The sequence below is a fragment of the Geobacter psychrophilus genome, assembly GCF_056821595.1.
This window is the reverse complement of the sequence record NZ_JBXDTU010000003.1, coordinates 55,462-113,132: the sequence shown is the minus strand read 5'-3', so window position 1 is coordinate 113,132 and position 57,671 is coordinate 55,462. Positions and strand designations below refer to the sequence as shown.

The following is a 57,671-nucleotide window of genomic DNA, read 5'->3' as shown; positions in this document are numbered from 1 at the left end:
ACCCTGGTTGAGAACCTGACGTTTGGCAAATCCGTTGGTGTGACGATCAACGGGGGGTTCCCGTCAGGGTTCGGGGGCCCGGCGACCGGCACTACCACTATTCAGGGTTCGATGGCTGTGGATGCCGGCGAGGTTTCCATAAACCGAATTATCCTGAACTACCCGCTCACCGTGACTGGAGGCAAAGTTATAGCCAACGGACTTACCGTACGAGGTTTGCCCTAGCAGGCACATAAGCACTCCACTGAACATCCCATTGTTGTTATTGCCGTCGTTGCCTCCTCCGGGCAGCGGCGGTTTTTTTGTTTATTTTTCCAAAAAGGTCTCTGACAGGACTCAAAACGGAAACCGCTGAAGCATATACCCAATAGGAGGGTTTATGCCAGGACCTATCGATCACAATATGTTTATAACAGTTTTTTGGGCCGTTTTCTTTGCGTCATTCGCGGTGACGGCCGTCAAGATGGCCACAAGGATTGTTATTCGAGGCGTCTCCGCGGTTTTCTGGTGGTTCGCCTCAATAGTGGGGTTAGATCGCGATAAAACATGGGCAAACGGCAGGACTTTTACCAAAACTCCGGTGCCGTCAGAACCTTTGCGCCGGCCTGCGTCCATCTGGGGCAGAAAATCGCGCGGTTTTGTCAAAAAGTCCAGTAAATCGGCGGTAGCGGACCTACCTGCTGGGGCCGAGGTCTCTCGTTGAAACGTAACTCCCAAACGATACAGAGACTCAAGGACTCATTCAAAGGCTTCTCGCTGACGAACTATGAGGACGTCGGTATGGGAGGCGTTGTCTTCTGCTTTTGCGTTTATCTGCTCATCCTTCTCACTCTCCCAGCCGAACCACCCGACGATCTACTGCGCCACATGAAGGCCTACACCTACGGGTACGACTATCGTCTGATGTTCCCCTCTTCCCCGGGGATGCCTGCTTTCGACATGTATCTGCTTTTTGATGTGGCAGTAGGGAAGATGCACGCCCTCTTCGGCCCGCAAGGGTTCATTGCTGTCCAGGCCATTGTCTTTTCGGTCTTTGGCGGGGCGATATTTTGGCTACTGCGCGGTGCCACCAGTATGAACCTGCGCTTCTCTCTGATGATGGTCACGTTGGCGCTGTGTTTCAGTCGCTTACTGCTTGCCCGGCCGTCCACCCTGGTCTCGGGACTGTTTCTGCTGGCCATGGCAGCTGTCGACGACGAGCGAGCCCGTTGGTGGTTCCATTTGTTGCTCGGGTGCTTGATGGCCAGCTTTTATTACCTGTTCTGGGTGTACTTCATCCCACTCGTATTTCTGCGAAGGATCTACGCCATTCCGCTCGTTGCCGGTCTTGTCGGGTGGTTCATGTATGGCGGCAGCGAATATACGCGAGTCCTGCACGAAATCCTCACAATGAAGGGGCGGCGAGGGTTCGAAATCTCCGAAGCCAAACCGATCTACTATGGCCTGATGATCGTATGCGTCGTTCTCATACCCGTACTGCATTACTGGCGGCGCGACATCAAGAGGCTGATTGCCACTGGATGGTTCCTGCTCAGTAACCAGACCCGCTACCTCGAAGTGGTTATCCCTTCGGCCTTGTCGTATGCGAAGCACTGGAATGTGAAGCTCTCCCAGAGTGTCGTGGTGATCATTTTCATCACGGCCTGTTGCTACCGGTCATACACAAAGCCCCCCGAGAGTTGGAAGGTGTTGAAGGACGTTGTCCCGGCCGGGAGCAGGGTGCTGATGCTTGATATGAACACGATGTTCAAGGCGGTCTACGGCAACGAAGGTATCGGGGCATCACCCTGTATGGAACCTGGTTGGGACACGCGGGAACTGGTGAAGGCAATGAGGGATGCTCAGCAGTACGGGCGTCTCAATCCTGACCCTTTTTTGCTCAAGCCTTACGACTATGTCATTGAAAACAATCTACGGGAATTCCCCCCAGGGTTCGAGTTGGTGAAGTTGGCCGGCCCGTATCGAGTATGGAAAGTCCCGCCACAATTGAGACCACTGGGAAAAGGAGCCCCGCTATGAAAAATCGAGACATGACCGTCGTTATCCCTGCACTGAACGAAGAAAACACCATTGCCAGCGTTCTCGATGCGACCCTCAATGTGACTGATGAGATCATTGTGGTTGATGACGGTTCAAGCGACCGGACATCGCTCATCGTCGGGGGATACCGAGACCGGCACCCCGGCGTCCGCCTGTTAAGGCATCACACCAGGAAGGGGAAAGGTTGTGCGTTGAGGAACGCTCTCGATCATGTCCGAACCGATCTTGTCGGCCTTCAGGACGCGGACCTTGAATACCCGCCCGAGAATCTGGTGCTCCTCACTGAAAAGGGTGATTACAAGATGATCATCGGCCAGAGGACCATGGTCATGACCGACCTGTACCGCCAGGTTTCACTGACCAGTTTTGCTGCTAACAAAATGTTTGCTCACCTAGCGGGCGTCCCGGACGTTTTTTCCGGTCAACGGGTCCTCCAGACTGATTTCATGCGCTCACTCAATCTCAGGTCAGACGGCTTCGAGATAGAGACGGAGTTGACGTTGAAAGCTCTCCGGCGCCAAGCCCCTATCCTGTTCGTGCCGGTTGGGTATCACCCGCGCACCAAGGAGCAAGGAAAAAAAATCAACTTCATGGACTTCATCAAAATATCGGCTATGTACGTCCGGCTGCAGGTGAGTCCAGCATGAACACACAGGTAAACAAACTGGCAACTATGTCCGTGGCAGACCCGTTCAACCTCGAATCAATGGATGTTGCAGCTAATTACAACAGCGCCATAGCGGAGATGATTCACGGCAGGGCCGCCGGCGCCTCGCACATCCTTGATTTCGGGGCGGGGCGAGGGGTCTTTGCAAACACGTTCGCAGGCAAGATCACCTGCGTCGAACCGGATCTGCGTGTCGGGGCACATATCGACAGGAAACACAACGTCGCTTCGTCCCTTGTTGCCCTGGAAAACGACCAGTTCGATTTCGTCTACAGCATCAACGTTCTGGAGCACATCGAAGATGATACCGCCAGCCTGGCCGGCATATCAGGGGCCATGAGGGAGGGGGGGAGACTGTTCCTGCTTCTTCCAGCCCGGGACGAGTTGTTCACCGAAATGGACACCTATGTCGGTCATTACAGGCGCTACAACGTCAAGGATATCAGGTCGAAGCTCTACGAAACCGGTTTCAGGATAGACGGGTTCCGTTATTTCGATATAGCGGGATATTTTTCGACACTGGCCTGCAAGTACGCTGGGAAATTGATCGGGTGGAAGGGCAGTCTTACCCCCGGTAGTGTGGCCGCATACGACCGTTTCGTGTTCCCGATCAGTTGTAAGCTCGACGCTCTCACAAACGGCAAGATGCTTGGGAAAAATATCCTGGTTGACGCGGTGAAGATATAGCCGGGACCGGTGCGATCGCGGAGTGGTTATGTACGAATATGGTGTGCTGATTGGAATTGCAATTTTCTTGGGTGTCCCTCTGGCCATGACGGGATTGCTGTTGAAGGCGAAATGGGCAGGCAAGGACGTTAGAAAAGCCGATATGAAGCCGTTGGTTTTAGAACAGACAAAATGAAAAGGAGTGTCTTATGAGGAGAGTAATAGCAAGTCTTGCAGCAACACTTGTCCTCGGCGTGGCCAGTTTGTCCGTCGCTGGTGATTGCAGTTGGCCCTATGTAGGAGTCGTCGGAGGGGCTTCAACCGGTGGAGACACCCGCCTCAGTCTTGCCACAGGATATTCAGTCGGAGGAGTTGCCGGTTTCGAATTCTGTAAAGCCCGGGTCGAGGCAGAAGTGATCTACAGGGACAGCAATGTGGACAGCCTCGGCGGGGTGGGCGCGACTGGGGGAATAAAACTGCTCTCGTACATGGTCAACGGAGTCTATGAGTTCGATGTGAATAATCGCTCGTGGAGGCCGTATGTCGGTGGCGGGGGTGGTTTGGCCAGGGCGGAACTTTCATCCAACTTCGCTGTTGGGGGTGTGCCTGTTTCCGGCGGATCCTCAGACACACGGTTCGCTTATCAGGCAATAGGAGGGATAGGGTACTACCTGACGAAACATATTGTCCTGGATGCTTCCTACCGCTACTTTTCCACACTCCGGTTCAAATTGGGGGAAGTGGACGCCAGCTACACCGCCCATAACGCCATGGTTGGCGCGCGTTACCGCTTCTGAGACGCAAATGGGCAGGCAACCAGAGGATATTAATCAGGTGATCTTTGGGTATATCAGGGCTTATTTTTGGGCCGGATGTCTGTTTGCGGTTCTCGGGTTACTTTGCGTGATGTTCTACAGTTTTTTAGCAACAGCCCTCAAATGATAGAAAGGCTCTTGTCGGTCATGGGATTACCGCTAAACCAGGTTGGGAAAGAAGCACTGAAAATGGTGTTGAGGTGCCTGGTGGCCGTGTGCGTTCTTGGTCTTTTCTGGGTTTTGGGTGTGCTCAATATTGGTGGCTGACGGACAAACCAGATATAAGGAGAATTACGGATGAAAAGATCGATTTTATTGGCAATTGCAGGACTCTTGATGTTGCAACTGATGGGATGCGGCGGCGGTGGAGGCGGTGGGTCAGCAAGCGACACTACTCCCGGGACCACCACTACCACCACGACCCCGAGCGTTCCGGCTCCTGTGGTAGCGGGTACCTACGAGGGAACGTACAAGACCAACATTTTGACCTCTCTGATCCCTTATTCACTCACGATTACTCAAAGCGGTTCGACCCTGACAGGGGACTTTGCTTCTCTGAAGATTTCAGGGGCGGTCTCGGGTACGGTCGCAGCTGACAAGACGATGTCGCTCACTGTTACGGAACCCCGTTCGCTGGGCAGCGTAGTAGTAGTTCTGACGCCGGCGGCCAGCGGGTACACTATCACTTCCGTGAAGGGTACCGACGTTTTCGGCGGACACACGGTAGGGACAGGAACTGCCGCGAGCGTAACCGCACCGGTAGTGCCCGTTTTTGCCAATGGGTACAACGGCACCGGTACGTTCATCAATTCAAGCGATTTATCCACCAACCCGGTTTCCACCCCGGCGGGCACATATCCCGTCTCCATTACCAACCTTCGCCCGGCCGGCGGAGGTAATTACGCCGCAACTCTGGTCAATAAATACGCTGCAGGTCTTCTTGGCATCCAGTATATCCCCGCTGCCAGCGCATACTTTGGGCTTACGTATTCCTCCCCGGGGGTTTTGCCGTATATTTTGGGTAACGGAGGGTTCACACCCGCCAGCATGCTGACCAACCAGATGCTCTACCGCGGGGAAATGACCTCAGTCACATACATAACCACTACATCTATGGCGTTGCACCCCGGAGACTTCACCAAAGTGTTCCCTGGTGTGTGGACATACACGAACCCTGACAGCACTGCGGTAGGCGTTCTCAGCATGCAAATCACGGTCACCTCGGCGAACAGCATCAACTACTCTGCACAAGCGACCGCAAGCGTGCGCCAGTCGGTTGGCGGTCCGGTTGACACGGTAAGCGGGGCATTGACGGGCATCTACAACCTTGATCCGGCAGTAAATCCCCGCGCAGCTGCCGGCCGGGTGTTCCAGATGGCGATGAACCCATCAGGGGCTCTCACGTTGACCAACAACAGCGGCCTTACCACGTCACTGACGATGTATGTCGCCTGGGTCGACAATGGGACTGCGGCTGAAAAAGCCCTTGTTTCGGTTGATACCGGCAACAGCACCTGGCCGGATATCACTTTGGGCAGATAGGAGGTTTGCCATGAATGTTGAGCTCGCGAGAAACCTTGGAATAGGCGATGTCGTCCAGGTGTTCGAGGAACCACTTACCGTAGCGGCCCGGCCAGAGGTGAAAAACTGGCAAGGCCGGAGTATTGTCCGGATTTCCGTCAAGGACGCTTTCGGCAAGACGAAGATCATCGACGGATGTGAGATCGAGCGCCGGGTAAGGAAAGCCGCATGAGTTCACTGGAAACCAGTTATGTATGTCAGGACGTTGTCCCCCCAGATGTTTTGGGGGGTTCAATGGTTGTGGGTATTGGGAAAGGAAACCACTATGCCTAAAACGAAAAATACATCAATTAAGGCATCAATTCCGAAATTCAATGAGGCTCGCGACTTTATTGAGCGGTATCGCGGCGCCAGCACCGAGAGGGAAAAACGGAAGGTGCTGAATTCTATCAAGCATAAGCACCCGCAAATCGCAGAGCGCATGGCCAAGCTGCTGTCGTAAAGGAGAAGATTATGGGAGCGCCCAGACCGGAAGATCTTGTCATTCCAAGTAGCCCGAAACAGACACAGAAGAATGGGAAGATTGGTGATGACGAGCCCAAGAAGATACCCCCAAAGGTGATTATGTTTGGCGGGGGCATAGCTGTGCTCGCCCTCTGCGTTATGATGATGGTTCCCAGCGGGAAACCGCCCGCGAGCAAGGCCTCCCAAAAAGTCAACGATACGGCCAAGACTGCAGTGCCAGAAGCACTTCAAGAGCCGCAGGCACCCCCACCCCAGGCACTTCCTCCTGCAGCTGAGATCATTCGGATAAACGGTGAACTCGCCAAAGTGGAAGAAACTCTCAAAGCCATTAGGCAGCAGACTGCTTCTATTGACGCGGATGCCCATAATCTGTCGCTCGCCGCGGAACGTCTGGCGCAGGTAGGCGATAAGGAGGGTAGCAAGGAATCGGAACGTCAGATTGCAATCTTGGCCTCGAAGCGCAAGGAGTTGGGTGACGTCTATGAAAAATGGGCAACCTACTATAAGCAGCTGGCAGATTCCAGGGATGCCATACCAATCAAATAAAGGCAGAAGGCGGTGTTCTGTTGAAAGAAAACGTAGAAAGTGAAGGTTGTGGTTGCACAGTGTTCGGTTACTGGGGGATTGCTCTCCTGGTCAGCCTGTCTATCGGCCTGCTGGCGGTTTTGACTGGAGCAGAACCTTTAACCGATTTCCTCCGGCATATCAGAGAGTATGATTACCGTCCCCTGGGGGGATATGCCTTCATGTTCCCCGATTCCCTGTTCAGCGACATGAATGGCTACAACCCGTACTACCTCTTTGACACCCTTGTGGGGTGGCTCGCGTCCGTTGTTGGTCTCCACCGCGCCACGGCGGCTATCGAGGCGCTCTGTTTCGGCCTGTATTCCTTCGTCGTCTTCCGGAACGCCAAGAAAGATGGATCAGATGCCCAGCACGGTTTTGTGGTTATCGGTTTCGCGGCCCTGTTCGTATGCGCCATGTTCTTCCGGGCGGTGCAGATCAGGCCGGTGATGTTCGCCTCGTTGGTCTTATGCCTGTTGCTGCCGTCGAGAAGTTTTGTGGGCAGTTTCGCGGCCGGCATCATATCGGCCGGTCTGCATTGGCTCTTTTTTCTGTTCACTTTCCCTCTTGCAGTCGGTCATTGGTTCTCCGGCAGCCGCAGGACGGCCTACGGGTTGCTGGCCGGATCCACAGTTTCGTTTCTGGCTTTGGTGGCGCTCTCGAAAGGGGCCTACCTGGTCTCGGTGAGAAAATTGTTCGGCGTCATGGGGACACACCCGCTACTCGTCGCCCCGGAGATGAAATCGCCGATCGCCATGATGCTCGTGCCGGAAACAGCCGCCATCATTCTTGCCTTCGCATTCACAATCTACAAGCGGCGGCAGATGAACGTGTACCTGGCGACACTCATTGCTTCAGCACCCTTGCTTATCCAGGAGCGGTTCGCTTTCGATATCGGCCTGCCTCTGATGCTGTTCTACGTCATGTACGTCTGGAGGAATGATCTTTTCGACCTGTCCAGGAAGGTGACCCCGAGGGTTGCTGTTGCCTGTGTGTCGGCTGCCATTGTGATGGTCGGATTGGCGTTTGTAGACCAGATGCGAATCAAGGCGGGGCAGATACAGTGGACGCGTCACCTGACACTCCCAGAAGGCACCAGGGTGTTCAGCAGCCCTTACAATGCCTACCCGATCATCTATGAGAACAAGAACCCCATACAGGTGTTCCCACCGCTTGAGACCACGTTGGCGAAAGACAAGACGTCTGAATCGGTTGTGGTGAAGATCGTTCAATCGGGTCTGGTCACCGACGATGAATGCTCGTACTTCGAGCGGAACAAGATCGATTATGTGGTCGTGGTTGCCAGGGTATCGGCCGGGTGCCTTGTCGAGGTGAACAAGGACGAGACAGCCAACTCCTCGTTGAAGATGTGGCGCGTGAAGAAGGGCGTTTAAGAGCATCTGGGAGGGAATTGCTGCAGTTCCGAATCCGCAATAAGGCAGGGTGAATGAAACCTACAGATGAACAAAATGAGATCGTAGAGTACGAAGGAGACCTGGCCGTGTCAGCATGCGCCGGATCAGGAAAAAGCTCAACTCTTCGATTTTACTGTGAAAGACGCTCTAAATCCTCCACTTTATATCTTGTTTACAACAAGGCAGTTAAACTGGAAGCTATCCACAAATTCCGACAAGCCGGCCTCAATAATGTCAGGATAGAGACTCTCCATTCACTGGCTTTTGCCGAGCTGAAAAAACATGGTCGAAAAATCAATCTGCATGAGAAAGGTCAGTACAAACCTCTGGAGGTGTCCAATATCCTCGGCCTGGGCACTAAGGGTGGCACGTTTGGTCTGATCATGGCCACCCACATTCTCGCATTCTTGAACTTCTACTTCAACAGCGCGTTCCGTCAGTTGGCACAAGCCCGGGGCGCATATTTGGACACTATACGCCATGAAGATTTCAAGCGGTTCGCAAACTCCAATTTCGACACGATTGTCGGATATGCTACGAAGTTCTTGAAGCGGATGTACGAGGGCGAAAGCGATACTCCAATGGTGCATGATGCCTATCTAAAGTTCTGGCTTATGGAGAACCCACAGCTACCGTTTGAATATATTGCCGTAGACGAGGCACAAGACTCCACGATGGCACTCCTGGACATGCTCGGCAAGCAGAGGGCGAACAAAATTTTGGTCGGAGACGGGAACCAGGGGATATACGGTTTCAGGTTTAGCGTAAATGCCATGGAACTTATGGGATTCCCTCAGTTGAGCTTGTCCACGTCATTTCGGTTCGGTCAGAACATAGCCAACAAAGGCATGGAGATCCTCCGGTATAAGGAACGCCTTGGCCTGGAAGGTGGTGGCCAGAAGATTATCGGAGCCGGCGGGCAGGTGTATGGCAACCAGGTCGGTATAATTGCCAGGAGCAACGTCTCATTGCTTGCCCAGGCGATCATGGACTTTGAGAATGGTGTAACAAAGTCGGCTCGGATCGGGTTCGAGGGAGGGTTGAAGTCGTACACGTTCTTCGGGAAGGGCAACCTGCATGATGTGCTGTGGTTGTACTGCGGAAAACTGGAAAAAATTCAAGATCCATTCATCCAGCAATTCAAATCGTTCAAGGAGCTCATCCAATTTCAGAAAGAGGTGGACGACCGTGAGCTGAAAACCCTTATTGGCATCACCAATATGTTCGGAGCCGGTCTGTTCAAGCAGATCGCTGAACTCAAGACAAGGCAGGTCGAGCACCGGGATGCCGCCGAGGTCGTCTACACATCATCTCACAAATCGAAGGGATTGGAGTATCCCAAGGTGCAGCTGCTCGGTTTCATTGACCAATGGGACATAGAGGATGTAATCCGGACAGGTGAGTATCCGAAGCGGAGTTTGAAGGAGAAGAAAGAGGGCAAAGAGTCGCAAGGAATCGATTACGCGGCACTCACCGAGGAGCTGAATTGCGCCTATGTTGCGGTTACCAGAGCGCAAAGAGAGGTAGAAGTTTTGCCGGATCCTTTTGACGAGGTTCCGGATATGGTACAACGCAACCGAGAAGTGTATGCTGCAGAGAAAGCCCTTGCAGAGGTAGTGGCCACGCCGTGAACAAAATCGTCACAATATGCATCGCAAGTGTTTCAGCAGACGATCTGTCCGCGTATGGTGCCGTTCTGCGCTTTGGGGCCCACCACAAAGAGGTTTCCGCCTGCTACCCGACAAGTTTATACCCTGAAACCACTGTGCTCATGGAGGGCACTGTAGCGACTCTGAAGATGGTAACAAAGCCATGCAATATCACTCTGATTGCCAATAACGCCTATGAGATCCATTGCAACCTGCAGAATACCGCTTTTACTCACCTCCGGGGGGAACTGTCCAGGCTAGAAACGGTGCATACGATTTCCTGGGAATCTCAGCAAGTGCATGAGGATATGGCGCTCTGCCGGGATCTGGCTGAGAAATCTGTAAGGTCATACCGGAAGGCGTTGGAGATCGTCGGAGATGGTATTGATGTTATACGTCGGGCTGTGATGGTGTTCGGTACCGAGGAGTCTTCCCGGGTGAAGGTAACAGGTTGGGTTGGAAAGAGCGAAGAGGGGTTGGATGATGTGCCGGCGGAGTCAGCAGAGATTACTGTCGTGAGAGGGTAGAAGAGGCAAGACAACGGGTTGGCGCTGTTGGGGGTCTAAAAGGACAATATAGCTACACCAACTATCCGTTATATCTGTTGTTCTACTTGATAACGATTATAACGGTTTTTACGAAACAAGGGAATTATCTCCGATTCAAACCCAGTATTCTCCAACACTTTTTAGCATATCCACTAACCTTGGCTGTGTGGTATTAGTTTGTTGTGCCGTTAATAACCCAATCAAATATCGCGCAACAACTCTAAAAAGTCCGCAAGTTTATAAGCTCCATCAATTTTGATTTTATCAAAAACCATAAAGTAAAGAAATTCTCTGCCTGCCTGTTGAGCCCAAATTTGACCCAGCTTTATTTTTCGAACCGAGTCTGAATTATCTAAGTGATCGCCCTTAGTTTCAAGTGCTATGATCCTTCCTGACTCGGTCATTATGATGAAATCAGGAAAATGATTTAGAAAACCATTGATCCGAAAGTATTCCTTCCCCTGATCGAAGTTCTTGTGCCAGAAATGAATGTTAGGAAGGTTTGCAACCTCGTTGATTACATGTTCTTCAAAGCCGTTTGCCTTCTTTTCTGACAGATACAAACTCTTTGGTATAGTTGGCCCTATGGCATTTGGGGATATGAATTCAGGGAGGCAATATTCCGCCTTAGTTACTATCTTTTCGGTCACAAGCCAGGTGGTGAATACTGTCTCACTGTGGATCGTTGCAAGTTCTTTGATCTTATCCTTGATAACCTTTGTGTAGCTATAATCTCTCTCCAGGCAGTCATACACCTGTTCTGCCGTCAATCCCTCTAAGACCCTCCTGATATAACTCCTGACTTCCTGATCAGCGATCGGATACATATTACCGATCAGGCTGGCAAGTCTGGCCGCAAGGTTTTTAAGCTGTGATTCGCGCGGCAACGTCAGGATATGCTCGTTAAGCCGAGCTTTCTGGCGGCTATCAATCTTTTTGAAGCTTGGGCGATAGTCATCTTCTCCCGTTTTCTCAAGGTCTACCTGGTAGGCCTCATTGTCGATACCGGTGAAATTTACCGAAGTGTCACACGTGCCGAGCCGGAAGTCCTTCAGCAGGTTATCGCTTTCCAACAGTGTGAGGGTTTCCTCTTTATCGAAGAAGCCACCGGCCGGTATGCGGATAAAAAACTGCGGCAAACGGATTGCCCGCGCTTCTTCGAGGAAAACTTCTTTGATCGGATACTTGTTCATTTTGTCTTCCAGATCAGGCGGAAGCGAAGATCCCGCTTCGTTTGCCTTGTCGGTAAATTCCTTATTCGCTTCATTGGCCCGTTCCGTTAACTCATCCAAGACCTTATCGGTTTTACCGTCAGCCTCTGTTGTAAAAGGGGCGTCTGATTCCTCGTCGGCAGCCCGCTCTATTATTCTTCCAGTATTTATCTCGTCTTCGAGTTCAACAAGGCTTGGAGCTGGTATTGTTGCTTCTGTGAATAAATTCGGCTGGCCGGTGGCTGCTGCAGGAGTTATGTCTATTACGGGATGGTCAATCGCTCGATAGTCCCGGTCGCTGAAACCTGCCCGGTTGAGTCCTTTAACTACCTTGTCCAGTGTTTCCATGAAGCGGTTTGAAGCGGTGAACACATAACTCATGTTTAAAAGGGGCTCCTGATGAGCCACTACATAAGGTTGACGCAGCACTCTGCCCACAACCTGCTCGACATCGACCGCAGAGGACTTGTCAGCCACCGAAGCAAGGATATAGGCAAACGGGCAATCCCAGCCTTCTTTCAAGGCGTTCACAGTGATGATGTATCGAACCGGACAATCAGAGCTCAGCAAATCCACGCCTTTTAATTCGTTGATCCCTGAAGTCTTAATCGCGATCTGCTCTTTTGGTATCTTCGCCTCTATTAGCTTTTCTTTGAGCTTCTGAAAAGTTTCCCTGTCATCACTGGTTTTTGGCTCGGCCTGAAACAGGATAATCGGCCGGATGTACTTGCCGGTCACCTTTTCCTCGGCAATGGCAAGCGTTTCAAGCTTGCGCCGGAGTTGAAGGGCGTTGCTGATAACCTCCGTCTTGTCTGGGCGGTTATAGACGATAACAGGGAGCTTCACCATAGACTCTTTCTTGAGGGCCAGAGCGTCGACAAAGCTGATGATGTTGCTGTTATTGCGGGGAGTGGCGGTGAGATCCAGGATAAAGCAGGGATTGAGGTTTTTCAGCATCTCAACCGACAGGTCGGATTCGGCGTTATGACTTTCGTCGACGATCAAGAGCGGCTTCAAGGCACGAATGACGTTGATCAGGGCAGTTGGGTCAACGTTCTCAAGGGAGTCTGCGTCAGAGGTGTCGAAAGTAGCCAGGCAGCCATTCTCCTGGAAGATCTTGCGATCATCCTTGTTGCGTGCCCGGAGACTGTCAAAACTTAACAAAATCAGCGAAAGCTGCCCCTGAATAGCATCAGGAGAAAACCCGGCGCCCTGGAGCAATGATTTCTTGTCATAGATCTCAACACGGCCCTTGAAGTGTGTATTGAGTCGTTGTCGGTAGGGGTGTGTTATGTCGGAAAAATTGCGTTCCGTCTGTTCAAGGATTGTGAGCGAAGGGACCAGCCAGACAACTACCCGGGGCTGGCCTGTTGATTCCGGGTTCACCACATCGAGTATCGGCTTGAGTGCATTGGCGGCCAGGTAGGTTTTGCCGCCGGCTGTGGGGACTTTTACGCAGACATGAGGGACACCGGGTACGTTGTTCTTGTAATCAACCATCTTGGTCGCGCCACGGTCATCCCAATAATTACGGAATGCACCGCGAATAGTATCTTGTTTTTCGAGGTAACCGAGAAAGCTGTTAAGGTCCTTCAGTACGTTCCGTTGATACTCTTTGAGTTCCATCGTTGCCCCTGTCAGAATCTTGTTATGTCACGCGGGATCTTCTTGAAAATTATTCCGTGGTTTTGCAACTGATTCTGAGAGATGAGACAGTTGTCGGCATATATTACCAAGGTCGCCGGCTTCGCCTCAGATGTGAAATCCAGACTGCCCAGGAACTCAAAATCGAGGGTTGTGGCCCGATCCGGCTCATAGTTGAAAATGTAAGCTGCATCACTGGACTGTCCAATGAAATATGGCGTAATCCCAGAGGACGCATACTCTATACCCTCAGTGTAGGCCATATAGCGCCTGACATCATCAACCGGAACAGCGGGATTTAGATTCCCATCCTCATCGAACAATGCTTCGCCAATGGTGCAATAATCGAAGCTACCCCCAAGCCCTGCAACAGACTTATCTTCTCCACCGTATCCGCTCATAACCCGGCGCACGCGCTCAGAAGTGACAGTTTCAGCGTAATCCATCATCTCGGTCAGGATGAAACGGCGATTACCACCGTCTTGGTTGTTTAACTTCAATACGGCATGGGCTGTCGTCCCTGAGCCGGCAAAGGAGTCGAGAATGATTGAATCTTTGTCAGTAGCGATTTGCAGAATTCGTTGAATTAATCGTGTCGGTTTCGGAGTATCAAAAACCTTATCTTCAACACCAAGGATGTTTTTTACTTCCTGTTTTGCTTCTTGGCTATGACCGACTTCGCTGTTAGCCCACCAGGTCCAAGATGTGACGCCGGAAGATTCAGATAAAAAGGTTTTACGCCGTGGCACTCCTTTTCCGTCTTTTCCAAACCAAATGCGGTTGTTTTCAACAAGTTCAAGAAAAACGCTTTCAATATTCTTCCAGCAGTTCCCAGGGGGTGGAAGCACTTTTCTGCCTGCTGGAGTAGTTATTTCATACATCTGATTCGGCCTGAATCCTTGCGCTGCAAAATCCGATGACACCCATGGGCCACGGGGGTCGTTATCAAGATTTTTGAATGCGGCAAGTTGCTTTTCGGATTGAGGGATTTTTGTTAGTTCCAGCTTTTCGGAAGATTTGGCATAGACTAGGATATGTTCGTGTGCATCGCCCAACATCAACCTTGCATCAGGTGAAGTCCTTTTCTGCCAAAGAACATTTGCCACAAAATTTGACGCCCCGAATATCTCATCCAGCACCAGTCGTAGGTTGGCTACCTCTATATCATCAATAGAAATCCATATACTTCCATCAACAGCCAACAGCCGATGCAGCAGCTTCAACCTCGGATACATCATACAGAGCCATTTATCATGACGTGTAAGGTCTTCTTCCTCTTTACCCACGACTGTATTCAACCACTTCTGGATTCTTGGGTCATTGACATTGTCGTTGTAAACCCATCCCTCGTTGCCTGTATTGTACGGCGGATCAATATAGATGCACTTGACCTGGCCTTCGAATTCAGGGAGCAGAGCCTTCAGTGCTTCCAAATTATCACCATGAATAACCCTGTTGCCGGTTGAATTCGGAGTCCCCTCCGGAGCAGTAAAGACATACTCCCTATTCAATGTTTTGAACGGGACTTCATGGTGGTGTCCAACGACCTTATCTTTTCCTATCCAGTGTAGAGTAGGCATTATTTAATTCCTTAGTAATATTCCCACAGTTAATTCCGGAGATTCTTATTATGCAAATTGGCACTCTGCCACAATCGGCAGACTATATTGAAGTTTTGTTTCCGACCGGCGGATAGGGCAGGGGTTGCACCTGGCCAGTGGTCCGTCCTGTTCATAATACAGAGTGAAATCATCAATTGGGGCCTTGCAATGTGTGCAAGCGTTGGCAAAGTAATCGTCGTTTTCCTCTTCGAGGCTGTATTTCCGGAACAAAAAACTGCTCATTCTGATCAACTTCAGGAATTCTGGAGGGTATTCTCGGACATTAGTCAAAAAGACGGGGTGGGGGAGGGCATTATCTATTTCGCCCTGTGCGAACAGGGCAATAGCGAGAGCCAGGTCGTGCCCTTTGGAAGATAAGGGGACGTACCCTGCTGCCTCCACTGCCACCACGGGCGTTGTTTGCCGGCATGCCAGACAGGTCGTTTCCGATTTGACGAGAGTGAAGGGCGGCGCAAACACGATCTTGGGCATCAGGTATGCCCCGTATCCGTATATCTCGGCCGCATGGACAAAGCGCTTCTGGTTGGTCTCGCACCATTGGGAATTTTCCAACGAGGCGACGTCTTCGTCGGGGATCGGCAGATCGAGGTATATTTTAACGCTGGGGTATTTCAAGTCTGTCTCCGATTGCAATAGTTAGTGCTACATAAACACGTTTTCGAGTAGTTGTTGCTACAACATCTGATATTTCACAAGTTCGTGCTACATCCCGTTATCTGTAACCCCACAACACAGACCCCTGGACGTTTCACTGCATCTCAACCTCAAAAGCCGCCCGCTTTGCTTCGGGGACATCATTTATATTGTTGGAAGCCTGCATGCCTCCCTTATCGTCCTCAAAAACATAGGGTGGGGAGGAGTAGCCTTTCTTCTTTGTTATTGTGCCTGTTCCTTGCTGTCCAGGCGGCATTTCGATGCTTGCTTGCGCGCCGGACACATCCTCTTTATGGAGAACATAGCCGGTATTCTTGTCATAGAACCAGACGGCAAGCACCTCAGTGTTGAGGTAACCGGAACTTACCGAAAGCTCGGTAGGCTTGTTGATTGTTGGCTCGCTTGACATCCCACTCCTGAAGGTGAAGGCAACTGGTTTACCACCGGCACGAACCTGACAGATCAACAACGTCCCAATGTTGTCTTTCAATCCCCTTGCCAGTTGGGGATTCATTGGAATCGATACGATCCGCTCTTTGAAAACAGAGGACTTACTCTGACGGTTGTCGAAATTATCTACATTCAAGATGCCAATGCCATACTCCTTCATGAAATAGGAGTTTACTTCCCTGGTAGCACCAAACGCATTGCTCGCAGAATAGGTGTTGGATGAGACTAAGTTCGATTTGGTGCTGATTACAAAATCCCTCTTAACTCTCTCATCAAGGCTCAAATCTTTTGATAAGGTGCGGTCGAAGTTACTGCTGCTCGATGCCGATACTTTCACTAAAAGCATCGCCTTTTCGGCGTTATAATCCATGTGAATTGTCATTGACGGCTTTTCAATCAAAAAGGCATAAAACGAGTTGAACTTTGCTGCGTTGATTCTTGCCTCGTAAGCGGCCATTGTCTCGAACTCATCCTTTGGCTTGTACTGCGCTAAGAACCAATTATACAACCCCTCAATGTCGTGCCCTCTGTAGCCTGAAGGTAATTGTTTGGATGACATATCGAATGGTTTGCTATCATATTCAGGGGCCTTTTCCACCTCGGCTTTCTTGGCGGATTCCTGGGAAGCCTTGTTGGGTTTTGCTTTTAGAGCCGTTTTCTTTTCAGCGGCATTGATAGGCAGAATCATTATGCCAGTTAGTAGCATTGTGAGAAAAGACCGGACCAATAATTGAGTGAACATGGGGCCTCCTGAAAAGCAATAAATGAAGGTTAATTCAGTTCGCTGACCAGCATCAAGAAGTGCGCAGACAATATAAGGGGGGTATTCGTAAATCTCGTTGATGGTGAGTAAAGTCGACTACTCACACCCGCAAACTCTGCCTGTACCGGCGCATCGTGAGCAAACCACCCCGATTTCATCATCCTCATTTTTGTAGACCTTCCCGCCGTCACAGTCAGGACAACGTCTTTTCGCCCGTTCCGTCAGTTCCAGCCTCGCCCATTGAGTCCACAATGCCCTAAAGACGTTACTGCCGTCAGGGATCATTTCTTGAGGTTCACGGCTTACTTCGTACCTCCCCCTGATAACAGCCAGAGCATGAGCATAGTTCCCGTTGTCGAGATTGCAGAGGTCAGTGACGTTTAACTGGAAGGAATCGCCGTTGTAGGCACTCAACAGCACCTGTGCAGCTACCCGGCCACCCCCTGTTGGCTGTCTGGCAAGCTCAACACAGGCTGCTACAGCTGTTGCATATTCATCCGGGCTGATTCTATCCATGTCATTTCCTCTTTTTGTACGTGTAGTAACTCAGCGGAGTAGATATTTTATTCAACAACGACTTTTTACGGATATCCAAAAAAGTGACATAACATCTGAGGAGACTTTAGCTAATACCGGCCCGAAAGAACACAGTTTTCTGGCACGAGGATCGACATCTTTTATAATTCCCAATTTTGTAATATGTAATCAGTAAATTACAAATTACAATTACAGCCATCTACTGGAAAATTTATTAAGTCTGAGAATTCTCAACATCTCAATTCCAAACTATTTGACTAGGTAAGGCTTATTTATTTCATGAGCTAGATCTGGGCCTTTGTAAAAAGGTCTAATCCAGACTAATTTGCGCTCTTGATTACCCGGGCCGTGTGGTTGGTGTCTCCAATGCCCTCTGACTATAAACCTAACTGCCGGTTTCCCTCCAGATCCTTTACCGCTATTTTCTCCGTCTTTTGGCTCATTGTGTTGAATAGTAATAGTTCCAACAGAAACACCTACCTCTTCGTAATCCAAAATAGAGTGGTGTGTAGCCATTTTGAGGGCTTTACGCCTTTTTGGAGCGGAAAGGATATTCTCCGCTCTTTTTTCCATTTCTTGTCGCGGTGTTTTTCTTTCAACTCTTTCGGACTGATCAGACGACAAGTAAAGAATTGCATTTAAAATTATTCTATAAAATGTCAGACCATCTGTATAAAACTTGTCGTCCTGTTGCGGTTCTATTCCCTCGCTACCCGGGCCTATGCTTATGCCAGTTCCACAGTTTTCTGGGTCAATCTTCTCCCAGTCAGTATGTAATGCCTGCTCTAGTGTCCACTCATCGTTCATAAACAATTCACGTTTGAGCATCAAGTATGATTTTTCTGGCGGTCGGGCGTGCCATGACAACATTAGCAACTTGCGTTCGGGACTCTCTGGGCTCCCTGGGTGCATGGTGACAAAAACAGAAACGGGGGCTGAATAGTCCAACCCTGATGTATTCATATTCCAGCGCCCATCGCGGCCACTTATATTATGCATGGCGTTTATCACTGTTGGGGATGTAAATGTGAACAAACAAGAGGGAAATGGCAACTCTACAAGGCCCGACTTCAGGTTTATTTCTGTGTTGGCCAGATGGTCAGATAGATTGTCACTGAAATAGAAGGTTTTTTCCCAGATAGCGCGAAATTAACAAACGCGTAGTATTCGAAGTTAGCAGTATGGTACGTTTTTGCTATATGTGCTTTTATATCTGGTGGAGCACTAGCAATATGATCTCTTATCTCGTCTTCACTAAGTCCAGTTTTAGTTGCAATAAAATCCGTCAGACTGTTTTGCAACTGGTCAAGGCACTGATTATATCGGCTGGGGTAGTCATCAACACTGTAGACCGTTGTTGGGTGTCCCGGAACGTTAAGAATATCTTTAGCATCCAACTCAGCCATCTCAAGGACAAATTGTCGAGGACCGCTGCGGATCATATCGTAATAAGTTGGTGGTAAGTCCATATTTACTCCCTTTCACTAGATCATTATCCTGCGATTGGGCCTCTCGGCACTACAGTTATGCAAGAAGCGTCTCTTTTGACAGTCACTTCCCGCGGTTCAGGCGAGAATGGATGCTCGATATAGGCCTTGTTGATCAACTCCTGAATGACGTCATCTGGGACAGGAACGTCTGCGAGCGGGATCATGCACGGTAATGCGTGTGCGGTTACATACCACCTAGCGGCAATAAACCACTTACCATCATGATCCTTCTCGTATCTGCGGAACCCTGAAAGGTAAAGCGTTCCGTCAGCATTGGAGAAATACCAATCCATCAGGGTGTTTTCGTTTTCTATCGCTTTGCTGATAATTGCCGGTCGGAGTTCAGGTCCATCTGTAGTAGTTGATGCCATAGTTTGAATCCTCCATAAGTTATTCAATTTCGATAGGGATAATCTCAGTCACTCGCGACTTTGCCCGTTTATCAACATGGCTGTACTTGGCTGCCATTTCTATGGTTGCATGGCCTAGCGCCTCTTGCACGAGCTTTAAATCACCAGTGCCCTTATAGATGTCAGTTCCACAGGTGTGCCTCATTGAGTGGCAGTTCCGCTGCCTTTTCGGCGGGGAGTTTTTGGGTACCGGTGTGGTTATGCCGGCGGCCATGAAGTATTGACTGACCATTTTGGTAATCCCGCGCCTGGTTAGCCTGGCTTGCGGCGTCCCGCCCTTGGTCACTTCAACGAATAGTGGATGGTTGCCGGAGGCATCAGGATTCACCGGACCGCGTTTTTGAATGTACTTTTCTATTACCTTGGCGACGTCACTTTGTCGAGGATGTTTAATACGATCTTTGCCTTTCCCGTGGATCAGCATGCGCATCCGGCCGTCATCGTCGCTTATATCCTCGTCGTTTGCACGGTGGATCTCAACGCGGCGCAAACCTTCGATAGTCATAAGAGCAATGATGGCGCGGTCTCGCATCGATTTCAGGCGGCCATCTTTCGGGATGATCTTGAAAAGCCGGTTTGCTTCGGTATCAGACAGATGCTCGACAATCTCATCTGCTGCGCTTCGATCTTTCGGTGCTCGGATGCCGGCGGCCGGGTTCAATGTTACAAACCCGCGCTGGAGAGCGGATTCATAGAATCTTCGGATGGACGTTAACTTGGAACTGATTGTAGCCGACGCATTACCACTTTTTACCAGTTCTTTTCTGAACTCCTTGATATCCTCTTTGGTCGCTGTCCCGGGATTTATGTTTGCCACCTTGCACCAGGTGATCCAATGCTTCAGTCCGGACATGTATGAGTCGATCGTGTCCTGCCGCGCATCACCATTAGCAACATCAAAGCCGAACCACTCGGCCGCTTGGCACATGATTTCGTCATGAGAGTTTTTAAGAGCGAGTAGAGGTGGGTTTACGGGAACGAGAGATGTTTCCGTCATTGTAAAACTCCTTCAAGGCGAACTGAATTTCTGTAAAATGGTTGTGATACCTGTAAAAGCCCTTAAATAAAGGCTTCGCAGGCTCGGCCTCCAAATTTGCGTTCTAAGGGCCGTTCTCTGGCCGGGCAATAGTAGGACAAGGGCCGTCAGGAAGAGTGTTGGACAATTTTTGGATTAATTCAGCTTTGCAGGCCGAACAAACTCTCAGGCTCGCACCGCAGAGAGAAATTTCCCATACGACATGGTTCTCTCGGCCGGTTTCAGTTAAATAGTCATCACATGCGTTGCATCCGCCTGCATTTTTCGACTCCCTCTGATTTACTGAAATCTGTCTCAATTTGAACCTCGGGGCCAGTTAGTATTTACTACTTTTTTGCTGTGGTATTGGTTCCCATATTTAGGGTTATGAGAATCAATAAAATACTACCCACAAAATGCGTTTTTTACAAGAAAAATACAGATTATGTGCAATCGGTATGTTTTTGTTGTTTTTGAACTTCTGACAATATAATATCAATAAAAGTTTTTGGCGTTATTTGCCTAAATTTCGGAAAGGAGTAGATCTAATGGCTAAAATAAAAAAAGAAGTGATTAAGTTGGAAGAATTGCCTAAAACACAAAATCAGCTCAAATTTCTAAAACTGCTCAGTAATGGTACAAAAACGAGTGAACAACTCATTGTTGAAGCAGTTGCCATGCTTTATGAAAAAGAGAGACCAAATATCGAAAAGATGATTTCTGATGCGGCTGGGGCTGAATAGACTCGCACGCCGTAGAAAGTGAGGATTTATGGCCAAGGTAACAGAAAAGCAGTTAAAGGCACGCGTAACGGAACTCAACCTCACAGCTTTAAAGGCGACTACTTTTGGTCTGCGGGTTGATAGGACATCTAAGGGGTACAGCTGCTTTCTCATTTACAGGGACTCAACTCCTCCTGAAATGCTGCTTGAAGAAGGCAGTGCATCCGAGGCATCGGCCTGTGTTGAAGCTGTTGCAACGACTCAAAAGGTATTCAGTCAATCAATGTTGGGCAGCACGATCAAGCCCGAATTCGTGACTGCCGAAATGTTCATCAAGCAAGGTGGCGCCCGTTGCCCGAAAACAAAGTGCGGGTCTCGCGACGTCCTCCCAGGGTGGGTCGAGAAAACTTCGGATGGCATTAACCAGGCATGCCGGTGTCTCAAATGTGAACTGGACTATGTCATCAAGTACCGGCTTGAGGATTATGAGGTTTTGGCAAAATCGGTAGGTACCGAAGCCGATAAATAAAGGAGTTACAGAAATGACGAAAAATGATATCGCTACGAAAATTCAGATGAAACTCGGGACGACCAAGCGAGAAGCAACTGACCTTCTGGAGTCAGTCATTCGCATAATCAAAGATACCCTCGATGCTGGTGAAAACGTCAAAATTGCTGGATTCGGGGTATTTACCGTCAAAGCCAAGCGCGCCCGGCGGGGGCGGAACCCACAGACCGGCGAGACGATGATGCTCGCCTCCCGGAGGGTGCTGACGTTCAAGGCAAGTCCGATATTGAAAGACGCGGTGAATAAGTAGTACCTACCTTAAATCAACCTGGAGGCGTGATGGATCCCACCGAAGAACGTATCAAAGATCTTGCCCGCAGTGTCAACCGGAACCCCGAAATTATCGGCAAACTGAGCACAGGGGAGTGCATAGCGATGGCTCTGCTGTTTAACAAGCCCGAGTGGTTACCGAAAGGTTATGAGCACCCTCTCGATGCGATCAAACGCCTGGGAGAGAACTGGCTGGCCGCGTTGCAGACTGTTTTTGAAGACGGGTGGGAGTAGTAATGTGTAATAATACGCCGTCCATTACACATTAACGTGTAATGGATGACTGACCATTTGTTTGTAGAATAAATCCAGAACCAAAAGGAGAAGCAATGTTGGAGCCCTTAAAGCAGTTCTATTGTGATGTTTGCGGTGATATTATCGAAAAGCCCTCAGATGGCTATGTAATCTGGCAGCGCGAGAGGACAGAGACCGGCCTCGGGAAAGAACACGGATTCAAAATCATTCATCAAAACGAGTGCGATAAAGACCGGGTGAATTATCCCAGCTCCATGCACCTTGACCATTTCCTCGGTCCGGATGGAATGGCCTACCTGTTGAGCTTCCTGTCGATCGGACCGGTAAAAGCGAATCTTGGCCAGACGCACGAGCCAAAACTTGATATGGATGAGTTTGTCGACTTCTTTCGGCGCGTTCAAGTGCCCCATTATGAAGAGGCCCGTCAGCGTTTCAGTCACCATGAGTTTCTCGAAGATAATTGTGATAACAACGAGGTCGGTCCATATACGCAAGCCTCATTGGAGGCAACCGCAAAGAACCCCCGTTACCTCTCATAAGGAGGGGCTTTGTTCAAAAAACCGCACACTGTCAGCGACAAAAACAACAACATCGAGCACGCCTTCATCTTTTGCGGCAGGTCGATCTCTTTCAAATTCCAGGGGGAGTCCCTGCTGCGGAAGAAATTGGCAGATCGTTGTTACTCTCCAGATGTGATTGATGGGGCGATCACCTTGTGCCGTGATTACGGGTATCTAAACGACCGCCGGCTTGCCGACATGGTAGCTGAAAATCTGCTGTCTTCAGGCCGCGGGGCCGGTATGCGGGTCCGTCAGAAGTTACAGAGTCTTGGGGTCGGTGCCGACGATATTGCAGCTGCTCTGGCTGCCCAGAGCGAAGAGATAGATGTTGTTGGAGCCTTGTCTGACAACATTTCCAGAAAATACCCGGACTTTGACCCGGCGCAGCGGGATCAGAAAGCGCTTCAAAGGGTTTGCGGCCATTATCAGCGGAAAGGATACTCCTGGACGCAGATATCGGGAGCGTTCAAGCGCATGGCCCAGGGAGAGTAGAGTGAATTCAGGTGGCATCGAACCTATCTGGCACTTTGCCGGCACGATGCTGGTGTTCGTCCTGTTCGTTATTCGACGATGGGTGGCCTCCAAGCATATCGTGCTGATAAGTATCTTCTCCCTGCTTGGAGTGGTTTTACATGAAATGAGCCATTTTGTTGTAGGAGTAATCTCTCGGGCAAGGCCTTGCGGCTTCAACCTCATACCGGAGCGAAGTCCGGATGGTGGTTGGACGATGGGGTCAGTCGAGTTCGGCCGGGTCACAGCATTCAACGCAGTGCCGATCGCATTTGCCCCTCTCCTGCTCCTGGTTCTTGCTTACGAGACGTTCGTCCACTGGCCCCTACTCTTCCCCTCCCCTACCTTCATCAACACGTTGGGGCTTTATACGGCGATGTTTGTCCTGACCTACGAAAGCATCCCGAGCCGTCAAGACATTCGTGTGGCCACCAACTGGCGGAGCATACTGCTTTATGGAAGCATTACTGCAGCTGCGGTGGCATGGAGGTATGGACGGGTATGAGCTCAATGAGCCGACATAAAAAAGATGTTGGAAAATAAATGCTTCACGTTTACCGGGAGAGGTAATGAGTAAATTGAACAGCAAGAACAGTTTTGAGTATAAATGTAATCGGAGCTATTACGGAGGATGGTTTGTCGACTGGTACTTCCGGCCTATCGGCAATGAGATTTTTATTCCTTTTACTTGCGAAACAGGAAAGACCCTGAAAAAGGACGTGGAAACCCTTCTCTCTTCGCCAGCAAAAGCCACAGAATATTACTTCAATAAGCTCACCAGGATGTCAGATGTAACAACTGCTGAAAAAGATTTAAAAGACGCAGAAGCTCGCTACGCCCAAGTGTCTTCACCAGACTTTGACCTGAGAGGCAACAACCCGAATCGAGAGATACGTGCCAGAAAGGACGCAGAGTTAAGGTTGGCTTCTGCAAGGAGTCGTCTTCAAACAGCAATCGAATTTACCGAAATTCTTCAAAAGAGACAGGAGTAAACGAGTAACGAGGTGAGTGCCTCCGCACCGCTTGCAAATAATGGCCAGTTAAGAACGCCCCTGTTTTGTCATAGCGCGGGAATAGGAACCGATGGAACACAAATTCTACCCATTATCTGTGATAACCAGACGAATCAACGATCTGCTGCAGCCAGCCATACTCAAAAAGTTCTGGGTGAAGGCCGAGGTGTCGTCAGGACGGGAAAAAGGCGGTTCCTTTTTTTGCGAACTCACCGAGGCGGATGCCAACGGGAAGGTCATCGCCAAGATTTCATGCAACATCTGGGCGCAGGACCTGGCCAGCATCCGGCGGGTGTTCAAGACCAAGGGACTGGATCTGGTGCTTGCCGACGGTTCCGTTGTTGGGTTTCTCTGTTCACTCCAATATTCCCACCAGCATGGCTTATCCCTCCGGGTGTTTGACGCCGATCCATCCCTGGCTCTGGGTGAGATGGAATTGCGGAAACGCGAGATCATCGAGCGCCTTCAAAAGGAAGGACTTTTCCAGCCGAACAAAGAACGCTTCCTCCCTCTCCTCCCCCTCCGGATTGGCCTGATCACCAGCAACGGCAGTGCCGCCTACAACGACTTCATCAAAACGCTCACCATGTCGGGCTTTGGCTTCAAGGTCTACCTGGCCGACGCATTGATGCAGGGCAACCAGACGGAGCAGTCGGTTCTCAAGGCAATGGGAGTCCTTGAAAGGTGTGATGTCGAGGTGGTTGTCATTGTGCGTGGTGGTGGAAGTAAAACTGACCTTTACCATCTTGACAGTGAAGCTATCGCCAGACGAATAGCCGCCTACCCTCTCCCGGTCATGGTAGGGGTTGGGCACGAAATAGACCGTAGTGTTCTCGATTTTGTCGCCTACCAAGAATTCAAGACCCCGACCGCGGTTGCGGAAGATCTGGTCGCCCGCTTTGTTCAAATGCGCCGGCAACTGGAGGACTCCGGAGGGAAGATACTGTCGGTCTGGACGCACCGGCTGAAAGCAGCCTGGACGGAGTTGGAGCGGGACACCACTGGCCTTCGGCAAGGCACAAGAAAACTTCTGGACGTGACTTCTGCTGGACTGCGTGACAGGGCGCATAGCCTGAGACATGAAGTTCTGGGACGCATCAGGACAGAACAGGCCCATGTTGAGAACAGAAAAGGTCTGCTGCGGTCCCGACCGGTCGCCCTGGTGCAACGGCATATCGATCGACTGGCATCCAAAGGGCAGAAGATGGAGTCGAACGCCAAGTTCTGTGTGAAGCTGAAGACTATGCAGTTGGAGACATTTGCAGGCAAATTCAAGATGGACAAGATACTGCAGCGGCTTTCCCGAGAGGACAAGAGCCTGAATGAGAAAATGGCCACCATCAGAGCCATTGATCCCCAAAAAGCTCTTGAACGAGGTTTCGCACTGGTTTACAAAGAGGATGGCAGTCTGATCCGCTCTATCGGTGGTGTTGCGGCAAAAGACAAACTACGTACACATCTGGCTGACGGTGTCGTGGACAGCGAAGTTATTTCAAAGGAGGCGACCCATGTCTGATACAGAACCGACTTACGAGCAGAAAGTGGAGAAGTTGGACGAGATCCTCACCAGGCTCGATGATTCCGAGACCCCGATCGACAAACTGGCCGAGGACGTCAAGGAAGGCGCGCGGATCATCAAAGACCTTGGCAAGAAGCTCAAACAGGTCGAAGCCGAGGTTCTGGATGCGTTCAAGGAACTAGATGCCGAATAATATTGTTGAGGAGGAGGACGTATGCCTTTGATTCAATGCCCAGACTGCCGCCAAGAGGTCACTGATCGTGAAGTGAGTTGCCCGAAGTGCGGTTTCCCGATTCAGGAAGCCAAACCAGTCGACAAGCTGCCTCAAAGAGTCAATTGCCTTGACTGCACGACTGGATACGACTTTTATGCAGAAGTATGCCCGAAATGCGGTCTGTTCACTGGTTCTGCTTTAAGCGGTGAAGGTGCATGTGCCTGTGGATTTGCCTTCGACAAGATTGTCGTCCAAGAGACCCCTTCCTCCAAGGCCGCAGTTGAAAGTCGTCGCTCTACAGCAGGTATCCTCGCGCTTCTCCTCGGTGGAATAGGCATTCATCATTTCTATCTCGACCGTCCAGTTGCCGGTTTGCTCAATATACTCTTTTGCTGGACGTTTATCCCGGCTATTCTCGCGATAGTTACTGCAATCCAGTATTTCTCTATGACCGACGATAATTTCAATCGTACCGTGGACAAATCTCATCTAAATTTTGGAGATAGTGAAGATTAATTCGCCCATTTCACTAGGCAGCATTATCCCCCACATGATGGTAATAGCAGATGCGGTAGCCGAGTCCCCACCTTCCCCGCCCACAGAATGGGATTTTTTCTTGGGAGCCGACGGGGTTGCCGGAATCCCTTCTTTGCTGCTTTTTAAGGAGCATGACCCGCCCCTAGCTTTGGGGCAATCGAGGCCAACTCCAGATAAACCATCAAAAAGCCCCCAAAGCATCACGGCGGACCGGATAGTCTTGGGGGCTATTTTGTTGTTACAGTCCGGTTCACTTACATCGTTCGTACCAGTTCGGCAGCAAAGCCGAATAACCGTGCTTGTTCATCATTTCGGCATCCTTCGGGTTCTCCACTACCCACTTCTTTAGAGCCTGGAAGACAGGGGCATTATAAAAAGCCTCAGCAGTCGGGGTTGACCCGTCCATAGGCATTCCAAACTGTTCGCAGGCAATCCGGGCGCCGATCTCATCCACTCCTTTGAGGAAAGTCTTGTCCCGGAAATCCACAGCAGCCCAACCGACATAGTATCCGGTTTCGTTTACCCCCCTTTGTTTATCGGACGGACTGGGTGGTCCCTCGTTGTAAAAAATAGCCGACCCCCCTAACAGGAATGGTCGATTTCGACCTCCTCTGTGCCTAAGTTGCGCCAACGGTCCAGACTCATACATAGTCGCAACGAATGTAAGATCGCTGCCAAGACGGAATCCAAAGAAATCCCGTGAATTGTCAGGCTCAATATAGTCATCATGCGGGCCGGGCTCGGGGGCCGGCAGACGCCCGAAGCCGTATTCCGTATCGAGCGCCTCCTGGAACCAGGCCAGAGCAGTTTCACTTGACGGTTCCGAATGAATTTCGGCCCACCCATCAAATACCTTACGCAGCTTTTGGAAGATAAGCCTCGCTTCTCCGCGAGCGTATAATAGAGGCACTTTCCCGTCTATATAATCATCCATGGCCGTTTCCAACCGTTCCGAATAAGTCAAGGTCAGGAAATTAAAAGAAAAGAAAAGCCAACAATCCTCACCGTCCTGGCTTCTCCAGACCGATGGCTCTGGTCCGTCACCTTCGGTAGGCATCATCAGCAGATCGTGCACGATAACAGAGTCCTCACTGGGGAAGGTGGCCGTTATCTTGCCGCCTCCGTGGAAACAGACAAGGTCATCACGTATCAACAAAGTGATGGTGTAATCTATATCCTGGTCATAGTCAGGTCCAGCGCCAATGTTCCGAACCCGCAACTCAAAAAGCGGTTCTCCATAAATTCCGTATTCGCGCTCTTTGAACCCTGGCAACCCTGTATGGATATCCTTGTCGTAGTCAATGACCAGACCGCACGCAAAAGCCTCTTGCTGCCAGATGGGGAAAAACACCTGATCGAGAAACTGGCCGAGGCGTCTCTTCTTCGAGGTGCCCTCGTTAGCCCCAAGGGTTGCGACGTATGTATCCCAGTTCTTTACTTTGTTAAGATGGGAAATGGTCTCGTGGATGTTGGACAGCTTGAGGTCTGGTGTGAATTTCGCCAGTTCTGCGTGAAGTTCTTTGGCAAATTCTTTTGCAGCTTCTACGGTGGGGTGGGATTTGAACTGCTGGGTGTTTGGACGCAGGCGCCCATTTGAAGGTTTTTTCTTCATGGCTCTCTCCTTTCGTTTCGACCACCAATACGAATGCTCGCGTTGACGTCTTGGTAGCCTCCCAAAAGGAGTGGCCAGCAAAACATGACAAGGGTACTGCGTGCGATCATTCACCGTAGTGCAGGATCTGCACTTGCGAGACGACAGGCTACCGCGAAGCCTTGTTAATATGAAACATCGAGAATGTGAAAAAATCAAGAAATTTATCGCCTAAAAGTTGGTTGACAACAAATTGATCTCATATTAGCCTATTGGCTATAGGGTTACAGGCCCCTTTCCGCTCGCAGCCATTATTGGCCTTGGAATAAAGCGTAACTGCACTGGCGTAGTTTATTTACCTGTAGCATCCTCATTGTCCCCTTGTATTGGTTTTAGGGAGATGTGGTACAGCGAGCAACTTTCGATTTTCCCTTCTAACCGAAAAAGGAGACTTTATGACAACCCCATTCTTTGGGATCGGTGCGTCTGGCATTGATTCCGCAGCTTTGCAGTCCAAGCTCGTCGCCGCGCTAGGAGTCTGTCGGACTTAGAGCATCAGCCCGAAGTCTGCCAGCACCTGCAAAATATGCATAACAGCTTGAAATTATTAAGATAAACGCCATTTTATTCTTGCTTTTTTGTTGGTTTTAGTGTAAGTTTCGCCTCCAATATCAAATAGTTAGATATTGGAGGCGATCTTGAAACCCAATTTTATAGAAGTTGACCGAGAGACACTGTATCTCATGCCACCTTCCGTGCAGGATTGGCTGCCCGAAGGGCACCTGGCCCGGTTTGTAGTTGAAGTTGTAGAACAACTCGATCTGCGTTCTTTGAAAGCATCATATGCCGGCCGCGGTTCACAGCCTTACAATCCAGCAATGCTGCTGGCGCTCCTGTTTTACGGTTACTCCACTGGTGTCTTCTCCAGTCGGAAGCTGGAACGCAGCACTTATGATTCGGTAGCGTTTCGGTTCATTGCCGCAAACACACATCCTGATCACGACACCATCGCCACATTCAGGAAGCGGTTTTTGAAAGATCTTTCAGCCCTTTTTGTACAAATTCTGTTGATTGCCCACCAAGCTAACATGTTGAAATTGGGTAGTGTCAGCCTGGATGGCAGCAAGGTCAAAGCAAATGCCTCCAAGCACAAAGCCCTGAGTTATGAACACGCCTGCAAACTGGAGAAGCAGCTGAAGTCTGAAGTTGCAGACCTCCTCAAGAAAGCTGAATCAGCCGACAAAGCGGAAATCCCGGATGGTATGAACGTTCCTGAAGAACTTGAACGTCGTGAACAGCGCCTTTCCGCCATAGCTGCCGCCAAGATTGAGATCGAACGCCGTGCAGTCGAGCGCCACGCTCGTGAGCAGGCAACATATGAAGAAAAGCTCACTGCACGGGCAAAAAAGGCAGAAGAAACCGGCAAGAAGCCGAGAGGCAAGCAGCCCAAGCCGCCGATACCAGGTCCGGCCCCTAAAGATCAGGTCAACCTTACCGATGAAGAATCTCGCATCATGCCGATCTCCGGAGGTGGTTTTGAACAGTCCTATAATGCCCAGGCTGCAGTTGATACAAAATCGAAACTGATCGTAGTCGCCCATATCACCCAGCAGTCCAACGACAAGCAGGAACTGGAACCAACTCTGAAAAACCTGGCTGCACTACCCAAGGAACTTGGCACAACAGCCGAACTACTTGCCGACAGCGGCTACTACAGCGAACACAACGTCAACATCTGCGAAGGTGGCGGGATAACGCCATACATCGCTGTCGAACGGCAAAGCCACAACCACTCACCATTTGAACGTTTCAAAGAACCGCCGCCACTGCCGGATAATGCTGATTCAGTAACAAAGATGAAACACCGATTAAAAACCACAGCAGGTAAAGCAGTATATGCACTTCGCAAGATAACCTCCGAACCGGTCTTTGGCATTATCAAGGCGGTCATGGGATTCAGAGGCTTCATGTTGCGCGGCAAAGATGCAGCGGCAGGAGAATGGAATCTTGCCTGCATGGCATATAATATAAAAAGAATGCATTCATTAAAAACCGCTTAATAAAGGGCAGAAACAACCATGTTATTAGAAAAACTGGCCTGACTGAGTGTAATTTAAACTGAAGAGAGGCACTTTATATATTGATGTTTCGCAAATGAACCTTTGACTGTCAGAACCGGATCGCTAGCCCAGATTAAGGGCAGCACCAATTTGGTCGTATTTTCAAGTCCGACAGACTCCTAGAAAGTGGCCGGTTGAGGATGAATATCATCCAAAGCGGGACAAGGTCGCGTAGTTCCCGGCATATTTGAAGATCAAAGAGCTGCTCCATGACCCGCTACGGTGGCGGAATGAGGGAGCCAATTATCTAAAGTCCAGTTCATTCTTCATCCCTCATAACTCATCCTTAGCATCTCTCCCGTGCATCTCTCCCGTTGACATTGGAGGCCAAAAGGTGTATTAATTAAAGTAAGATAGCTAGTTAGCTCATCCTGAGATATTCTGGACATATCCATCTTTGGTGAGGAGGGATATGTCGATGGACAAGAAAAGCTTACCAAGCACGCACCGAAAATTTGTACAATAGTTCCAAGATGATCAGGCATGTGCAGCGTTTTTAGAGCAACTGCGCTGGCCTGAAAGCTTTTGTTGTCCCGCTTGCCAAACGATAGGCGTCCCTTGGCGTCAGACACGTGGAAGATTGGAATGTGCGTCATGTCGCCACCAGACATCGGTGACCACCAATACTAACTTGGACAAGACACGAATGCCGCTCACAACCTGGTTTGACGCCGCGTGGCACCTGACAACCGCTAAGAGCGGTCTTTCTGCCAAAACACTGGAGAAGACTTTGGGCACGCAGTTACGTGACCGCGTGGGCTATACTGCAACGTTTTCGAGTAGCCATGGTGCGCAGCGAACGAGAAAAACTGTCCGGTGTGGTCGAAGTCGACGAAACGCTCATAGGAGGCTCTAAACAAGGAGGTAAACGCGGTCGCGGCACAAGTAATTCCGTTGTAGCTATAGTTGTTGAACTTATGGAACCTATGGGTTTTGGACGAATACGAATGCGTCATATTGAGAATGCCTCTGGAACTTTTCTTGATGCATTTGTATGTAATGCAATAACCAAGGGAGCGACTGTGCATACTGATGGCTGGACTGGCTACAATGGACTATCCTGCCTTGGATATGAGCACAAAAAGACGATCCTTTCCTCATCTGGTGATCCAGCACACGTATCAATGCCAGGCGTGCACCGCGTTGCAAGCCTCCTAAAGCGGTGGATACTGGGTACTCATCAAGGATCTGTAGTGCCTGAACATCTTCAATCCTATTTGGAGGAGTTCACGTTTAGATTCAACAGGCGGACCTCAAAAAATCGTGGGCTCGTTTTCTATCGCCTTATGGAACAGGCCATGGCGACCAAGCCGGTCACATTATCTGATGTGACTTGCGGATATAATTGGAACCATTCGGCAGGAGGAGCTAACTAGCTACCCCCTTTTAATAAATATACATTCTTAGACAACTTGGAGTGTGTGAGAAATCATTTTATTAAACATTGTTATATCTGATGTCTGTAAAAACAACGTAAATAAGGCTAGATGGACGTTGACCTGATCTTGATGTAACTAATTCCTGACATGGTATGCCAATTGCTATATCAGTGTCATATCTCTGGCGGGCGCGCCAGGTATGAATAAATATTTTTATGTCGCACAAATTTTCGTAAAATTCACGACCCTTAAGATATAGGTAACTCCATGAAGACGTCCCTACAAATAATTGACCCGCTAATATCTCAGGCAATCCTGGATGACCTTGGAGATGGCATACTCTTCCTGAATGGGGACGATGTCCTGATTTATATCAACCGGGCGGCTGAAAAAATTCGCGGACTCGGCAAGGATGCAAGTGTGGAACGTTTCATGAGGGGCCTCTCCGTCCTGTCTGACGCTGCTTCCAGCTCACGTTACGTCTTGCTTGCTGATCTCAAAAACGGATACACGCCCATTCATAATCAGATCCTTGAAGACAAGGGGCATATCTACGAAAGCACTTTTTATCCAATCCGCGACATCAAAGGGATGTATCTGGGAACTCTTATCGTCTGTCGCGATGTTACCGAAAAGGAAAAACTCAAAGAGGAGGCACTGGCGCTTCGTGAACAGATGCGGTTAGACGTCGGCTGCGGTGACATGATTGGCAACAGTCCGGCAATGCTGCCGATATTCCAGCTGGTCCATGCAGCAGCAGCGGTCGATTCCACAATTATGATCACCGGAGAAAGTGGTACCGGCAAAGAACTGGTCGCTCGCGCCATTCACCAGCATAGCCGGCGCAAGGATCTCGCTATGGTCAAGGTGAACTGTGCTGCTCTGCCGGATTCCTTGTTGGAATCCGAGTTGTTTGGCTATGATAAGGGGGCTTTTACCGGCGCTGTCAAGGATAGAATCGGAAAGTTTGAGCAGGCTCATGGCGGGACCATTTTTCTTGATGAAATTGGAGAAATGCCGCTGTCAGCCCAGGCAAAGCTGTTGCGGGTATTGCAGGAACGAACCATTGAACGGGTGGGCGGCAACAGAGAAATCCGCGTCGATGTCAGGATTATTGCAGCAACTAACAAGAATCTGCAGCGTGAAGTTGCCAACGGAACCTTCCGTGAAGACCTGTACTACCGGCTCAACGTTATCCCGATAAACCTGCCTCCGTTGCGGGAGCGGCGCGAGGACATCCTGATTCTTGCCCGACAGTTTCTCAATCGGTACGCCGAGCGGATGCACAAACCGGTGCTTGATATGTCGCCCGCCGTCAGGAACGCCATGGAAATATATGGATTTCCCGGAAATGTCCGGGAGTTGGAGAATGCCATGGAACGTGCTGTGGCGCTTTCTCTCGGGGGAGAGTTGCGCCTGGAGCACCTCCCGGCTGAATTTGGCAGACACCAAACTGCGTATCCAGCTGCCTCAGTATCGTCAGTGGATGCTTTGCTTTCCTCAAAGGTCACCGTGTCGGAGAAGGCGGCAATACTTGATGCGTTACGAGCTACGGGAAACCGAAAGGGTGAGACCGCGCGGTACCTCGGCATTTCTCGCAAGACCCTGTGGGAAAAAATGAAAATTTACGAAATTGGCTAATCTTTATCGGGTACAGGATAATGTTTCAGCACGATGTAGTATGATGCTGTCGGATTAAGAGAGATCATGGCAGTTGATAGAAAGAGGCCGCATCCACTATTGGGTGCGGCCTTTGTGTTTCGCGTAACATCCTGCATTTTTGTTACGACTTCGAAACAGGGTACGTAACGCGGAGGAAACATAGTAAAGGTTTAGAACAGAATTATATGGGTGGTCGGCTATAAAATCTTGCAATTACAGCATGATGCAAACAGTCGCATTCGGCTTAATTGTTGGCATGGTGCTTGCTAAACACTGATTATATGGATGCGCGGTGTCCGAAAGCTGTACGGATTTCCGCCGTTACAGTAACTAAAAAAGAGGTGCTTTATGCAATTAACCGGGTTGAATTATGGCAGACATCTTTTAGACATGGTTGAATTTCCCGTTGCTCCGGTCCTGACCGAAGACGCATCCCACGATGAGATCAACCATCTCATCGAGACGCATGGCGGCAAATGCATCGTTAAGCCGGTGTTCCTGGGCGGAGTGGGGAAAAAAGGGAAGGCCGGGTTGGTGCGGATCGTTACCAACGTATTTGATGCCATGGTCGCAAAAAGGGAATTGTTTTTCGCGACCCATATGCAAGGGAACCGCCCGGTCCAGGCCTGCGGGGTGACCTTCGAGGGGTACATCGCCTCTGACGTTGAGATCTATGTCAGCATTACCGATTCAAGCGAACACCGCATGCCGGTGTTGCTGCTGACTATGGAGGGTGGAGTTGATGTCGAGGATGTACCACAAGATGCCAAACGTACGATCCTGTTCAATCCGGTGACGGGAGTAAAATCGTTCCATATCAATGATGCGTTGCGTGAACTGAAATGCCCCCCACAGTACATCAGCCAGCTCGTGCAACATCTGCCGAAGCTGTGGCAGGCCTATGACAGCTACGGCTTGACGACGCTGGAGCTCAATCCGATCAGAATAGGGCGGGTAAACGGGCGTTACATCCCTTACGCCTGCGATATCAAAGCATCCTTCGATCAGGACAATCAGGCGTGGAAACGCCTGGGATACCCCGAGGAGATCTTTTCGACCAACATCACCCAGTTTGAAGCAGAGATCAATGTACTAAGAACCCATCAGGGGCAAAGTGACGTTACCGAGATAAATCCCAAGGGCACCATTCTGCCGTTTATCTTTGGTGGTGGTGCCAACAGTGCCGCCACGGAGGTTCTGGGAGACAAGGGAATCATCTCCTCGGACTTCGGCGGCAATCCTCCCTATGGGAAAATAAAGGCCATTGCAGATATCACCTTCCGCCACTGGCTCCCGCAAGCCAAGGTCGTCATGCTGGTGGGGGGGCGTGCCAACAATACGGACATATTCACTACGTTCAAGGCCATTTTTGATTCACTCAAGGAGCATATTCATCTGAATCCCCACATTGTTGTGGTGGCTGGACGAGGCGGCCCAAAGGTTATTGAAGGAATGGTGTACGGACGTGATGTGCTTGATAGTCTGCGTGTGCCGTATCGTTTTTTCGGGTATGACAGCAGTATGATGAGCGTTCTCCAGCATGCCATTGAGTTGGAGAGCGAGATCACAGGTCGGCACGTCTCAGGCGCTACAAACAGTGCTGCAGTAAAAACCGCCGGACGCGGCAAGCACACGCAGACAAGGAGCAGAGCATGAACCATCTCAATAATCCATTTCCCTATTTTGTCGGCGTTCAGTCCCTGCATGAACTGGTAAACAAGCATTCCCGCGTCTGTATCATGAACATCCGGGGCACCGAAAGTTCAGTGGTAACGCCGGTGTCCCACGCCTACAGCGGCGGCAACGTTGTTGCCGGGGTGCAGTATGGCGAATCAGGCGGCGCCTTTGAAACTGCGGTTGGGGATATACCGGTGTTCGGCAGTGTTTCCGATGTTATCCGGGCTGGAGTCCAGTTTGACACCGGGGTGATCTATCTTCCTCCTACGGCGGTATCACACGCGGTCTCGGAATTGTGCGCCCGCAACGTCGACCTGAAGCGCATCGTGATTGTGACGGAAAAGGTCCCGGTGCGTGATTCACGCCTGATTCGCTATGGCTGCCAGAACAGAAAAGTTGATGTTATCGGAGCAAACACGTTGGGGATTGCCAATTCATGGGATCAGGTGCGGATCGGCGGGGCGCTGGGTGGCGACAAACCGGCAGAAAGCCTGAGAAAGGGCAGCATCGCCATCTACAGCAACTCGGGAAACTTCAGCACTACGTTGTCAGAGTACCTGAAGACCGGAGGATTCGGCACTTCTACCATCATGAGCAGCGGCAAGGATGTCTACATCCATTTTGCCCTGGCTGAGTTTCTCTACTGCGCAGAGAATGACCCCCGCACCAAGGCGATCGTCGTGTATGTGGAGCCGGGTGGTTACTATGAAAAGCAGGCTCTGGACTGGATAACTGAGGGGCGCTTCAAGCTCACCAAGCCGGTCATCGTCTGTGTAACGGGTCGCTGGAAAAAGAATCTCACCCGCTCGTGCGGCCACGCCGGTGCCATGGCCGGCTGCGGGGATGATGCCGAGTCCAAGGAGCGCTGGTTCGATGAATACTTCGGTGTGCCGGTATTCAATCCGCACCAGCCGGAGGTGTCCCGGCGCGGTGTCCGCATAACTACCATTCAGGATGTTGCGGAAGCGGTTGGCGCTTGCATGGAGCTGCACGGAGACCTGCCTGACTTCGAGCCGACCGGCGATCTCAGCCTTAAACCGTGGTTTGTCAATGACCATGGTCTGACGTTGCCGACCCGCCTTAAGATGGTCCCGGTCAAGGCGATCTCTCCCTATGGTGAGGAAATCGACAAGGCCAATGAACTGATCGGAGCCCGCATTATACGGGAGCCGATGCGCAACCGTTCCGGGGCGAGCCACATAGATCCGGATAATCACGGTATCTCGCTGCATGGCAGCAAACTGCTCGACCTTATTGATGTGCCGTTCGGTGCCATGTGTGTCTATGCAATCCTTAAAACCATGCCGGATGCCAAGCAAATGGCCCTTGTCAATCCTCTGCTTAACTGGTTTGTCTCCAAGGGGAGCGAGAATGTAGCCACTGTGGTACGCGGGCGGGCAAACGGTTGCACGCCGAACGCCTCCATTGCTGCTGAAGTGTTGCTGGCCGGTAACAATAGTCTGTTTGAAGACGTGCGCTCGATCAGCGCATGGATGATCGACCAGTTTTACCATGCAATCGGCAGCAGTCTGGTCATTGATGAGGAACTTATTGCCAGCAGATGCGCCACGGTATCGAAACTGCCGGTTATGACGCGTGAGGCCAATTCCGAAAAACTTGCCGAGTTTTTTGGGGGAATTCTGAAGACAAGCGGTCAGGAGACGGCACTCACCCGCTTTGCCCAGGCCTGCTGCACTGAAGCAAAGCCTGAAGGAAACGGCCCCGACCCATTCAAAATGCTGCTTTCCGCAATGTTGCTGGGACTGTCATGGGGACAGCTCTGCGATCGTCGCATCAGCCGGGAGACAGCTCAGGACATGGTAACCTATCTGGGATTGAACGGGATTATTGTCGGAGTCTCGCCGGTGGCTTCCGATAAAAACAGTTTCTGGCAGAAACTGCATGATCTCTCTGATCTGTCATTGCTGAATACAGATTTTTCGTCAACCTGCTTCCAGGTAATGTTCAACCGCACGCCGGATGGGCATGAGTTGTTCACCTTTAATTCCCTGTTGAATCTGACCGTCACCAACGGACCGGGGACGCTGAGCGCCAAGGGTGCCAAGGAGAGTGTCAGTGCCAGGAACCACATTGCCACCGCCTATGCCGGCTTCATGACCAATACCGGGCTTGCCCATGGCGGCAACGGTTTTGAGGCGGTGAGCTACCTGCTCAAAACGTTTGCCGGCACCGATCCGTATCATACCGGTGAGCAGAAGCAGCACAACATGTTCAAAGGCCTCGCCTCCAAAGCGGTGCAGGAGTTTGTAGCCCGCAAGCGGAAGGCAAAGCTGGAAGGATTCAGCGTTCGGGTTCCCTGTCTTAATCACCCGGTCTTTCGCGGTAAACAGAGGAATGAAGATCCTCGTGAGGCGCATCTTCGTTGTCAGCTCACAGCCAGGGGGGTCAGCAATCCATTTCTTGAATATTATCATGTCCTGACTGATGAGCTGTATTCCGAGGGGATTACGCCCAATATTTACTGTGTCAATGTTGACGCGGTGCTTGCCTGCATAGCGCTGGATCTCTTCTGGAAACAGCTGCATGACGGTGAATTGGGAGAGCGTGAAGTGCAGGAAATTGTGTTTACCATCTTTCTGTACGGCAGGATGGCAGGGATTTCTGCTGAAATCATCGATCATCGCAGCAGGGGACTTGATCTTGACTGCCGCACCTTGCCGGAAGAACTCAAATTTCTGTCGTAATACCAATTAGCCAGGAGGCTTTGCCATGGAAGCGCTAAAAATGATCCGAAACACGCCCGTTTCAGAGTTGATGCAGAAGGAGGTGGTGACCTTCGCCGGCAGCCGCACGGTGGCCGAAGCCATTCAGGTCATGAAATCACACAAGGTGGCCTGTCTGGTCGTTCTGCCGGCAAACGATGACGATGCCTTCGGCATACTGACGGTTCGCGACATACTCGGCAAGGTGATTGACCCCGGTGAAAACATCTACCGCGATATCTGGAATACTCAGGTACATGAGATCATGAACAAACCGGTTTTCAGCATAGATCCGGAGATGCGTGTGAAATATGCCCTGAGAATGATGAACAAGCTTGGTGTCAGGCGTCTGGTTGTACTGCGTGGGAGAGAACTGCTCGGCATTATCAGCGAGATTGAGATTTTCCGGGCCGTAGAGGAATTGCCGGCGGTCACGCAGGTGGCATTGTAGTCCGGTCGGCTGAAGCGGATGAAAGACAGTTTCTGACTGAGCTGTCAGGGGGAGAGCGATGGAACATTCATTTGATATGGTTATTGTTGGTGCAGGCGGCGGAGGTCTTTTTGCCGCGCTGGAGGCGGTCAGGACCGCGCCCCGGATTTCAGTGGCCGTTATTTCCAAGGTATATCCCACCCGTTCCCATACGTCCGCCGCCCAGGGAGGTGTCAACGCTGCGCTGGCCAACAAGGACAGCGACGATACTCCGGCACTCCACATCTTTGATACCATCAAGGGAAGTGACTATCTGGCGGACCAGGATGCCGTGGCCTATCTCTGCGATCAGGCTCCCCACGTGGTACGGGAACTGGAAAACCTTGGCGCCCCTTTCTCCCGTTTTCCCGACGGTTCCATCGCCCAGCGGCCGTTCGGCGGGACCGTCAAGGATCGCTGCTGCTACTGTGCCGACAAAACCGGACACACCATCCTGCACACCCTCTACGAACAGTGTCTGCGCCGTGGAATCAAGTTTTTCAATGAATATTTCCTGCTCTCGCTGGAGCATGACAACGGCGAATGTCAGGGGCTGGTGGCGATGAATATGCGCACCAGCACCATTGAAACCTTTTCTGCCAGGACGGTCGTCCTGGCCACCGGCGGCCACGCCAAGATGTACTGGAACAGGTCCAGCAATGCCTCGGGCAATACGGGCGATGGCCAGGCAGCAGCTCTGCGGGCTGGCATCTCTCTGAAGGATATGGAGTTTATCCAGTTTCATCCCACCGGTCTGCGCAAAAGCGGCCTGCTGGTGACTGAGGCAGCGCGCGGTGAGGGGGGCTACCTTCTCAACCGTCATGGCGAGCGCTTCATGGCTCGTTATGCCCCGCTGAAGATGGAGCTTGGCCCGCGTGATCTGGTCGCCCGCTCCATGGAGACCGAGATAATCGAAGGTAACGGATTCAGTAGTGAGGCCGGCAGCTACCTTGAACTGGATCTGCGGCATCTGGGTGCCGAGGCAATCAAGAAAAAGCTGCCTCAAATCAGAGAGCTGTCAATGCACTTCGAGGGAGTAGATCCGATTGAGGAGCCGATTCCGGTTCGGCCGACTGCCCATTATTCCATGGGGGGCGTAGATACCGATATGGCCCGCACGGCGGTACGCGGTATCTATGCCATCGGTGAATGCGCCTGTGTCTCGGTACATGGTGCCAACCGACTCGGCGGCAATTCACTCCTTGATATCCTGGTGTTCGGTAAGTTGGCCGGGCGGGAGGCCGCTCTTGATGCGCAGGAACGCAAATTTCGCCTGGTTCCGCCTGCTGCAGTCGAAAAGAACAAGGCGGAAATTAAGGCGTATGCCGGTCATGACCGGTATGAGCGCTACGGACTGATCAGGGAAGAGCTTGGTCGGACAATGGGTGAGAATGTGGGCATCTACCGGACCGGTGAACGACTGCGTCAGGGTATCGATGACATCCACGCTTTGCGGGAGCGTTTTCGCCGTATTCGGCTTTTCGATACCGGTACCGTGTTCAATACCAATCTAATTCAGATTCTGGAGCTGAAGAATATGCTCGATCTTGCCCTGTGCGTTGCCGTGCCAGCCATGGAACGCCAGGAGAGCAGGGGTTCGCATCACCGTGAAGACTTTCCCGTACGAGACGACGTTGCCTGGCATAAACACTCTCTCTGTACCTGGGGTGTGGACGGTGGCATCGTGCTCGGAGACAAACCGGTGACGATGGGAATTCACCATCTGGAATCAAGGAGCTACTAATGGAACGAAGAGAAGTTGCCTTCCGTATACAGCGCTATAACCCGCAGGTGAACCGCACGCCGTTTTTTGACAACTTCAAGATAGCTGTCGAAAAGGGGATCACCATCCTGCGCGCCCTGAACCATATCAAAGAACAACTCGAACCTCGCCTAACCTTCCGGGCATTTTGTCAGGCCGGTATCTGCGGTTCCTGCGCGGTGCGGGTCAACGGAGTCTCGAAACTCGCCTGCACAACCCAGGTGTGGGATGAATTGCACGGGGATGAGCCCATTTTGATCGAACCGCTCAATAATCTGCCGGTTATTCGCGATCTGCTGGTCGATATGGACCCCATGATGGAGAAGTTGAAGCAAAATCAGGGATGGCTCGTCCCGTCAACATCTGAAGAACAGATGGGATGCAGGGAGCATTCTGTCAGCGATGAAGAGTTCGAGGTTATCAATGCCGCTACCGACTGCATCCTTTGTGCTTCATGTTATTCAGAGTGCAGCATGTCGGGAGTCAATTCGCGCTATATCTCTCCGCCGGTGCTGCTCAAGACATTCCGCTTGAACAATGACACGCGGGACACCCTGGGTGCTGAGCGACTGGAGTGTGTCACAAAAGACCATGGTTTGTGGGATTGCACTCATTGCTACCGCTGCGTTGAACACTGCACCAAGAAAATACCGATCATGGACGGAATCCATCGACTCCGGGAGGAGACATTCGAGCGCACCATGGCCGGTTCGGAAGGGTCCCGGCATGCGCAGGCATTTTTCGATGATATCCGTGATACCGGTCGACTAAAGGAGTCGACACTTCCTCTGCGCACCAAGGGGGTCTCCGGAAGTTTCGGCATGCTCCCACTTGCCTTGAGGATGGCGGCCAAACGAAGAATGCCGCCATTATTCCCCCACAAGATTCCCGAAATCGAGCGGGTACGTGAGATGTACCGGAAACTTGCCGGACGGAAATTCGGCAGTCATGCCGGAAAAAAGTGAGGATGTCATGAAATTTGCCTACTTTCTCAGCTGCATCAACGAATCCATGACCAAAGAGGTTGACCGGTCGCTTGAGCAGTTGAACAGAGACCTGGGTATTACCATGGTCAAGCTCGAAAAGGGAACCTGCTGCGGCGGTAGTAATCTTGACTATGTCAGCCCTGATCACTTTCTGGCGATCAATGGCAGGAATCTCGCCCTTGCCGAGCAGCTGGGGCTTGATCTGGTGACGTCGTGCAGCACCTGTCTGCTGACCTTGCGTCGCGCCAAACAGATCCTGGACAATTCACCCGAGAAGAAGGAGAACGTAAACCGCCTGCTGGAGGGGGAGGGATTGAGCTACAGCGGAGCCAGCGACGTAAAACATATCCTCTGGGTCATCACCGAAGACTACGGCCTGGAACGGCTGGCAGAAAAGGTCACCAAGCCGCTGTCCGGAATCAGGTTTGCCCCCTTTTACGGCTGTCACATCATCAGACCTTCGCACCTGCTCGGTCGAGACAACCCGGTCGCTCCGTCCTCTCTTGATCAAGTGATCGAGGCTCTGGGTGGAGCCGTGGTCGAGTATTCCTCAAAAAATAAATGCTGCGGTTTCCATACACTCCTCGTGGCTGAGAAAGAGTCGCTCGCCATGTCAGGAGATGCTCTGGAAACTGCAGTCCGTGGCAATGCAGATTTTATCGTAACTCCCTGTCCGCTCTGTCATACCGCGCTTGATGCCTACCAGTCGAAGGCGTTAGAGGGTCGGGATATTTCCGGGAACATACCTATTCTGCACCTGTCGCAAATGATCGGCCTGGCGCTAGGCCATACACGGGAAGAACTTGGTATAGTTCGACACATGATTTGCTGACAAGGTTATCGGGGATTGGCTGGATACGCTGACCAGGGGGGATTCCTTGAAAAAAATACTGGAGTTGGTTGGTGGTCCACCCGCTTCCGGAAAAAGCACCTATATTCTTGTACGAAACAAAAATAAATCGAATCAGGAATTTGTTCATCTTGATTATGATGCCATGGTCGTAAAAGAGGCGCAGAGCTACAATGTCGAGGTCAGGGAGCAGGATGTAAGAGATCATATCAGTATGGTGTACGGTCGTGAGAGATCTGCGGTGATATATGGTGATGCATCCAGAGTAACCGTGGATTGGCCCTTTTGTGTGTCAAAACGGGCTGAAGAGTATATTTTGCTTGGTCGTAATGCAGGTCGCTTTATTGAATGTAATTTTCTCACCGCGCAAGCGACGGAGGCCTGGAAAAGGTCGCTGACCAGGCACGTCGCCGGAGAATTTAACGCCTTTACTGTTTTTTCAAGTAAAGATATCGATATCTCCCAGGCATTACGGCCGAGCTTCAGGATGTTTCTTGAAGCGCACCGGGATATGCCGGATTCAGTGGAGAGAGTGTTCCCGCAGGTTGATGCAGCGTTTCTGTGGGACAATAATGCCAGGGATTCACTTCCTGTTTTGATTGCGACCTGTATGAAAGGTGAAAAGATCAGAGTTATAGATACCAAACGATGGGATACGTTCCAGTACAAGAGAGAGATAAATATTGATGCCGAATTTGAAGTTTTGCACTCTTATACAAAAGAATTTATGGGCAAGCCAAGAACCTTGTTTGACGTGCAGTATTCTAATTTGATCGTAAATCAAGAGAGTTAAAATTCCTCGGCACGTGTCTTTCGGGGCAAGCCGGGAAATAAAAGTCCAACATTATGAGTGTTGGATGAGTACACACTGCCATGTGTGCTCCTTTCAAGGCCGGAGGGATGTGCTTCCTCCGGCCTCATTTTAGAGCCGCTCATGATACAGAAAGCCGGAAGGGAATTGAGACTCAAGAGCTGCTGGCTCTTTACCTCCAGTTGTGTTGTCCTTTCCAGCACCATCTGCTCCAGGGTCCGGTTGAGGGCCTGGTTTTCCTCGGCCCGTTCCTGCAGGTGCCACTTCATGGCGTTGAATTCTCCGGCCAGCGAGGCGATCTCGTCATGACTCTCCACGCTGATATCGGGCAGATTGTCGCCGCTGGCTATCCTGCGGGCACCTTCCTCCATGGCTCTGATCGGGCGGGCCAGATTGGTTCCGAGCCAGGCTGAAAGAGCGATGCCGATCATGGATACAAACACCAGCACAGCCAAGAAGATCAGGTTGACCTGTCTGCGCAGCTGCAGCAGCGGTTTTTCCGGCATCCCGACATACAGTGCGCCCACAACGGTACCCCGCAGGTCGCGCAGCGGCTCATAGGCCGTAAAATAGCGGGCATCCAGTACAAAGGCCGTCCCGACCCAGGGGCTGCCGTGGGAAATGGATGAAAAAACCTCCCCCGACATCAGGGTTCCGATGGCCGGCTTCCCTGTCCGTCCAGCACGCTGGTGGCGATCCGGACATCATCCAGAAAGATTGTTGCATTGCCGGGTGCGGGGAGGGTCGCCTCGCCCCGTTGGAACACGACCTGGGTAATCCGGTCTGCCAGGCGGTTATCGCCGTTCAACAGAACGCCACCGTATATGACACCCGCGACACTGCCGTCAGCCGCCAGGACCGGGGCCGCAGCGACCTGGAACAGTCCGCGTTCCTCGACCTTCTTCGTGTACGGCCGGGCGTGGGCGGTGGCTTTGATCGGAAGGCTCATCATGAGCGGCAGCAGTGGGTTCTCACGCTGTGCTTGGGCCGCCGAGAGCAGCATGACGCCGCCGCCGAGCGCCCCCTTGAGTGCATCAGCGATCAATTTTTCATCTCTGCGTGATTCTCCGGCACTGGAAGGATTGGCTGCGCGGTAACGGACGAACCCGTACCTGTCCACCACGGTCAGGAAACTGAGCCGCTCATTTCTGAGAATCGCCTGCAGCGGAGAGATCAGGGCCTTCGGCGTCGGGTCGGCGAGGTCGGCGCTCAATTCCGGGGATTGACCGGTCAGGCGGATGATATCGGAGAGACGCGACAGATTGGCCAGGAAAATTTCGTGGGCCGAGTTGAGATTGGATTCGACGGTCTGCAACGCCTGGCGGGAGAAGCGGGTGGTGATGATCGAGGCGCAGATCACCCAACAGATCGCAATGGCTGTCAGCAGTGGCACCAGGGTGGCAATGGTCAGCTTCAGGCGTACGGAGGAGCTCAGCCGTTTCATATGTTCCTGTCGTTTTCCAGGCCGTATTCAGCGATCTTGCGGTCCAGGGTTTTGCGGGAAATCCCCAGGATCTCGGCTGACCGGCTCTTGTTGAAGCCGGTTGCATTAAGTATTGACGTGATATGCTGCTGCTCGATCATGTCCAGGGAGATCAGCGGGGGGACAGGCGTCGCGATGGGGTAGGTTTCGCGTCGCGCACCCAGCAGCGGCAGCATGGCGACCGTGATCATGCCGCTGCTGGCCAGGATTACGGCCCGTTCCATGATATTTACCAGTTCGCGCACATTGCCCGGCCAGTCGTACTGCAGGAGTGCCTGCAAGGCATCCTCATCGATACCGAGGACCTCTTTTTTCATGCGCCGGGTGGATTCCTTCAGGAAGTGCCGGGCCAGCGGTTCGATATCATCACGCCGCTCGCGCAGGGGCGGCAGGTTGATGGAGATCACGTTCAGGCGGTAGTACAGGTCCTCCCGAAAGCGCCCTTCCCTGACCTCGTTAATCAGGTCCTTGTTGGTGGTGGCCACGAAGCTCCACCTTGCGGGCCCGGGTGAGCCCAGGACAATGAAGTCCTTTGCCTGGGTGACCCGCAGGAGCTTGGCCTGTACCGCCGGGCTGACATCGCCGATCTCGTCCAGAAAGAGCGTGCCGCCGTCAGCCTCGTCGATGAGCCCCTTCTGGTTCATCACGGCACCGGTAAAGGCGCCGCGCACATGCCCGAAAAGCTGGCTCTCCAGCAGTGTATCGGACAGGGCGGCGCAGTTGATGGAGACAAAGGGTTTGTCCCGGCGCGGGCTGTTGCGGTGCAGGGCGCCGGCGATCAGTTCCTTGCCGGTGCCGGACTCACCCATGACCAAGATATTGGCGTCGCTTTCGGCTACCTGCAGGGTCAGGTCATAGACCTCTCGGAAGGACTGGCTGCGAAAGATGATGGCATCGCCCCCGGCTGCCCCGCGGTGCAGTTCCTCGCGCAGCATCTGGTTCTCCATGGCCAGGCGGCGGTGGTCCAGCAGGCGCTCCAGCATTCCGAGCAGTTTTTCCTTGGGAAAGGGCTTGGTGATGTAGTCGTAGGCCCCCTGTTTGATGGCGCTGATGGCGTCATCGATGGTGCCATGGGCGGTCATGATCACGACCGGGATGTCCGGCCAGCGCTTGCACAGCTGATCCAGCATCTGCAAGCCATCCAGGTCCGGAATGCGCACATCCTGGAGGATGACATCACAGGTCCCTATCGTCGTGCCCTCCAGACGTGTCAGCAGGTCAGTTCCCCGAAGGAACGTTTCTATCTGGTAGCCGCTCGCCTGCAGCAGTTTATCCAGATAACGCAGGATTTCCGGCTCGTCATCGCAGATGAATATGGTTGGCATGTGTAGGTACTCCGTCTGAATCTCGTATACAAGTTACAGCCATAACAATACATCACAGGACACAGGATAAAAAGAAGCAATCGCTGTTTTATTTTGCGTTTGTTGTTTACTGCTTCATGGTCAATAAAATTGATGCTGTTTTAAATTAATGAGTTAGAAACTTTTAGGCGGACAGGGCAGGATTGGCACGTATGTTGCATTTGTCATCATTGACGATCTCGGACTGTCCGGCTTCACCTAGGAATAGACCGAGGCGTTCTATGAGATTGTTTCAGAGCGGCACCATACCGGAAGCATCGTCATAACCTCCAGCCGACCACCGGGAGACTGGCCGGGGCTCTTTCCCGATCAAGTACTGGCGAACTCTCTCATGGACCGGTTGGCGCATAAAGCACATCACCTCCCGATGAAGGGAGAATCGTATCGAAAAAAAAGGACGTCCTCAACAACCAATCACAACCTGACAGGAAGACCGTTGATCGCTAAACTGGAAAATAAAACAACGGTTGACATGTACACCCAGTTTTCATTATGATAATTCCTGTGTCGTAGTTGACTAATCTGGACGCACAAAATATACGGAAGCGGAGGATTGTATGGGTAAATTGGAACTGTTCCCCAGTGTGAACCGTCGGGACTTTATGAAGACATGCATAACTGTCTCGGCCATGCTGGGGTTGCCCCTCAGTATGGTTAGCAAGGTTGCTGCCGCAGCACAGAAAAGCGATAGCCGGCCCGCTGTTATCTGGCTGCACTTTCAGGAGTGCACCGGTTGCTCGGAGTCGCTTTTGCGCTCATCCCACCCCACGGTTGCCAACCTGATCCTGGATATGATCTCCCTGGACTACCATGAAACACTGATGGCCGGTTCCGGCCACCAGGCCGAGAAATCGCTGCACGATTCCATGACCGCCAACAAGGGCAAGTATATCCTGGTGGTGGAGGGGGGCATCCCGACCAAGGACAACGGCGTCTACTGCAAGGTGGCCGGAAAGACCGCCATGGAATCCCTAAGAATGGCGGCCGAAGGCGCCGCCGCCATCATCTCCATCGGAACCTGTGCCAGTTACGGCGGTATCCAGTCAGTCGGTCCCAATCCGACCGGAGCGGTCGGGGTGCAGGACATCATCAAGGACAAGCCGATCATCAACATCCCCGGCTGTCCCCCCAACCCCTACAACTTCCTTTCGACCGTGTTATATTATGTCACTTTTAAAAAGCTGCCCGAGTTGGATCAGATGGGGCGTCCCAAATTTGCCTACGGCCGCAAGATCCACGAACACTGCGAGCGCAGGGCACATTTCGATGCCGGCCGTTTCGCCAAGGCCTATGGTGATCCGACCCACGCCGAAGGCTACTGCCTCTACCAGTTGGGCTGCAAAGGGCCGGCAACCTATGCCAACTGCTCGGTCGTCCGTTTCAATGATGTCGGGGCCTGGCCGGTCTCGATCGGACATCCCTGCATCGGTTGCACCGAGCCGGATCTGCTCTTTAAAACCGCCATTGCCGACAAGGTACAGCTCCATGAGCCGACGCCCTTCGACAGTTATGCGCCGGTCGACCTCAAGGACAAGGGCAAGGGCCCCGACCCCCTGACCACCGGGGTCATCGGCCTGGCTGCGGGTGCCGCCATCGGGGTGGGGGTGATGATGGCCAGGAAACTGCCGGACGGACCGGAGAAGGAGGATGACCATGGGAAAACCGAGTAGGCGCCAGTTTCTCAAAATCGTGGGAGCAACCGGCGCAGCCCTTTTGGCGGGCCGTGGTGGGGCAGCAGCGTCCGAAGCACACCAGGTCAACAACGAGACGCTCGGCATGCTCTATGACGCCACCAGATGCGTCGGCTGCAAGGCATGCATGTCGGCCTGCAAACGGGTCAACAGTGATTACGGCAGCCTCTCGTATGAGCAGGCAAAATTTGACAGCGATGGCCTCTGGGACGCACCCCAGGACCTGTCCGGCAGTACCCGCACCCTGATCAAGCTCTTCAAGGAGTCGGAAAAGAGCTGGTCGTACGTCAAGTATTCCTGCATGCACTGCCAGAAGCCATCATGTGTGTCGGTCTGCCCGGTCAGCGCCATGACCCGCGACAAGATCACCGGAACCGTGGACTATAACAAGGATACCTGCATCGGCTGCCGTTACTGCATGGTCGCCTGCGCCTTCAATATCCCCAAGTTCCAGTGGGGAAAAGCCAATCCCCAGATTGTCAAATGTGACCTGTGCAAAAACACCAATCTGCTTAAGAAAGGGATCACCGCCTGTGCCGAGACCTGTCCTGTCGGGGCGATCACCTTCGGCAAACGCAAGGATCTGCTGGCGGAAGCAAAAAAACGTCTGCAGGAGAACCCGGGCAAGTACATGGATCACATCTATGGAGAAAAAGAGGTGGGAGGCACCAATCATCTCTACCTGTCAGCCATGCAGTTCAACAAGCTGGAGCTCCCGATACTCAAGGATGAAGCACCGGCGGAGTTTTCCGAGAAGATCCAGCACACCATCTACAAAGGTTTCATCGCCCCTGTGGCGCTCTACGGCACACTCTGTTTCATTGCGATCAGAAATATGAAGAAGGGGCAGGCGGACGAAGACAAGAGGCAGGAGAAAAGTGACGAAGCAGAGGGGGGAAAACACAAATGAGCCACGACGATTACCAGAAACATGATGCAAAGATCCTGACCCCCTCCTTCATTGTGCTGCTGACACTTACCGTGATCGGATTCGCCCTGATCGCCGTGCGCTTTATCTGGGGTCTCGGAGCGGTTTCGAACATGAGCGACGGCTACCCCTGGGGCATCTGGATCACCTATGATGTGGCTGTTGGAACGGCCATCGCCTGCGGCGGTTACGGCATGGCGATCCTGATCTATATCCGCAACCACATGCACTATCACCCCATGATCCGCTCGGCTATCCTGACCAGCATGTTCGGCTACGGCCTGGCCGGCTTGTCGGTCATGGTCGACGTAGGCCGCCCCTGGAACTCCTATAACTTCTTCGTCCCTTCCAAGTGGCAGGCCAACTCGGCCATGTTCGAGGTGGCCCTGTGTGTCATGGCCTATACGACCGTACTGCTGCTGGAATTCCTGCCGGCGGTCCTGACCACGCTGGAAAAGACGGAATGGAAAACGCTGCAGCTTCTAATGGATCTGCTGCACAAGCGCACCGGCATCAAGCGCCCGGAGCGTATGGACGCGCGTCTGGAATCCGTAAAAGAACTGGCCGCCTGGCTGAAGCCCCGCCTTGACAAGGTGCTGATTTTCGTGATCGTGCTCGGCATCACCCTGCCGACCATGCACCAGTCGTCGCTCGGCTCGCTGCTGCTGATCGCCTCCACCAAGCTGCACCCGCTCTGGCATACCGGATTCCTGCCGCTGCTGTTCCTGATCAACTGCATGTACATCGGCTATTCGATTGCGATCCTGGAATCGATTATTTCCGGCTACGCCTTCAAGCGCCCCTTCGAAACGAAAGAGCTGTCCGGCGTGGCCCGCATTGTCCCCTGGCTGACGGTCATCTGGCTCTCGGTCGTCATCGGGGATCTGGCCTGGCGCGGGCAACTGGGGGCGGCGCTCTCCCTGGATTTCTATTCGCGTTTCTTCCTGCTGGATTTCGGCCTGGTGGCCTGTGGTTCGCTGCTGCTGTTCAGCGGCCGTAAACGGGAGTCGATCCGCTGGCTGTTCGTCTCGGCTGCCCTGATCGTCCTGGGCGGGGCCCTGTACCGCTTCAATGTCTACCTGATCGGCTTCAACCCCGGTAAGGGGTGGCACTACTTCCCGGCCCTGGCGGAGCTTATGATCACGGTCGGCATCGTGGCCTTCGAGATCCTCGGCTACCAGGTCATCGTCAAGATCCTGCCGGTTCTGCCCAAACTGCACACGCGGCAACAGCTTGATGCGAAGCATGCTGTGGCGGAGAAGGCGTAAGTCAAAAGCATTATGTAACACAGAGAGTCACAGAGAACTCAGAGGAACCCAAAAAAATTAATTCTGGTTTTAACAAAAAAACAGATTTTGATGTTCTCTGTGTCTCTGTGTTTAAACGATTTTGAATCTAACTTTTGGAGGAAGTATACATGGCCAGAATTACCTTAGACCCCGTGACCCGTATTGAAGGTCACCTGAGAATCGATGTGGAAGTAAATGGCGGCGCCGTCACCAACGCCTGGTCGTCGGCCCAGATGTGGCGCGGTATCGAAACCATCCTGCAGGGGCGTCCGCCCGAAGATGCCTGGATCTATGCCCAACGCTTCTGCGGCGTCTGCACCACGGTGCATGCCATCTCTTCGATCCGTTCGGTGGAACACGCCCTGAGCGTGGAGGTGCCGCTCAACGCACAGTACATCCGCAACATGATTATGGCCCAGCACTCGGTACAGGACCATATCGTCCATTTCTACCACCTGTCGGCCCTGGACTGGGTTGATGTGGTCTCGGCCTTGAAGGCCGACCCCAAGAAGACCGCCCAGCTGGCCCAGAGCATCTCCGACTGGTCCGGCAACAGCGAGACCGAGTTCAGGGCTGTCCAGGCCAAACTGAAGTCTTTTGTGGAAACCGGCCGCCTCGGTATCTTCTCCTCCGGTTATTGGGGACACCCGGCCATGAAACTGCCGCCTGAAGCCAACCTGATGGCCGTGGCCCATTATCTGAAGGCTCTGGACTACCAGCGCAAGGCTGCCCAGGTCGGCGCGATCCTGGGGGGTAAGAATCCTCACATCCAGAACCTCTGCGTGGGTGGCGTCGCCACCGCCGTCAATATGGAAAACCTGGCGACCATCAACATGGAGAAAATCGCCGCCCTGCGCGCCCTGATGGAAGAGACCCGCGATTTCGTCCAGAAGGTCTATTATCCGGACATGCTGGCCATCGCCTCGGCATACAAGGAGTGGTTCAAATACGGCAAAGGGGTCGTCAATTACCTGGCCGTGCCGGAGATGCCGGAAGACACCAAAAACACCAGGTTTGCCCTGCCGGGCGCAATCATCAACAACGGCGACCTGAATGGAGCCCGCATCATCACCAATCATCAGGATCCGGGCCTTATCAACGGCATCACTGAAAATGTGGCCCATGCCTGGTACGAGGGAAGCGGCAGTCACCACCCCTGGGAAGGCGAGACCAAACCGCACTACACCGATTTTGAGGACAACGGCAAATATACCTGGTGCAAGGCTCCCCGCTTTGAAGGCAAGCCGGTGCAGGTAGGTCCGCCGGCACAGCTTTTTGCTGCTTATGTCGGCGGTAACCAGAAGGTCAAAAAGCTGGTGGACGATTCCTGCCGGAAGATCGGCGTCGGTGTCGGCGACCTGCACTCCACCATGGGCCGTCTTGGCGCCCGCGCGATACGTGCCCACCTGATGGCCGACTATTCGATCGAGTATCTCGATAAATTTGTTGAGAATGTCGCCAAGGGCGACAAGGTCTATGCCAATCATACCGAGATTCCCAAGGGAGAATACAAGGGGGTCGGTTTCCATGAGGCGCCGCGCGGCATGCTGTCGCACTGGATCGTGATCAAGAACCGGAAGATCAAGAACTACCAGGCCGTTGTGCCATCCACCTGGAATGCCTCACCACGTGATGAAAAGGGTACCATGGGCCCCTACGAAGCATCGCTGATGGGCAACCCGGTAGCTGACAGCGAAAAACCGCTGGAAGTGCTGCGCACGATCCACTCCCTCGACCCCTGCATCGCCTGTGCGGTGCATACGATCGACCCGGACGGGAAAGAGATTACGAAGGTGAAAGTGCTGTAGAGCCTTACCACCCCTGACCCCTCCTGAAACAGGAGGGGGACATTTGACCTTTCATTCTCCGCTCCCCTCCTGATCCAGGAGAGGGACGGGGATGTTCAGGCTTTTTCAAGGATATTACACTATGAAGACTCTTATTTTCGGGGCCGGCAACCTGCTCCTGACCGACGAAGGTTTTGGCGTACACTTTATCCAGTACCTGCAGAGGCATTACAATTTCCCGCAGGGGGTCGAGTTGTATGACGGCGGGACGCTCGGCATCATGGTCACCCATATGCTGGAGGATGCCGATCATGTCTACCTGGTGGATGTGATCGATGCCAAGGGCGAGCCGGGTGATATCTATCGCTACGAGAAGGATGATTTCATGCTGGGCAAACTGCCGATCAAGTTGTCGCCGCACCAGATCGGCATCCAGGAGGTATTGACCCTGTCAGACCTGCGCGACCGCTGTCCGGAAAAAGTTTCGCTGTTCGGCGTCATCCCGCAATCCTATGACGCCGGAGTCGAGCTGTCGCCGCTGCTGGCGGGAAAACTGCCCGGTCTGGCCGAACTGGTGGTGGGGGAGCTGCAGGCGACCGGTCACATGATCACGCCCGCGGTATGATTGCATCAAGTCAACTGGAACAAAACGAAGATCAGATGCGGTAGACTTCCCGCCTGTGACCGATCTTAACAACCCATACGGTCAACTCGCTATCCTGTATCGAATAGATAATGCGGAAATTCCCCTGACGAACTCGTTACTTTTCCTGCCAGGAGAATAAATCACCGATCAGGAGGTTCACCAAATTGGTGAATGTAAAATCGTGCTGTTGATCGTTCTTCTCGGGTTCCTGTTGACACGTTTGCCGGTCGCATTCATGTCGAATGGGACCCGAATGCTGAAGTCACTCCATTTGATCAATTACCGTTCTTTATAGAGTTTTTGAAAGAAAGTGGTTTGTTTGAATCTTTCGTTTCTGACTGCCCGCTTCGCTATACAAGTCCAAACGCACCTAACGATAATGTGAACAAAGGGTTGGTTGCTTCCGGGGGTAGGACATGAAGGATGGCAAGACGATTACCATCGAACTTGAAGGAAGAAAAATAAAGGTCCCTGAAGGGTTGACGGTCATCGAGGCCCTCTGGGATACGGGGCATGATGTGAAACGGGGGGTCGGATGCCTTTCCGGCCTCTGCGGAGCCTGTACCGTCGCCTTCCTTGAGAAGGAAAGCAAAAAGGTCAAGTTCGGGCTTGGCTGTCAGAAGGTAGTGGAGGATGGCCTGAAGGTCATCATGATGCCGTACTTTCCCTCCCGGGTTGCGCGCTACCTCTTGGAAACGATGGATAATCCCTTGGAGCAGCTGCCGGAAATCTATGCCGAGCTCTATACCTGTAACGATTGCAAGGCATGCAACATCTGTCCCGAATGGATCAACGTGGCCGGGGTGATGAAAGCCGCGAAGGATGCCGATTACGAAACGGCGGCGGAACATGTCAAGGACTGCATCATGTGTGGCCTTTGCGCTTCACGCTGCCCGAAGGGGATAGCGCCCCAGCACGTGGCCCTCTTCATCCAGAGGGCTCTTGCGAAAGAGAGGTTGTTCCCTCCCAATCTGCAGAAACGTCTCGAACAGATGGAGTCGGTTCAATTCGTTGCCGAATGGGGCAGCATAGCAACTATGGGCAACGAAGAGCTTGAAGCACACTGCCGCCGGACAGGGGGAACGTAAATGTATCCGGATGATATGCTTGATGCTATTGAGGCCATGACCGCCAGCCGTGAGAAGCGTATAAAGACCGAGATGAATCTGCTGTCGGAAGAGGCGGCGGAGAGGCTGCTTAAACGATTCCATCCGGACTACAAGGAATCGGCCTTCAGAAATCTCAGGGCCGGCGTGAACCGGGGGGAAAGAACGACCCATGAAATCGCGGATCTGCTCGAAGCGTACAGCGATCTGGATTATTCGAAGATCGATCTCAGACCCGAGTATGATACGGATGTTCTTGTACTGGGGGGCGGCGGGGCCGGGGTGACAGCCGCGCTTTTTGCCGAAAGCATGGGGGCACGAGTTCTCCTCGCCACAAAACTCAGGCTCGGCAATTCCAACACCATCATGGCGCTGGGCGGGATGCAGGCCGCGGTGGACGAGCATGATTCTCCGGAGCGGCACTATTGCGATACCATGACTGCCGGCAAATTCGCCGGCAGCCGGAATCTGGTCAAGGTCATGGTGGAGGACGGTCCCCGGGTCGTGAAGTGGCTCCTTGACACGGGCGTCGACTTCGACCGGGACGAAGCCGGCAATCTCCTGACCAAGAAGGCTGGCGGAATATCGGCTCCACGACTGATCGCCATCGGCGACCATACCGGCCTGAACATCATGAAGGTTTTGAAGGACGAGATCGGCAAGCGGGACTCGATCGATGTTTCCGAATTTACTCCGGCAGTGGAACTCACCACGAACGAATCCGGCGAATGTAACGGCGCGGTCCTGTATGATCTGGGAAGAAAGCGGCATTTTGCCGTACGGGCCAAGGCGGTTGTCCTCGCAACCGGAGGGTCGGGGCGTCTACACATGCAGGGGTTTCCGACATCCAACAATTTCGGTGCGACGGGAGATGCGCTCGTTCTCGCCTATCGGGCGGGAGCACGGCTCGAAGGGGTGGATTCGTTCCAGTACCACCCGACCGGAGTCATGTTTCCCGAGCACATGGTGGGGGTGCTTGTCACCGAGGCGATCCGGAGTCTCGGGGGGCACCTGGTAAACGCCAGGGGGGAACGCTTTGTCAACGAGCTCGAAACGAGGGATGTGTGCGCTGCAGCCATCATCCGGGAGTGTGAAAGCGGCAATGGCGTTACGACACGCTCCGGGAAGACGGGGGTCTGGCTTGATACCCCGCTGCTCGAAGAGATATCCGGGAAGGGATTCCTGAGAAAGCGGTTCCCTTCGCTCTACAGACACCTGATGCGGGTCAGGATCGATATCTCGAAACAGCCGCTGCTGGTGTTTCCGACCCTCCACTACCAGAACGGCGGAATTCTGATTGACGAAAATGGGGAAACCACGGTCAAGAATCTCTTTGTCGCCGGAGAAGCAGCCGGAGGAATTCACGGCAGGAACAGAGCCATGGGAAATGCACTGCTTGATATTTTCGTCTTCGGCAGGAGATCCGGCCTGGCAGCCTCGGCAAAAATAAACAATGAGCCGGGAAATGTAACCCTGAATCATGTCCACCACTATTACAACAGATTGAAGTCCCTCAGGATATCCAGTGTTGCCAAGTCACCCACACTGTTTCCCGAGTTTATCGTGAATAAGCTGTAAACCAGTTTATGGTTAATTCTACTTTGTCACATTTTAATCTAGAAGGAGTTCTGGGGGAGTTCTGGGGACGGCGGAGTTCAGCGGAGTTCTGGGGGGAGTGAATCTCCCCTCCCCCGCCAGGGGGGAGGGAATTAAATTGGGCGTTGTATCAAGTGTTACATGGTACTAGTGAGACCGCTGCACCAGATTCTCCAGATCTTTGCGTTCTGCGTCACTTATCCGCATGGAAATTACATTGTAGCGGGGATTCTCTCTCATTTTGCCCATGGTTAAACTCTCCTGATAGTGATTCGTAGTAGTCAATTGATTCTTAATATAGCCAGTCTTGTGCCAAAAGCTTCTGTATACGTGATCAGGTTGTTGGGTGGCTCTTTACTTGCAACTTTAAATTCCGTAACGGATTGCGAATAAAAGAAAATCAATAATGTCCAAATTACTACGCGTTACCGGGAGTTAGTCTGTTGTGACCATACCTTTAACTACCTTAAAGACCATTCGCCTTTTTTCCGGGCTCTCCGAAAACGAACTCTCCCGCATCGCATCTCGCCTCAAAAAGTGTGTATTTTTGTCCGGCAGGGTCATTTTGTCCAAAGAGGAGCCTGCTGACTTACTTTATTTCATAATTGAAGGCAGGGTGCGCGTCGAGTTGAGAGATTCTGCCGGGCAGATCTTCAACATTGCCGAGATCGGTCCGGGAGAACTGTTCGGTGAGCATGCCATTCTTACCGGGGAGTCACGTACTGCCGATGTACGGGCAATATCCAAAGAGGTCGTGACAGCCAAGCTGCACCGAGTGGATTTTCAGGAGCTTCTTGCTGAAATCCCTGTAGTGTACGCCAACCTCTGCCGGGACCTTGCCCTGCAGCTTGGCAGCTGGGCGCAGCGTCATCAGCGGGAGGAGAGTGAGCATCGGGAAGTTGTGACCAACGTGCTCGGTTGGCAGTTGCTGCCGGAATTTGGCGCTTTTCCCGGGAATTCTGCCTGGGTGAAAAATCTCAACCGGCGCCTGGTTTTTCTGGGTTCGACTCACCATAATGTGCTCATACTGGGAGAGCCAGGTACATGGAAGGATCTTGCTGCCCGACTGATCCACTTCCACGGGGATGTAGCCCGTCCGGTGCTGTTCCTTGACTGTGCAGCACCACCTCCCGTTGCCGGTCAGGTCGATCAGGGCAAACAAAAAGCTCCGGACCCTGTTTCTCTCGGGACCGACCAGGATGCGGCACTCTTTGGCACTGTTCCCGGTGCTGCGCCTGCTGCCGGAAGGGTTCGCCGGGGGATGCTTGAGCTCGCGTCAGGCGGAGATATAATCCTGAGAAATATCGATTGTTTGCAGCCGGCTGTACAGGCCAGCCTGTGGTCTTTTCTCGGTAATTTGAGTTACAACAGGGGGGCAACGGGTGAAGGCAACAGCTCACGGGTGAGGATTATCGCCACCAGCGGTGAGCCGCTGGCGCAACAGGCAGCAGCCGGTGGCTTCAACAGCGCTCTTTTTGCAGCGCTAAGCCAGGAGACGATTGTCATGTCTCCACTGCGGGAGCGGAAGAGAGATATCCCGGTAATTGCCCGCAGTCTGCTCCGTACTCTCAACGCGAAGTATCACAAGCAGGTACTGAGGCTTTCGCAGGATGCGCATAACCGCCTGGTTGACCACGACTGGCCGCTGAATGGCACCGAGTTGTATCAGGTACTAAGTCGCGCCGTCCTGGTATGCGCAGGGGATGAACTGCTTTCAGAGCATATTTTTCTTCAAGGGAGACAGTTTTCAACCGGTCGGTTCAATCTCCTCAATCTGCCGGCAGTGGAAAAACTTGCCAGACGGCCTGACTTCCCCAGTCTGCTCCGCTGGACAACTGTGCCGCTGTTTCTGCTGATTCTCTTTGTCACACTCTTCGGACCTGAATCCGGCAATGCCGCAAATCTTGCCGTCTGGACACTCTGGTGGCCGGCACTGCTCCTGACCGGATTCCTGTTCGCCCGCGGTTGGTGCAGCTACTGTCCGCTGGAGGCTCTGGGCGAGTTTCTCGGCACCCGACGACGGTTGCTCCGTGAGCCTTCGCTGTGGCTCAGGAAATACGGGCCTGCCATCAGTCTTTCACTTTTTGCGGGCATATTCCTTATGGAACAGGCAACTGGGATGTTCTCATGGGCCTTTGCCACTGGATTACTGCTGCTGGCTTTGCTGGTAGGTACCGTCAGCGGCGACTTCTTGCTGGGGCAGCGAGGCTGGTGCAAATATCTCTGTCCGCTGGGGAGGATAATCAGCCTTACTTCGCGGATTTCGCTTCTGGAGATGCATAGTAATCATACCGTCTGTGCCAGCCGCTGTCGTGTCGATGAATGTGTCAAGGAAAAGGGCTGCCCGATGGGGCTGCACCCGTCAGGGCTTGATAATTCCGACCATTGTGTGCTTTGTCTTGACTGCGTGCGCAACTGCCCTCACAACTCCATGCAGCTTGATTTGCGCAACCCCGCAGCCGGGCTTTTCAACCATGGCCGCAACGGTTTTTCCGAGGCGGTATTCAGCATTTCGCTGATAGGGCTGATTATAGCGGCCAAAGTGACTCCAGATATATTTTCCGGACAGCCTCTCCATGCGGACTGGAGTGTCCTTGAGTTTCTGACTGCGCTGCTGATAGCCGGAGCCTTTACGGCGTTGGCTATGATGTTTTCATTGGGGATGCGCAGGCATCGCTGGAGGGCTTCCTTTGCCATCTGCGGTACAGCGTACATTCCGCTGGCTCTGACCGGCCTTTTTGTGTTCTATTTCAGGGAGTTTGTGAGTAGGGGAGCAGATCTTGTCCCTTTGGCGCTTCAGGGGATTCATTTGGCGGAGCGGCTTGATCCTGCATGGTTGACCCCGGAGCTTGGGACACTGCGGCTGCTTATTTATCCCCTGCTCATAGCAGGCGGCATATTTTCATGGATTGCCCTTTCCCGGTTGAAAAGTGAATACAATCTGAACCGGTTGAGCTATGTCGGGCACCGCCTGCTGCTGTTACTTGCCACGGTGCTGTTTGTCTGCTTTTTATAGGGTTCCGGCAGTGACGTACCCTGATGACAACGGACACTCTTTGACACGGCCTATCTCTTGAGCACTGACATACAAAGTGATTCTCAGATGTTGCTGCAAAGTTACTTTGATCGTTGGCAGATAGAGGTCAATCATCGTGAGCAAAAGGATACTATTGGCGTTGGCAACGCTCAGGTCTGGTCGGACAAATCTGTGCCACGACAGCCGGCATTCGCTGTTGCCAGCTACAGCCTGTTGCTGCTTGCGGGATTGAAAGAATTTGGTCCTGGGCGCACTCATGACTTTGTTCCCTTGCCAAAATGGAGAAAGAAGGCAACCAGACCTTCAGCGCTTGACCTGATTACCTTACTCCGAAAGGAAA

The 57,671-nt window shown here is 52.2% G+C and carries 56 protein-coding genes and 2 pseudogenes (2 of these 58 only partly in view); 44 read left to right on the top strand and 14 right to left on the bottom strand.

What is annotated here, in order from left to right; translation table 11 throughout:
- From ACOCF6_RS01230 to ACOCF6_RS01170, 13 genes are all read left to right on the top strand, one after another.
- On the top strand, positions 1-225 hold the end of the coding sequence (locus ACOCF6_RS01230; protein WP_482458565.1) for a hypothetical protein. It extends 3,222 nt beyond the left edge of the window; the window shows 225 of its 3,447 coding nt (coding positions 3,223-3,447); its start codon lies beyond the left edge, outside the window; it ends in the stop codon at positions 223-225.
- 474 nt (positions 226-699) lie between these two features.
- Complete coding sequence (locus ACOCF6_RS01225; protein WP_482458564.1) at positions 700-2,019, top strand: hypothetical protein; 1,320 nt, start codon at positions 700-702, stop codon at positions 2,017-2,019.
- Positions 2,016-2,687 carry a glycosyltransferase family 2 protein gene (locus ACOCF6_RS01220; RefSeq protein WP_482458563.1) on the top strand — a complete coding sequence of 224 codons (672 nt, stop codon included), beginning with the start codon at positions 2,016-2,018 and terminating at the stop codon, positions 2,685-2,687. The genes ACOCF6_RS01225 and ACOCF6_RS01220 overlap by 4 nt, the downstream gene beginning before the upstream one ends.
- Complete coding sequence (locus ACOCF6_RS01215) at positions 2,684-3,394, top strand: class I SAM-dependent methyltransferase (protein WP_482458562.1); 711 nt, start codon at positions 2,684-2,686, stop codon at positions 3,392-3,394. Before ACOCF6_RS01220 ends, ACOCF6_RS01215 begins: the two co-directional genes overlap by 4 nt.
- A gap of 28 nt (positions 3,395-3,422) precedes the next feature.
- Entirely contained in the window at positions 3,423-3,569 is a 147-nt protein-coding gene (locus ACOCF6_RS01210) for a hypothetical protein (RefSeq protein WP_482458561.1), read from the top strand.
- 13 nt (positions 3,570-3,582) lie between these two features.
- Positions 3,583-4,170 carry an outer membrane protein gene (locus ACOCF6_RS01205; RefSeq protein ID WP_482458560.1) on the top strand — a complete coding sequence of 196 codons (588 nt, stop codon included), beginning with the start codon at positions 3,583-3,585 and terminating at the stop codon, positions 4,168-4,170.
- 315 nt (positions 4,171-4,485) lie between these two features.
- Positions 4,486-5,730, top strand: a complete 1,245-nt coding sequence (locus ACOCF6_RS01200; protein ID WP_482458559.1) for a hypothetical protein — start codon at positions 4,486-4,488, stop codon at positions 5,728-5,730.
- Positions 5,731-5,740: 10 nt separating this feature from the next.
- Entirely contained in the window at positions 5,741-5,941 is a 201-nt protein-coding gene (locus ACOCF6_RS01195; protein WP_482458558.1) for a hypothetical protein, read from the top strand.
- A 93-nt stretch (positions 5,942-6,034) separates the two neighbouring features.
- Positions 6,035-6,211: a hypothetical protein gene (locus tag ACOCF6_RS01190; protein ID WP_482458557.1), complete on the top strand. Its 177-nt coding sequence runs from the start codon at positions 6,035-6,037 to the stop codon at positions 6,209-6,211.
- A gap of 11 nt (positions 6,212-6,222) precedes the next feature.
- A complete protein-coding gene (locus ACOCF6_RS01185) occupies positions 6,223-6,780 on the top strand; it encodes a hypothetical protein (RefSeq protein ID WP_482458556.1) in 558 nt (185 codons plus the stop codon).
- 20 nt (positions 6,781-6,800) lie between these two features.
- Positions 6,801-8,192 (top strand): hypothetical protein, encoded by a 1,392-nt coding sequence (locus tag ACOCF6_RS01180; RefSeq protein WP_482458555.1) that lies wholly within the window; start codon positions 6,801-6,803, stop codon positions 8,190-8,192.
- Positions 8,193-8,245: 53 nt separating this feature from the next.
- A complete protein-coding gene (locus tag ACOCF6_RS01175; protein WP_482458554.1) occupies positions 8,246-9,844 on the top strand; it encodes a UvrD-helicase domain-containing protein in 1,599 nt (532 codons plus the stop codon).
- Complete coding sequence (locus ACOCF6_RS01170) at positions 9,841-10,389, top strand: hypothetical protein (RefSeq protein ID WP_482458553.1); 549 nt, start codon at positions 9,841-9,843, stop codon at positions 10,387-10,389. The genes ACOCF6_RS01175 and ACOCF6_RS01170 overlap by 4 nt, the downstream gene beginning before the upstream one ends.
- 221 nt (positions 10,390-10,610) lie before the next feature.
- Here the strand turns inward: ACOCF6_RS01170 and ACOCF6_RS01165 are convergent, their stop codons facing one another.
- The 9 genes from ACOCF6_RS01165 to ACOCF6_RS01125 all read right to left on the bottom strand — a co-directional run bounded on the left by ACOCF6_RS01165 (position 10,611) and on the right by ACOCF6_RS01125 (position 20,188).
- Positions 10,611-13,247, bottom strand: coding sequence for a DEAD/DEAH box helicase (locus ACOCF6_RS01165; RefSeq protein WP_482458552.1), 2,637 nt, complete (start codon positions 13,245-13,247; stop codon positions 10,611-10,613).
- Between the two features lie 11 nt (positions 13,248-13,258).
- Positions 13,259-14,845 carry a site-specific DNA-methyltransferase gene (locus ACOCF6_RS01160; RefSeq protein ID WP_482458551.1) on the bottom strand — a complete coding sequence of 529 codons (1,587 nt, stop codon included), beginning with the start codon at positions 14,843-14,845 and terminating at the stop codon, positions 13,259-13,261.
- Positions 14,846-14,893: 48 nt separating this feature from the next.
- Positions 14,894-15,502: a hypothetical protein gene (locus ACOCF6_RS01155; protein ID WP_482458550.1), complete on the bottom strand. Its 609-nt coding sequence runs from the start codon at positions 15,500-15,502 to the stop codon at positions 14,894-14,896.
- Between the two features lie 133 nt (positions 15,503-15,635).
- On the bottom strand, positions 15,636-16,733 hold the full coding sequence (locus tag ACOCF6_RS01150; RefSeq protein WP_482458549.1) for a hypothetical protein: 1,098 nt from the start codon (positions 16,731-16,733) through the stop codon (positions 15,636-15,638).
- Positions 16,734-16,850: 117 nt separating this feature from the next.
- On the bottom strand, positions 16,851-17,270 hold the full coding sequence (locus ACOCF6_RS01145; protein ID WP_482458548.1) for a DUF7673 family protein: 420 nt from the start codon (positions 17,268-17,270) through the stop codon (positions 16,851-16,853).
- Positions 17,271-17,540: 270 nt separating this feature from the next.
- Positions 17,541-18,365, bottom strand: a complete 825-nt coding sequence (locus ACOCF6_RS01140; protein WP_482458741.1) for an AcrVA2 family anti-CRISPR protein — start codon at positions 18,363-18,365, stop codon at positions 17,541-17,543.
- A gap of 2 nt (positions 18,366-18,367) precedes the next feature.
- Positions 18,368-18,760: a hypothetical protein gene (locus ACOCF6_RS01135; RefSeq protein WP_482458547.1), complete on the bottom strand. Its 393-nt coding sequence runs from the start codon at positions 18,758-18,760 to the stop codon at positions 18,368-18,370.
- A gap of 23 nt (positions 18,761-18,783) precedes the next feature.
- Positions 18,784-19,152, bottom strand: coding sequence for a hypothetical protein (locus ACOCF6_RS01130; RefSeq protein WP_482458546.1), 369 nt, complete (start codon positions 19,150-19,152; stop codon positions 18,784-18,786).
- Positions 19,153-19,171: 19 nt separating this feature from the next.
- Positions 19,172-20,188, bottom strand: a complete 1,017-nt coding sequence (locus ACOCF6_RS01125) for a tyrosine-type recombinase/integrase (protein ID WP_482458545.1) — start codon at positions 20,186-20,188, stop codon at positions 19,172-19,174.
- A gap of 566 nt (positions 20,189-20,754) precedes the next feature.
- Here ACOCF6_RS01125 and ACOCF6_RS01120 point away from each other — a divergent pair.
- The 11 genes from ACOCF6_RS01120 to ACOCF6_RS01070 all read left to right on the top strand — a co-directional run bounded on the left by ACOCF6_RS01120 (position 20,755) and on the right by ACOCF6_RS01070 (position 26,353).
- A complete protein-coding gene (locus tag ACOCF6_RS01120; protein WP_482458544.1) occupies positions 20,755-20,949 on the top strand; it encodes a hypothetical protein in 195 nt (64 codons plus the stop codon).
- A 28-nt stretch (positions 20,950-20,977) separates the two neighbouring features.
- Positions 20,978-21,457, top strand: a complete 480-nt coding sequence (locus tag ACOCF6_RS01115) for a hypothetical protein (RefSeq protein WP_482458543.1) — start codon at positions 20,978-20,980, stop codon at positions 21,455-21,457.
- Between the two features lie 13 nt (positions 21,458-21,470).
- Positions 21,471-21,746, top strand: coding sequence for an integration host factor subunit alpha (locus ACOCF6_RS01110; RefSeq protein WP_482458542.1), 276 nt, complete (start codon positions 21,471-21,473; stop codon positions 21,744-21,746).
- Between the two features lie 29 nt (positions 21,747-21,775).
- Positions 21,776-22,000: a hypothetical protein gene (locus ACOCF6_RS01105; RefSeq protein WP_482458541.1), complete on the top strand. Its 225-nt coding sequence runs from the start codon at positions 21,776-21,778 to the stop codon at positions 21,998-22,000.
- 95 nt (positions 22,001-22,095) lie between these two features.
- Positions 22,096-22,560, top strand: a complete 465-nt coding sequence (locus tag ACOCF6_RS01100; protein WP_482458540.1) for a hypothetical protein — start codon at positions 22,096-22,098, stop codon at positions 22,558-22,560.
- 9 nt (positions 22,561-22,569) lie between these two features.
- Positions 22,570-23,073, top strand: a complete 504-nt coding sequence (locus ACOCF6_RS01095) for a regulatory protein RecX (protein WP_482458539.1) — start codon at positions 22,570-22,572, stop codon at positions 23,071-23,073.
- 1 nt (position 23,074) lies between these two features.
- Positions 23,075-23,596, top strand: coding sequence for a hypothetical protein (locus ACOCF6_RS01090; protein ID WP_482458538.1), 522 nt, complete (start codon positions 23,075-23,077; stop codon positions 23,594-23,596).
- A gap of 64 nt (positions 23,597-23,660) precedes the next feature.
- Entirely contained in the window at positions 23,661-24,083 is a 423-nt protein-coding gene (locus tag ACOCF6_RS01085; protein WP_482458537.1) for a hypothetical protein, read from the top strand.
- Positions 24,084-24,174: 91 nt separating this feature from the next.
- Positions 24,175-25,620 carry an exodeoxyribonuclease VII large subunit gene (gene xseA, locus ACOCF6_RS01080; RefSeq protein WP_482458536.1) on the top strand — a complete coding sequence of 482 codons (1,446 nt, stop codon included), beginning with the start codon at positions 24,175-24,177 and terminating at the stop codon, positions 25,618-25,620.
- Entirely contained in the window at positions 25,613-25,816 is a 204-nt protein-coding gene (gene xseB / locus ACOCF6_RS01075) for an exodeoxyribonuclease VII small subunit (RefSeq protein WP_482458535.1), read from the top strand. The genes xseA and xseB overlap by 8 nt, the downstream gene beginning before the upstream one ends.
- Before the next feature lie 21 nt (positions 25,817-25,837).
- A complete protein-coding gene (locus ACOCF6_RS01070) occupies positions 25,838-26,353 on the top strand; it encodes a TM2 domain-containing protein (RefSeq protein WP_482458534.1) in 516 nt (171 codons plus the stop codon).
- 271 nt (positions 26,354-26,624) lie between these two features.
- On the opposite strand, the gene ACOCF6_RS01065 is transcribed toward ACOCF6_RS01070, so the two are convergent.
- Positions 26,625-27,986, bottom strand: coding sequence for a hypothetical protein (locus ACOCF6_RS01065; RefSeq protein WP_482458533.1), 1,362 nt, complete (start codon positions 27,984-27,986; stop codon positions 26,625-26,627).
- A gap of 677 nt (positions 27,987-28,663) precedes the next feature.
- Between ACOCF6_RS01065 and ACOCF6_RS01060 the strand changes: the two genes are divergently transcribed.
- The 10 genes and pseudogenes from ACOCF6_RS01060 to ACOCF6_RS01015 all read left to right on the top strand — a co-directional run bounded on the left by ACOCF6_RS01060 (position 28,664) and on the right by ACOCF6_RS01015 (position 42,386).
- Positions 28,664-30,025 carry an IS1182 family transposase gene (locus ACOCF6_RS01060; RefSeq protein WP_482458532.1) on the top strand — a complete coding sequence of 454 codons (1,362 nt, stop codon included), beginning with the start codon at positions 28,664-28,666 and terminating at the stop codon, positions 30,023-30,025.
- Positions 30,026-30,497: 472 nt separating this feature from the next.
- Positions 30,498-31,461, top strand: a pseudogene (locus ACOCF6_RS01055) (IS1595 family transposase).
- Positions 31,462-31,731: 270 nt separating this feature from the next.
- On the top strand, positions 31,732-33,105 hold the full coding sequence (locus ACOCF6_RS01050) for a sigma-54 interaction domain-containing protein (protein ID WP_482458531.1): 1,374 nt from the start codon (positions 31,732-31,734) through the stop codon (positions 33,103-33,105).
- 369 nt (positions 33,106-33,474) lie between these two features.
- A complete protein-coding gene (locus tag ACOCF6_RS01045) occupies positions 33,475-34,782 on the top strand; it encodes an ATP-grasp domain-containing protein (RefSeq protein WP_482458530.1) in 1,308 nt (435 codons plus the stop codon).
- Complete coding sequence (locus ACOCF6_RS01040) at positions 34,779-37,508, top strand: CoA-binding protein (RefSeq protein WP_482458529.1); 2,730 nt, start codon at positions 34,779-34,781, stop codon at positions 37,506-37,508. Before ACOCF6_RS01045 ends, ACOCF6_RS01040 begins: the two co-directional genes overlap by 4 nt.
- Positions 37,509-37,533: 25 nt before the next feature.
- The gene (locus ACOCF6_RS01035) at positions 37,534-37,977 is read left to right on the top strand and encodes a CBS domain-containing protein (protein WP_482458528.1); all 444 of its coding nucleotides are present in this window, start codon (positions 37,534-37,536) and stop codon (positions 37,975-37,977) included.
- A 58-nt stretch (positions 37,978-38,035) separates the two neighbouring features.
- Positions 38,036-39,739, top strand: coding sequence for an FAD-dependent oxidoreductase (locus tag ACOCF6_RS01030; protein WP_482458527.1), 1,704 nt, complete (start codon positions 38,036-38,038; stop codon positions 39,737-39,739).
- On the top strand, positions 39,739-40,722 hold the full coding sequence (locus ACOCF6_RS01025; protein WP_482458526.1) for a succinate dehydrogenase/fumarate reductase iron-sulfur subunit: 984 nt from the start codon (positions 39,739-39,741) through the stop codon (positions 40,720-40,722). The genes ACOCF6_RS01030 and ACOCF6_RS01025 overlap by 1 nt, the downstream gene beginning before the upstream one ends.
- Complete coding sequence (locus tag ACOCF6_RS01020) at positions 40,706-41,575, top strand: CoB--CoM heterodisulfide reductase iron-sulfur subunit B family protein (RefSeq protein ID WP_482458525.1); 870 nt, start codon at positions 40,706-40,708, stop codon at positions 41,573-41,575. The genes ACOCF6_RS01025 and ACOCF6_RS01020 overlap by 17 nt, the downstream gene beginning before the upstream one ends.
- A gap of 46 nt (positions 41,576-41,621) precedes the next feature.
- The gene (locus ACOCF6_RS01015; RefSeq protein WP_482458524.1) at positions 41,622-42,386 is read left to right on the top strand and encodes a hypothetical protein; all 765 of its coding nucleotides are present in this window, start codon (positions 41,622-41,624) and stop codon (positions 42,384-42,386) included.
- On the opposite strand, the gene ACOCF6_RS01010 is transcribed toward ACOCF6_RS01015, so the two are convergent.
- Genes ACOCF6_RS01010 through ACOCF6_RS01000 form a run of 3 tightly spaced genes read right to left on the bottom strand, consistent with a single transcriptional unit; the run spans position 42,383 to position 45,212 of the window.
- On the bottom strand, positions 42,383-43,051 hold the full coding sequence (locus ACOCF6_RS01010) for a Cache 3/Cache 2 fusion domain-containing protein (RefSeq protein ID WP_482458523.1): 669 nt from the start codon (positions 43,049-43,051) through the stop codon (positions 42,383-42,385). The two genes, ACOCF6_RS01015 and ACOCF6_RS01010, sit on opposite strands and share 4 nt — an antisense overlap.
- Positions 43,051-43,848 (bottom strand): hypothetical protein, encoded by a 798-nt coding sequence (locus ACOCF6_RS01005; protein ID WP_482458522.1) that lies wholly within the window; start codon positions 43,846-43,848, stop codon positions 43,051-43,053. The genes ACOCF6_RS01010 and ACOCF6_RS01005 overlap by 1 nt, the downstream gene beginning before the upstream one ends.
- A complete protein-coding gene (locus ACOCF6_RS01000; RefSeq protein ID WP_482458521.1) occupies positions 43,845-45,212 on the bottom strand; it encodes a sigma-54-dependent transcriptional regulator in 1,368 nt (455 codons plus the stop codon). The genes ACOCF6_RS01005 and ACOCF6_RS01000 overlap by 4 nt, the downstream gene beginning before the upstream one ends.
- A 265-nt stretch (positions 45,213-45,477) precedes the next feature.
- Between ACOCF6_RS01000 and ACOCF6_RS00995 the strand changes: the two genes are divergently transcribed.
- From ACOCF6_RS00995 to ACOCF6_RS00970, 6 genes are all read left to right on the top strand, one after another.
- Positions 45,478-45,747: an ATP-binding protein gene (locus ACOCF6_RS00995; RefSeq protein ID WP_482458740.1), complete on the top strand. Its 270-nt coding sequence runs from the start codon at positions 45,478-45,480 to the stop codon at positions 45,745-45,747.
- A gap of 61 nt (positions 45,748-45,808) precedes the next feature.
- Entirely contained in the window at positions 45,809-46,921 is a 1,113-nt protein-coding gene (locus ACOCF6_RS00990; protein ID WP_482458520.1) for a hydrogenase small subunit, read from the top strand.
- Positions 46,905-47,852 (top strand): hydrogenase 2 operon protein HybA, encoded by a 948-nt coding sequence (gene hybA, locus ACOCF6_RS00985; protein ID WP_482458519.1) that lies wholly within the window; start codon positions 46,905-46,907, stop codon positions 47,850-47,852. Before ACOCF6_RS00990 ends, hybA begins: the two co-directional genes overlap by 17 nt.
- Entirely contained in the window at positions 47,849-49,138 is a 1,290-nt protein-coding gene (gene hybB / locus ACOCF6_RS00980; RefSeq protein WP_482458518.1) for a Ni/Fe-hydrogenase cytochrome b subunit, read from the top strand. The genes hybA and hybB overlap by 4 nt, the downstream gene beginning before the upstream one ends.
- Positions 49,139-49,287: 149 nt before the next feature.
- On the top strand, positions 49,288-50,967 hold the full coding sequence (locus tag ACOCF6_RS00975) for a nickel-dependent hydrogenase large subunit (RefSeq protein ID WP_482458517.1): 1,680 nt from the start codon (positions 49,288-49,290) through the stop codon (positions 50,965-50,967).
- 121 nt (positions 50,968-51,088) lie between these two features.
- A complete protein-coding gene (locus tag ACOCF6_RS00970) occupies positions 51,089-51,571 on the top strand; it encodes a HyaD/HybD family hydrogenase maturation endopeptidase (protein WP_482458516.1) in 483 nt (160 codons plus the stop codon).
- A gap of 31 nt (positions 51,572-51,602) precedes the next feature.
- On the opposite strand, the pseudogene ACOCF6_RS00965 reads toward ACOCF6_RS00970, so the two are convergent.
- A pseudogene (locus tag ACOCF6_RS00965) lies at positions 51,603-51,695 on the bottom strand (type II toxin-antitoxin system RelE family toxin); the annotation flags it as partial.
- A 313-nt stretch (positions 51,696-52,008) separates the two neighbouring features.
- Here ACOCF6_RS00965 and ACOCF6_RS00960 point away from each other — a divergent pair.
- From ACOCF6_RS00960 to ACOCF6_RS00945, 4 genes are all read left to right on the top strand, one after another.
- Positions 52,009-52,680, top strand: coding sequence for a 2Fe-2S iron-sulfur cluster-binding protein (locus ACOCF6_RS00960; protein ID WP_482458515.1), 672 nt, complete (start codon positions 52,009-52,011; stop codon positions 52,678-52,680).
- Complete coding sequence (locus tag ACOCF6_RS00955; RefSeq protein WP_482458514.1) at positions 52,681-54,276, top strand: FAD-binding protein; 1,596 nt, start codon at positions 52,681-52,683, stop codon at positions 54,274-54,276.
- A 463-nt stretch (positions 54,277-54,739) separates the two neighbouring features.
- A complete protein-coding gene (locus tag ACOCF6_RS00950) occupies positions 54,740-57,310 on the top strand; it encodes a sigma 54-interacting transcriptional regulator (RefSeq protein WP_482458513.1) in 2,571 nt (856 codons plus the stop codon).
- 87 nt (positions 57,311-57,397) lie between these two features.
- On the top strand, positions 57,398-57,671 hold the 5' portion of the coding sequence (locus tag ACOCF6_RS00945; protein WP_482458512.1) for a hypothetical protein. The gene runs 74 nt beyond the window's last position; 274 of the gene's 348 nt are visible here — the first part of the coding sequence; its start codon is at positions 57,398-57,400; its stop codon lies off the right edge, out of view.

Coding starts and splice junctions, on each gene's coding strand:
- ACOCF6_RS01220 (WP_482458563.1), top strand. CDS start 2,016: ATGAAAAATCGAGACATGACCGTCGTTATCCCTGCACTGAACGAAGAA.
- ACOCF6_RS01215 (WP_482458562.1), top strand. CDS start 2,684: ATGAACACACAGGTAAACAAACTGGCAACTATGTCCGTGGCAGACCCG.
- ACOCF6_RS01210 (WP_482458561.1), top strand. CDS start 3,423: ATGTACGAATATGGTGTGCTGATTGGAATTGCAATTTTCTTGGGTGTC.
- ACOCF6_RS01205 (WP_482458560.1), top strand. CDS start 3,583: ATGAGGAGAGTAATAGCAAGTCTTGCAGCAACACTTGTCCTCGGCGTG.
- ACOCF6_RS01200 (WP_482458559.1), top strand. CDS start 4,486: ATGAAAAGATCGATTTTATTGGCAATTGCAGGACTCTTGATGTTGCAA.
- ACOCF6_RS01195 (WP_482458558.1), top strand. CDS start 5,741: ATGAATGTTGAGCTCGCGAGAAACCTTGGAATAGGCGATGTCGTCCAG.
- ACOCF6_RS01190 (WP_482458557.1), top strand. CDS start 6,035: ATGCCTAAAACGAAAAATACATCAATTAAGGCATCAATTCCGAAATTC.
- ACOCF6_RS01185 (WP_482458556.1), top strand. CDS start 6,223: ATGGGAGCGCCCAGACCGGAAGATCTTGTCATTCCAAGTAGCCCGAAA.
- ACOCF6_RS01175 (WP_482458554.1), top strand. CDS start 8,246: ATGAAACCTACAGATGAACAAAATGAGATCGTAGAGTACGAAGGAGAC.
- ACOCF6_RS01165 (WP_482458552.1), bottom strand. CDS start 13,247: ATGGAACTCAAAGAGTATCAACGGAACGTACTGAAGGACCTTAACAGC.
- ACOCF6_RS01160 (WP_482458551.1), bottom strand. CDS start 14,845: ATGCCTACTCTACACTGGATAGGAAAAGATAAGGTCGTTGGACACCAC.
- ACOCF6_RS01150 (WP_482458549.1), bottom strand. CDS start 16,733: ATGTTCACTCAATTATTGGTCCGGTCTTTTCTCACAATGCTACTAACT.
- ACOCF6_RS01145 (WP_482458548.1), bottom strand. CDS start 17,270: ATGGATAGAATCAGCCCGGATGAATATGCAACAGCTGTAGCAGCCTGT.
- ACOCF6_RS01135 (WP_482458547.1), bottom strand. CDS start 18,760: ATGGACTTACCACCAACTTATTACGATATGATCCGCAGCGGTCCTCGA.
- ACOCF6_RS01130 (WP_482458546.1), bottom strand. CDS start 19,152: ATGGCATCAACTACTACAGATGGACCTGAACTCCGACCGGCAATTATC.
- ACOCF6_RS01125 (WP_482458545.1), bottom strand. CDS start 20,188: ATGACGGAAACATCTCTCGTTCCCGTAAACCCACCTCTACTCGCTCTT.
- ACOCF6_RS01120 (WP_482458544.1), top strand. CDS start 20,755: ATGGCTAAAATAAAAAAAGAAGTGATTAAGTTGGAAGAATTGCCTAAA.
- ACOCF6_RS01115 (WP_482458543.1), top strand. CDS start 20,978: ATGGCCAAGGTAACAGAAAAGCAGTTAAAGGCACGCGTAACGGAACTC.
- ACOCF6_RS01110 (WP_482458542.1), top strand. CDS start 21,471: ATGACGAAAAATGATATCGCTACGAAAATTCAGATGAAACTCGGGACG.
- ACOCF6_RS01105 (WP_482458541.1), top strand. CDS start 21,776: ATGGATCCCACCGAAGAACGTATCAAAGATCTTGCCCGCAGTGTCAAC.
- ACOCF6_RS01100 (WP_482458540.1), top strand. CDS start 22,096: ATGTTGGAGCCCTTAAAGCAGTTCTATTGTGATGTTTGCGGTGATATT.
- ACOCF6_RS01085 (WP_482458537.1), top strand. CDS start 23,661: ATGAGTAAATTGAACAGCAAGAACAGTTTTGAGTATAAATGTAATCGG.
- xseA (WP_482458536.1), top strand. CDS start 24,175: ATGGAACACAAATTCTACCCATTATCTGTGATAACCAGACGAATCAAC.
- xseB (WP_482458535.1), top strand. CDS start 25,613: ATGTCTGATACAGAACCGACTTACGAGCAGAAAGTGGAGAAGTTGGAC.
- ACOCF6_RS01070 (WP_482458534.1), top strand. CDS start 25,838: ATGCCTTTGATTCAATGCCCAGACTGCCGCCAAGAGGTCACTGATCGT.
- ACOCF6_RS01065 (WP_482458533.1), bottom strand. CDS start 27,986: ATGAAGAAAAAACCTTCAAATGGGCGCCTGCGTCCAAACACCCAGCAG.
- ACOCF6_RS01050 (WP_482458531.1), top strand. CDS start 31,732: ATGAAGACGTCCCTACAAATAATTGACCCGCTAATATCTCAGGCAATC.
- ACOCF6_RS01045 (WP_482458530.1), top strand. CDS start 33,475: ATGCAATTAACCGGGTTGAATTATGGCAGACATCTTTTAGACATGGTT.
- ACOCF6_RS01040 (WP_482458529.1), top strand. CDS start 34,779: ATGAACCATCTCAATAATCCATTTCCCTATTTTGTCGGCGTTCAGTCC.
- ACOCF6_RS01035 (WP_482458528.1), top strand. CDS start 37,534: ATGGAAGCGCTAAAAATGATCCGAAACACGCCCGTTTCAGAGTTGATG.
- ACOCF6_RS01030 (WP_482458527.1), top strand. CDS start 38,036: ATGGAACATTCATTTGATATGGTTATTGTTGGTGCAGGCGGCGGAGGT.
- ACOCF6_RS01025 (WP_482458526.1), top strand. CDS start 39,739: ATGGAACGAAGAGAAGTTGCCTTCCGTATACAGCGCTATAACCCGCAG.
- ACOCF6_RS01020 (WP_482458525.1), top strand. CDS start 40,706: ATGCCGGAAAAAAGTGAGGATGTCATGAAATTTGCCTACTTTCTCAGC.
- ACOCF6_RS01010 (WP_482458523.1), bottom strand. CDS start 43,051: ATGTCGGGGGAGGTTTTTTCATCCATTTCCCACGGCAGCCCCTGGGTC.
- ACOCF6_RS01005 (WP_482458522.1), bottom strand. CDS start 43,848: ATGAAACGGCTGAGCTCCTCCGTACGCCTGAAGCTGACCATTGCCACC.
- ACOCF6_RS01000 (WP_482458521.1), bottom strand. CDS start 45,212: ATGCCAACCATATTCATCTGCGATGACGAGCCGGAAATCCTGCGTTAT.
- ACOCF6_RS00990 (WP_482458520.1), top strand. CDS start 45,809: ATGGGTAAATTGGAACTGTTCCCCAGTGTGAACCGTCGGGACTTTATG.
- hybA (WP_482458519.1), top strand. CDS start 46,905: ATGGGAAAACCGAGTAGGCGCCAGTTTCTCAAAATCGTGGGAGCAACC.
- hybB (WP_482458518.1), top strand. CDS start 47,849: ATGAGCCACGACGATTACCAGAAACATGATGCAAAGATCCTGACCCCC.
- ACOCF6_RS00975 (WP_482458517.1), top strand. CDS start 49,288: ATGGCCAGAATTACCTTAGACCCCGTGACCCGTATTGAAGGTCACCTG.
- ACOCF6_RS00970 (WP_482458516.1), top strand. CDS start 51,089: ATGAAGACTCTTATTTTCGGGGCCGGCAACCTGCTCCTGACCGACGAA.
- ACOCF6_RS00960 (WP_482458515.1), top strand. CDS start 52,009: ATGAAGGATGGCAAGACGATTACCATCGAACTTGAAGGAAGAAAAATA.
- ACOCF6_RS00955 (WP_482458514.1), top strand. CDS start 52,681: ATGTATCCGGATGATATGCTTGATGCTATTGAGGCCATGACCGCCAGC.